Annotated in this window: 51 protein-coding genes and 1 pseudogene (2 of these 52 running past the window's edge); 32 read left to right on the top strand and 20 right to left on the bottom strand. The window is 53.9% G+C overall.

What is annotated here, in order from left to right; translation table 11 throughout:
* The 3 genes from ctaD to FEM03_RS07490 all read left to right on the top strand — a co-directional run.
* On the top strand, window positions 1-2 hold a 2-nt sliver of the coding sequence (gene ctaD / locus FEM03_RS07500) for a cytochrome c oxidase subunit I (RefSeq protein WP_138085582.1). The gene continues 2,485 nt to the left of window position 1, outside the view; only 2 of the gene's 2,487 nt are visible here; its start codon lies beyond the left edge, outside the window; its stop codon straddles the left edge of the window (only 2 of its three bases are visible, at window positions 1-2).
* A 95-nt stretch (window positions 3-97) separates the two neighbouring features.
* Window positions 98-403, top strand: coding sequence for a hypothetical protein (locus tag FEM03_RS07495; protein WP_138085581.1), 306 nt, complete (start codon window positions 98-100; stop codon window positions 401-403).
* Window positions 400-1,362, top strand: coding sequence for a cytochrome c oxidase assembly protein (locus tag FEM03_RS07490; RefSeq protein WP_138085580.1), 963 nt, complete (start codon window positions 400-402; stop codon window positions 1,360-1,362). Before FEM03_RS07495 ends, FEM03_RS07490 begins: the two co-directional genes overlap by 4 nt.
* On the opposite strand, the gene FEM03_RS07485 is transcribed toward FEM03_RS07490, so the two are convergent.
* Window positions 1,314-3,713 carry an FdhF/YdeP family oxidoreductase gene (locus FEM03_RS07485; RefSeq protein ID WP_138085579.1) on the bottom strand — a complete coding sequence of 800 codons (2,400 nt, stop codon included), beginning with the start codon at window positions 3,711-3,713 and terminating at the stop codon, window positions 1,314-1,316. The genes FEM03_RS07490 and FEM03_RS07485 overlap by 49 nt on opposite strands.
* 186 nt (window positions 3,714-3,899) lie before the next feature.
* On the opposite strand from FEM03_RS07485, the gene FEM03_RS07480 reads away from it, so the two are divergent.
* Entirely contained in the window at window positions 3,900-4,091 is a 192-nt protein-coding gene (locus tag FEM03_RS07480) for a hypothetical protein (protein WP_138085578.1), read from the top strand.
* Window positions 4,092-4,570: 479 nt separating this feature from the next.
* Here FEM03_RS07480 and FEM03_RS07475 read toward each other — a convergent pair whose 3' ends face one another.
* From FEM03_RS07475 to FEM03_RS07465, 3 genes are read right to left on the bottom strand one after another with little or no spacing between them, the layout of a single operon-like run.
* Window positions 4,571-5,344, bottom strand: coding sequence for an ImmA/IrrE family metallo-endopeptidase (locus tag FEM03_RS07475; protein ID WP_138085577.1), 774 nt, complete (start codon window positions 5,342-5,344; stop codon window positions 4,571-4,573).
* Window positions 5,337-5,774, bottom strand: a complete 438-nt coding sequence (locus FEM03_RS07470) for a hypothetical protein (protein WP_138085576.1) — start codon at window positions 5,772-5,774, stop codon at window positions 5,337-5,339. Before FEM03_RS07470 ends, FEM03_RS07475 begins: the two co-directional genes overlap by 8 nt.
* Window positions 5,767-6,402 (bottom strand): hypothetical protein, encoded by a 636-nt coding sequence (locus FEM03_RS07465; protein ID WP_138085575.1) that lies wholly within the window; start codon window positions 6,400-6,402, stop codon window positions 5,767-5,769. Before FEM03_RS07465 ends, FEM03_RS07470 begins: the two co-directional genes overlap by 8 nt.
* A 157-nt stretch (window positions 6,403-6,559) precedes the next feature.
* Here FEM03_RS07465 and FEM03_RS07460 point away from each other — a divergent pair, with 157 nt between their 5' ends.
* The 3 genes from FEM03_RS07460 (at window position 6,560) to FEM03_RS07450 (ending at window position 9,480) form a co-directional block, all read left to right on the top strand.
* Window positions 6,560-7,723 (top strand): multiubiquitin domain-containing protein, encoded by a 1,164-nt coding sequence (locus FEM03_RS07460; RefSeq protein ID WP_138085574.1) that lies wholly within the window; start codon window positions 6,560-6,562, stop codon window positions 7,721-7,723.
* Window positions 7,724-7,859: 136 nt separating this feature from the next.
* Window positions 7,860-9,107 (top strand): HesA/MoeB/ThiF family protein, encoded by a 1,248-nt coding sequence (locus tag FEM03_RS07455; protein ID WP_206170915.1) that lies wholly within the window; start codon window positions 7,860-7,862, stop codon window positions 9,105-9,107.
* Window positions 9,100-9,480 (top strand): ubiquitination-like system serine protease family protein, encoded by a 381-nt coding sequence (locus tag FEM03_RS07450; RefSeq protein ID WP_138085572.1) that lies wholly within the window; start codon window positions 9,100-9,102, stop codon window positions 9,478-9,480. Before FEM03_RS07455 ends, FEM03_RS07450 begins: the two co-directional genes overlap by 8 nt.
* 345 nt (window positions 9,481-9,825) lie before the next feature.
* On the opposite strand, the gene FEM03_RS07445 is transcribed toward FEM03_RS07450, so the two are convergent.
* Both FEM03_RS07445 and FEM03_RS07440 read right to left on the bottom strand, forming a co-directional pair.
* On the bottom strand, window positions 9,826-10,686 hold the full coding sequence (locus FEM03_RS07445; RefSeq protein ID WP_138085571.1) for a DDE-type integrase/transposase/recombinase: 861 nt from the start codon (window positions 10,684-10,686) through the stop codon (window positions 9,826-9,828).
* Entirely contained in the window at window positions 10,683-11,021 is a 339-nt protein-coding gene (locus FEM03_RS07440; RefSeq protein WP_138085570.1) for a transposase, read from the bottom strand. The genes FEM03_RS07445 and FEM03_RS07440 overlap by 4 nt, the downstream gene beginning before the upstream one ends.
* A gap of 315 nt (window positions 11,022-11,336) precedes the next feature.
* Here FEM03_RS07440 and FEM03_RS07435 point away from each other — a divergent pair, with 315 nt between their 5' ends.
* Window positions 11,337-12,155, top strand: a complete 819-nt coding sequence (locus FEM03_RS07435; protein WP_138085569.1) for an O-fucosyltransferase family protein — start codon at window positions 11,337-11,339, stop codon at window positions 12,153-12,155.
* Between the two features lie 295 nt (window positions 12,156-12,450).
* Here the strand turns inward: FEM03_RS07435 and FEM03_RS07430 are convergent, their stop codons facing one another.
* The 3 genes from FEM03_RS07430 to FEM03_RS07420 all read right to left on the bottom strand — a co-directional run bounded on the left by FEM03_RS07430 (window position 12,451) and on the right by FEM03_RS07420 (window position 19,727).
* On the bottom strand, window positions 12,451-12,723 hold the full coding sequence (locus FEM03_RS07430) for a transposase (RefSeq protein WP_276609650.1): 273 nt from the start codon (window positions 12,721-12,723) through the stop codon (window positions 12,451-12,453).
* Window positions 12,724-13,337: 614 nt separating this feature from the next.
* Window positions 13,338-13,592, bottom strand: a complete 255-nt coding sequence (locus FEM03_RS07425) for a hypothetical protein (protein WP_138085567.1) — start codon at window positions 13,590-13,592, stop codon at window positions 13,338-13,340.
* Between the two features lie 3 nt (window positions 13,593-13,595).
* Entirely contained in the window at window positions 13,596-19,727 is a 6,132-nt protein-coding gene (locus FEM03_RS07420) for an RHS repeat domain-containing protein (protein WP_166442703.1), read from the bottom strand.
* Between the two features lie 1,571 nt (window positions 19,728-21,298).
* On the opposite strand from FEM03_RS07420, the gene FEM03_RS25915 reads away from it, so the two are divergent.
* The 4 genes and pseudogenes from FEM03_RS25915 to FEM03_RS07405 all read left to right on the top strand — a co-directional run bounded on the left by FEM03_RS25915 (window position 21,299) and on the right by FEM03_RS07405 (window position 26,558).
* A complete protein-coding gene (locus FEM03_RS25915) occupies window positions 21,299-21,433 on the top strand; it encodes a hypothetical protein (protein WP_276609649.1) in 135 nt (44 codons plus the stop codon).
* A gap of 359 nt (window positions 21,434-21,792) precedes the next feature.
* Window positions 21,793-21,930 (top strand): annotated as a pseudogene (locus FEM03_RS25910) (IS5/IS1182 family transposase); the annotation flags it as partial.
* A gap of 107 nt (window positions 21,931-22,037) precedes the next feature.
* Window positions 22,038-23,075 (top strand): glycosyltransferase, encoded by a 1,038-nt coding sequence (locus FEM03_RS07410; RefSeq protein WP_138085565.1) that lies wholly within the window; start codon window positions 22,038-22,040, stop codon window positions 23,073-23,075.
* Window positions 23,076-23,081: 6 nt separating this feature from the next.
* The gene (locus FEM03_RS07405) at window positions 23,082-26,558 is read left to right on the top strand and encodes a polysaccharide pyruvyl transferase family protein (RefSeq protein WP_138085564.1); all 3,477 of its coding nucleotides are present in this window, start codon (window positions 23,082-23,084) and stop codon (window positions 26,556-26,558) included.
* Between the two features lie 294 nt (window positions 26,559-26,852).
* On the opposite strand, the gene FEM03_RS07400 is transcribed toward FEM03_RS07405, so the two are convergent.
* Together FEM03_RS07400 and mobF are read right to left on the bottom strand one after the other, a co-directional pair.
* Window positions 26,853-27,224: a hypothetical protein gene (locus tag FEM03_RS07400; RefSeq protein ID WP_138085563.1), complete on the bottom strand. Its 372-nt coding sequence runs from the start codon at window positions 27,222-27,224 to the stop codon at window positions 26,853-26,855.
* Window positions 27,217-30,030, bottom strand: a complete 2,814-nt coding sequence (mobF, locus tag FEM03_RS07395) for a MobF family relaxase (protein WP_138085562.1) — start codon at window positions 30,028-30,030, stop codon at window positions 27,217-27,219. Before mobF ends, FEM03_RS07400 begins: the two co-directional genes overlap by 8 nt.
* Window positions 30,031-30,287: 257 nt before the next feature.
* Here mobF and FEM03_RS07390 point away from each other — a divergent pair, with 257 nt between their 5' ends.
* The 5 genes from FEM03_RS07390 (at window position 30,288) to FEM03_RS07370 (ending at window position 34,439) form a co-directional block, all read left to right on the top strand.
* Window positions 30,288-31,190, top strand: coding sequence for a CHAD domain-containing protein (locus FEM03_RS07390; protein WP_138085561.1), 903 nt, complete (start codon window positions 30,288-30,290; stop codon window positions 31,188-31,190).
* Window positions 31,191-31,424: 234 nt separating this feature from the next.
* Complete coding sequence (locus FEM03_RS07385) at window positions 31,425-31,853, top strand: hypothetical protein (protein ID WP_138085560.1); 429 nt, start codon at window positions 31,425-31,427, stop codon at window positions 31,851-31,853.
* A 30-nt stretch (window positions 31,854-31,883) separates the two neighbouring features.
* Window positions 31,884-32,600, top strand: coding sequence for a nucleotide-binding protein (locus FEM03_RS07380; protein ID WP_138085559.1), 717 nt, complete (start codon window positions 31,884-31,886; stop codon window positions 32,598-32,600).
* Window positions 32,593-32,955, top strand: a complete 363-nt coding sequence (locus tag FEM03_RS07375) for a hypothetical protein (RefSeq protein WP_138085558.1) — start codon at window positions 32,593-32,595, stop codon at window positions 32,953-32,955. Before FEM03_RS07380 ends, FEM03_RS07375 begins: the two co-directional genes overlap by 8 nt.
* Before the next feature lie 23 nt (window positions 32,956-32,978).
* Window positions 32,979-34,439 carry a type IV secretory system conjugative DNA transfer family protein gene (locus FEM03_RS07370; protein ID WP_166442702.1) on the top strand — a complete coding sequence of 487 codons (1,461 nt, stop codon included), beginning with the start codon at window positions 32,979-32,981 and terminating at the stop codon, window positions 34,437-34,439.
* A gap of 14 nt (window positions 34,440-34,453) precedes the next feature.
* Here FEM03_RS07370 and FEM03_RS07365 read toward each other — a convergent pair whose 3' ends face one another.
* The 5 genes from FEM03_RS07365 to FEM03_RS07345 form a co-directional block, all read right to left on the bottom strand.
* On the bottom strand, window positions 34,454-35,281 hold the full coding sequence (locus FEM03_RS07365) for an SRPBCC family protein (RefSeq protein WP_138085556.1): 828 nt from the start codon (window positions 35,279-35,281) through the stop codon (window positions 34,454-34,456).
* Between the two features lie 171 nt (window positions 35,282-35,452).
* Window positions 35,453-35,809: an iron chaperone gene (locus tag FEM03_RS07360; protein WP_138085555.1), complete on the bottom strand. Its 357-nt coding sequence runs from the start codon at window positions 35,807-35,809 to the stop codon at window positions 35,453-35,455.
* 136 nt (window positions 35,810-35,945) lie between these two features.
* Window positions 35,946-36,491 (bottom strand): SRPBCC family protein, encoded by a 546-nt coding sequence (locus FEM03_RS07355; RefSeq protein ID WP_138085554.1) that lies wholly within the window; start codon window positions 36,489-36,491, stop codon window positions 35,946-35,948.
* Between the two features lie 32 nt (window positions 36,492-36,523).
* On the bottom strand, window positions 36,524-37,519 hold the full coding sequence (locus FEM03_RS24715) for an SRPBCC domain-containing protein (protein WP_206170913.1): 996 nt from the start codon (window positions 37,517-37,519) through the stop codon (window positions 36,524-36,526).
* 16 nt (window positions 37,520-37,535) lie between these two features.
* Entirely contained in the window at window positions 37,536-37,871 is a 336-nt protein-coding gene (locus FEM03_RS07345; RefSeq protein ID WP_138085553.1) for an ArsR/SmtB family transcription factor, read from the bottom strand.
* Between the two features lie 80 nt (window positions 37,872-37,951).
* Here FEM03_RS07345 and FEM03_RS07340 point away from each other — a divergent pair, with 80 nt between their 5' ends.
* The 3 genes from FEM03_RS07340 (at window position 37,952) to FEM03_RS07330 (ending at window position 40,825) form a co-directional block, all read left to right on the top strand.
* Window positions 37,952-38,194 (top strand): hypothetical protein, encoded by a 243-nt coding sequence (locus tag FEM03_RS07340; protein WP_138085552.1) that lies wholly within the window; start codon window positions 37,952-37,954, stop codon window positions 38,192-38,194.
* 381 nt (window positions 38,195-38,575) lie between these two features.
* A complete protein-coding gene (locus tag FEM03_RS07335; protein WP_138085551.1) occupies window positions 38,576-39,922 on the top strand; it encodes an AAA family ATPase in 1,347 nt (448 codons plus the stop codon).
* 24 nt (window positions 39,923-39,946) lie between these two features.
* Window positions 39,947-40,825: an HNH endonuclease family protein gene (locus FEM03_RS07330; RefSeq protein WP_138085550.1), complete on the top strand. Its 879-nt coding sequence runs from the start codon at window positions 39,947-39,949 to the stop codon at window positions 40,823-40,825.
* Window positions 40,826-40,882: 57 nt separating this feature from the next.
* On the opposite strand, the gene FEM03_RS07325 is transcribed toward FEM03_RS07330, so the two are convergent.
* The 4 genes from FEM03_RS07325 to FEM03_RS07310 all read right to left on the bottom strand — a co-directional run bounded on the left by FEM03_RS07325 (window position 40,883) and on the right by FEM03_RS07310 (window position 48,465).
* A complete protein-coding gene (locus tag FEM03_RS07325; protein ID WP_138085549.1) occupies window positions 40,883-44,986 on the bottom strand; it encodes a HEAT repeat domain-containing protein in 4,104 nt (1,367 codons plus the stop codon).
* 187 nt (window positions 44,987-45,173) lie between these two features.
* Entirely contained in the window at window positions 45,174-46,115 is a 942-nt protein-coding gene (tcmP, locus tag FEM03_RS07320; RefSeq protein WP_138085548.1) for a three-Cys-motif partner protein TcmP, read from the bottom strand.
* A gap of 3 nt (window positions 46,116-46,118) precedes the next feature.
* Complete coding sequence (locus FEM03_RS07315) at window positions 46,119-46,958, bottom strand: DUF5131 family protein (RefSeq protein WP_138085547.1); 840 nt, start codon at window positions 46,956-46,958, stop codon at window positions 46,119-46,121.
* Window positions 46,959-47,547: 589 nt separating this feature from the next.
* Window positions 47,548-48,465 (bottom strand): AAA family ATPase, encoded by a 918-nt coding sequence (locus FEM03_RS07310; RefSeq protein WP_138085546.1) that lies wholly within the window; start codon window positions 48,463-48,465, stop codon window positions 47,548-47,550.
* A gap of 198 nt (window positions 48,466-48,663) precedes the next feature.
* Here FEM03_RS07310 and FEM03_RS07305 point away from each other — a divergent pair, with 198 nt between their 5' ends.
* The 12 genes from FEM03_RS07305 to FEM03_RS07255 form a co-directional block, all read left to right on the top strand.
* Window positions 48,664-48,951: a hypothetical protein gene (locus tag FEM03_RS07305; RefSeq protein WP_138085545.1), complete on the top strand. Its 288-nt coding sequence runs from the start codon at window positions 48,664-48,666 to the stop codon at window positions 48,949-48,951.
* Between the two features lie 122 nt (window positions 48,952-49,073).
* On the top strand, window positions 49,074-49,367 hold the full coding sequence (locus tag FEM03_RS07300) for a hypothetical protein (RefSeq protein WP_138085544.1): 294 nt from the start codon (window positions 49,074-49,076) through the stop codon (window positions 49,365-49,367).
* Window positions 49,364-49,726 (top strand): hypothetical protein, encoded by a 363-nt coding sequence (locus tag FEM03_RS07295; protein WP_138085543.1) that lies wholly within the window; start codon window positions 49,364-49,366, stop codon window positions 49,724-49,726. Before FEM03_RS07300 ends, FEM03_RS07295 begins: the two co-directional genes overlap by 4 nt.
* On the top strand, window positions 49,710-52,457 hold the full coding sequence (locus FEM03_RS07290; RefSeq protein ID WP_138085542.1) for a TraC family protein: 2,748 nt from the start codon (window positions 49,710-49,712) through the stop codon (window positions 52,455-52,457). The genes FEM03_RS07295 and FEM03_RS07290 overlap by 17 nt, the downstream gene beginning before the upstream one ends.
* On the top strand, window positions 52,454-52,870 hold the full coding sequence (locus FEM03_RS07285; RefSeq protein WP_138085541.1) for a hypothetical protein: 417 nt from the start codon (window positions 52,454-52,456) through the stop codon (window positions 52,868-52,870). Before FEM03_RS07290 ends, FEM03_RS07285 begins: the two co-directional genes overlap by 4 nt.
* Window positions 52,871-52,876: 6 nt before the next feature.
* Window positions 52,877-53,053 carry a hypothetical protein gene (locus tag FEM03_RS24345; RefSeq protein WP_166442701.1) on the top strand — a complete coding sequence of 59 codons (177 nt, stop codon included), beginning with the start codon at window positions 52,877-52,879 and terminating at the stop codon, window positions 53,051-53,053.
* A gap of 12 nt (window positions 53,054-53,065) precedes the next feature.
* Window positions 53,066-53,857 carry a type IV secretion system protein gene (locus FEM03_RS07280; protein WP_138085540.1) on the top strand — a complete coding sequence of 264 codons (792 nt, stop codon included), beginning with the start codon at window positions 53,066-53,068 and terminating at the stop codon, window positions 53,855-53,857.
* Between the two features lie 30 nt (window positions 53,858-53,887).
* Window positions 53,888-54,106 carry a hypothetical protein gene (locus FEM03_RS07275; RefSeq protein WP_138085539.1) on the top strand — a complete coding sequence of 73 codons (219 nt, stop codon included), beginning with the start codon at window positions 53,888-53,890 and terminating at the stop codon, window positions 54,104-54,106.
* Window positions 54,103-55,206, top strand: a complete 1,104-nt coding sequence (locus tag FEM03_RS07270) for a hypothetical protein (RefSeq protein ID WP_138085538.1) — start codon at window positions 54,103-54,105, stop codon at window positions 55,204-55,206. The genes FEM03_RS07275 and FEM03_RS07270 overlap by 4 nt, the downstream gene beginning before the upstream one ends.
* Before the next feature lie 14 nt (window positions 55,207-55,220).
* Window positions 55,221-55,883: a hypothetical protein gene (locus FEM03_RS07265; RefSeq protein ID WP_138085537.1), complete on the top strand. Its 663-nt coding sequence runs from the start codon at window positions 55,221-55,223 to the stop codon at window positions 55,881-55,883.
* Window positions 55,867-56,778, top strand: coding sequence for a hypothetical protein (locus FEM03_RS07260; protein WP_138085536.1), 912 nt, complete (start codon window positions 55,867-55,869; stop codon window positions 56,776-56,778). Before FEM03_RS07265 ends, FEM03_RS07260 begins: the two co-directional genes overlap by 17 nt.
* A protein-coding gene (locus FEM03_RS07255) for a TrbI/VirB10 family protein (protein WP_138085535.1) crosses the window boundary here: on the top strand, window positions 56,775-57,671 show its 5' portion. The gene runs 90 nt beyond the window's last position; only the first 897 of its 987 coding nucleotides appear in the window; it begins with the start codon at window positions 56,775-56,777; its stop codon lies off the right edge, out of view. The genes FEM03_RS07260 and FEM03_RS07255 overlap by 4 nt, the downstream gene beginning before the upstream one ends.

The raw sequence follows: 57,671 nt of genomic DNA, 5'->3' as shown, positions 1-57,671 counted from the left end.
GAAATCGGGATTTGAAGAGTTCGGAAAAAATGCGGTCCCATCGATTCCGAGATGGAAGGTATGGATCTGTTTATGGGGAGGAGGGATTTTGTGGGTGGTGCAACTGTTGCTGTTGTGGGTGGCTGCGGAGTTTGGTTGCGAGGGAAGTTGGGCGAAGCAGGGGCTTGGGGGAGTGACGGGAGTGGCATGGTTGGTGGTGGTGGCGAGTGTGATATTGATGGCAAAGGTGGTGTGGATCATCCGCCTGAGTGAGCAGATTGAGCGTGGGGGTGGTGATCGGGAAACGATGACTTTTGTGGCGCGCGTTGGGAAGACCGGCAATGGGTTGTTTTTGTTGGTGATGATGGCGCAGATGGTGCCGGTGTGGTTTTTTCTGCGTGATTGTGGAGGGAACGCGGGATGAGAAGAGGTGCGGGCTGGATGATCATCGTGGTCCTCTGGTTTGCAGGGGTGGATGTCGCCTGGGCTCATGGGGCACCGCGGGCACCGTATGAGGGGCCGTGGTGGCTGGCGTGGAATTGGTCGCAGCCGGTGGTGGTGGTGAATTTGAGTGTGCTTTGTATGCTCTACGCGGCGGGGTTGTGTAGGTTATGGCAAAGGTCGGGTGTTGGGCGTTCGGTATCGAAGAAACAGGCAGGGTCGTTTGCGATGGGGATGCTGGTTTTGTGGATGGCGCTGATTTCGCCGATTGATGTGTATAGTGATGAGCTGGCGTGGATGCACATGATCCAGCATATGTTGCTGCTGGGGGTGGTGGCTCCGTTGTTGGTGATGGGGTCGCCGTTTTTTGTAGCGATGTGGGCATTGCCACTGGCGTGGCGGCGCAGGTATGGTGACTGGCAACGGTGGGTGCAGTTGTGGAAGCCGGCGCGTTATCTGTTGTGGCAGCCGTTGATGTTATGGTGCCTGTTTGGGTTGACGATGTGGGTGTGGCACCTGCCGCCCTTGTATGAGGCGACCTTGTATGATGATCTGTTTCACGACTTCCAGCATTTTACGTTTGTGCTGGTGGGATGTTTGTTTTGGCGGGTGCTGCTGGATCCGGTAAGTCGTCTGAGGTTGGGACGGGGGATGGCGGTGTTGTATTTGTTTCTAACTTCCCTGCACGCGACGTTGCTGGGGGTGTTTATGACCTTGGCTCCGAAGGTGTGGTATCCGTTTTATGAGAGTCGTGCGCCGCGTTGGAAGTTATCGGCGTTGGAGGACCAGCAGATTGCGGGCCTGATCATGTGGATGCCGGCCTGCATGGTGTATGCGGGGGTGGCGGCGGTGTTGTTGTGGATGGGATTGCGTGAGGACGAGGACAAAAAGGGTCAGCGAGGGACTGCGCCGTTGGACAGGAACTGTTCGGCGGGTGAGTGAACGGTGATGATGATCGACTTCGAGGTGGGGGTGTTGCTCTCGTCGGCGGTGCTGTCGAGGGGGACGAGCACATTGGTTTCGGGATAGTAGGCGGCGGCGCAGCCTTTGGGGATGGGATAGGGGGCGACCATGAATTTTTCGGCGTGACGTTGCTCGCCTTTGAAATGGCTGGTGATGTCGACCATCTGGCCTTGCACAAGGTTGAGGTCGTGCAAGTCATCCTCGTTCATGAAAATCACACGACGTCCGTTGAAGATGCCGCGGTAACGGTCGTCGTTTCGGTAGATGGTGGTATTAAACTGGTCGTGGCTGCGAATGGTGGTGAGCAGCAGGTGGCCGGGAGGAACATCGCAACGGGTCAGCGGATGGGCTTTGAAGACCGCCTTGCCCGAGGGGGTTTCGAAACGTCGTTCATCGCGCGGGGGATTGGGAAGGTAGAACGTTCCTTCACGAATGCGGGCATTGAAGGAGGGGAAGCCGGGGATGGTGGCTTCGATCTTGTCGCGAATGAGGTCGTAATCGGCGACGTAGGCATCCCAGTCGATGGGAGTGCTGACACCCAGGGTGGCCTTGGCAAGACCGGCGACGATGGCGGATTCGCTCAGCAGATGGGGGGAGGCGGGTTCGATGACGCCGCGGGTGGGATTGACGACGCCCATGGTGTCTTCATTGGTTTGGAACTGTTCGCCGCCGGCCTGGCGGTCGATTTCGGTGCGACCAAGACAGGGAAGGATAAGTGCGGTTTGGCCGGTGATAAGGTGGGAGCGGTTGAGCTTGATGGAAACGTGGGCGGTGAGGCGGCAGTTTTGCAGCGCGGCGGCGGTGTATTCGGTATCTGAAGGCGAGGAGAGGAAGTTGCCTCCCATGGCAAAGAAGAACTTGGCGCTGCCGTCGTGCATCGCTTTGACGGCGGCAACGGTATCGTAACCGTCCTCGCGTGGGGGATCGATGTTGAACTCGGTGGCGAGTTTGTCGAGGAAGTCGCCGTCGGCCTTGTCCCAGATGCCCATGGTGCGGTCGCCCTGGACGTTGGAGTGGCCGCGCACCGGGCAGGGGCCGGCACCGGGGCGGCCGATGTTGCCGCGCAGGAAGAGAAAGTTGATGATGTCTTGAATGGTGGCAACGGCGTTTTTATGCTGGGTAAGTCCCATGCACCAGCACACCACGGTGCTGCGGGCCTGCATGGCAATGGCGGAGGCTTCCCGGATCTGCTGACGGCTGAGGCCGGAGCTGTGCAGGATGTCGTCCCATGAGGTCGCACGCAGGACTTCGATGAGTTCCTCATAACCCTCAGTGTGCAGGCGGATGAAATCGTGATCGAACACGGAGCCGGGGTGGGCATCCTCGTGTTCGAGCATGTCCTTCATCAATCCCTTGAGGAAGGCCATGTCGCCATTGATGCGGACAGGCAGCCACATGTCGGAGAGTTCCGTGCCGCGGCCAAAGAGGAAACGCGGGATGCGGGTGGGGTGCAGGAGATCCTGCGGGTTTTTGAAGCGGAAGGCACCGGTTTCTGGCAGCGGATTGACGAACACCAGCTTGCCGCCGGCTTCCTTCATTTTTTGCAACGCGGTCATCATGCGCGGATGGTTGGTGCCGGGATTCTGGCCGAGGATGAAGATGGCGTCGGCGGTTTCTACATCCTGAAGTTTGACACACGCCTTGCCGATCCCAAGCATTGGTGGCATGGCAACACTTGTCGATTCATGACACATGTTGGAGCAGTCGGGCAGGTTGTTGGTGCCAAAGGCGCGGGCAAAGAGCTGGTAGAGAAAGGCGGTCTCATTGCTGGTGCGACCGGAGGTGTAGAAGATGGCCTGGTGGGGGGAGTCGAGGGCCTTGAGTTCAGTTGCCATCAGCTGAAACACTTCATTCCATGTGACGGGTTCGTAATGGGTGGAGCCCGGGCGGCGAACGAGAGGTTCGGTCAATCGACCTTGTTCGCCCAGCCAGTGATCGGATCGAGCGGCCAGGTCGGCAATGGAGTGTTCGCGGAAAAATTTGGGGGTGAGGCGTCGGGTATCGGCTTCATAGCTGACGGCTTTGAAGCCGTTCTCGCAGAACTCGGCGATGCTGCGATCATCGTCGGGATTGGGCCACGCGCAGCTTTGACAATTAAAGCCTTTCACCTGATTGAGGTTGGGAAAGGTCATCAGGGTGTTTTTTGTGCCTGCCATGCCGACTCCGAAGCGGATGGAGTCTTCGATGGCTTTGTAACCGGCAGCGGTTTTTTTGCGTCGCGTCTGTCGCACACCGGGCTCTTCCACGGGTGGCTGGGCTCCGGGAACGCGCGTAAAAGTGACGGGATGTCCGGTGGAGCTGGAACTTGGACTCGGCGGGTGGGCGCTCATGATGCTGGGTGGGCAAGGGGTTCAAAATTTCTCGCGGTGGCCCTGCGAGAGTATGAAGTGGGCCTAATAGGTTCGAGGTGAGCAGACTCACTGCGCGTATGAATGAATGGGCCGGTGGACCGGACGCATCCATTGTGGGCACCCCATATGAATTGCCTGCTTGCAACGTTAAGTTCGATACCTTGAATGGGACACGTTCGTTTAGACGCCAAGCCGCCTAATTTGAAGGCTCGCTCCTCCAGCACCAAGAACGGAAAAACGGTGACCCTGCCGTCATTTCGCTGCACCCCTGATCTGATGGCTGCACTTCAGCAATTACCTGAAGACTATGGCATGCCCACTACCGGCACAGTGTTCAAAAAACTTCCCCAAAAATAACCGTCTCTCCAGAATGGTGCGCGATGCAGGGTTCGAACCTGAACAAATTTGTTGAATCCCAACGATTTACATCAGCATCCTCACCAGCATCCTCACGGAATCCGTCTGATGCTGAATTGGCCGAAATTAATGCTGCCTGGGAATGGCTCAACCCCCATTGGAAAACCGCAATTTTAATGCTGGTTCGCAGCGTTCACAAATATGGATTTCAAATCTTCGTTTGAAGCCGCGCTGACAGGGATTCAAATGGGGGCATAGCCATCATGCACTCGTAATCAACGATATACATTCTTGTGATGCCCTCGTTTCAACCCGCGTGCATACGGTTGAAATGAGGGCATCGCCATAATGCACCCATTGTCAGCATGTTTGCGATGCGGCGCGCAAAGCAACCATTGAATCATCTAGCTTAAATTCTAGGAGCATTGACCAGCAGAGGCTTTGCAGGAGGTAAAAAAAGTCCCAAGTGTTCTAAAATGCTAGACCATCCAAAGAAGACAAAAGATCCGGCCATAGCGTGGCATATGAATGCATTGCTCTTGTAGTTCGCCGCTATACCTGAATGGCAGATGGGAAAACCACGCTTGGGGATCTACAACTTCCATTGTGTCGCCTACAACACGTCCATTCGCAATCTCCCATGCCAGGGAGCCTGGCTCGATACGCTGTCCGTTGTTGAGCCATACCCGCCTGCCACTCTCTTTCCGCCATGACCATTCCACCCGTCCATTGCGCACACTCGCTGCAATGCAATCGAACTTCGTATCGCGCAAAAATCGAAGGCAAGCAGCCGTCAAGGACGTCCGGAACACCTCCGACCATTCACTGATACGCTTTAGATCAGGTTCAGCTTTTTCCGTCAATAATCGAAAGAATACCGATGGCATTAGAAGTTCCGATGCGAAGTAATTCGCTTCGCGTTCAAGCGGACTTCCGTAGTAGTCCCTGAAGTTTTCATTCGTGCAGAGAAACATTTGCGACTCCGTGCGGTGCATCTGCCAATGGCCTAGTTCGTGTGCAATCGCAAACCGTCTCGCACCCTCAGTGGACAAGTTCGCGTTCAGCCTCAATAGACCGTCATCACCATCACGAACCAGCCTCGCTGCTGCACCCTTGATTCCGTAAGGAACTACCAGCACATTCAGCGCCATGGCCAGATCTTCCATTTCAAGTGCGCCCGGCATCTTGCCGCCATAGCGCTTGTTCAACTTGAATGCATGGCCTTGCGCCGATATGAGATTTGGTTCACGCATTACCGCTCTGGTCCCTTTCTTCGGTCCGCTTCTTTAAAAGCACGATGTCTTCGTATAGTGACTCTAGATCAGCATCAGGTAGCGATTCGAATTTACTCCAGTAAGCCGTTTGCACAGAGGGGTTTAGCGTTGCAAGCAAACTGCCAATGCTTTGCCTAATCCCTTCCCGTGCCGGTGTAACCGCCTCCACTTCTCGCAGTCGCGCTTTTCTCTCCTCTTTTGCAACTCTCAATTCAGCGGAAGCAATTTCTTCGTCTATTAAGTCTTGAACTGCTAGGAAAGATTTTTTTGAATCAATTGAGCGCTTCCTTAAAAACGCATCGATCTCAGCTGCGGACAGCTTCTCAACATCGGGTAATGGCCCGGTGAAGAACTCGCTTAAATCGCGCAATACATCTGACGCTGTTCTCTTTGAGTTGTTGTCAACCATGGGACACCTCCTTGTTATTTTTGGTGCGAATTTCTGCAAACTTCTTCACACGGGTGTGTAGACGCTTCTTGATCGCATCTATCTGATTCTCAAGCAGCCCCATGTTGGCTGCTTGATGGGCACGCTTTGTGATTCCGTCGTAGACTAATTCAAACATTTTCTGAACTGGTGGGTCATCGGATAAACTGTCGCAAAATTCGAAAATTACTTCTTCTCTCTCCTGCTCTATCTGAATCGTATCGGGTGCCAAAGCTGCCGCTGGAAATTTTTCCAGTGGCGATCGGCTTCCAGACTCATCGTCAGCTCCACCAAGGCTTCTTTCTCGAACAAGGATGCGATTCTCACTCTTCAGGGAGGCATGACCTATATCGCTTTCCACAACTCCCATTAGGAACTTCTCAAGCCGGACCTCATCAGGATTCCACTTCCGAACCCCATGGAGGGTTTTGCGGACAGCATCTTGGAGGAAATCTTCCGCCTCGAAACCTCGGAGCGGAGGCCCGCCCAAGATTCCATGCCAGCTGTGGCGGGCGACAAGGGCATCCGCGTAGACCAGCAGCCTGTCCCACAGAAACTGGGTCAGTTCGTCCTTCAATTTTTGGGCTATGTCCGGGTGGGGTATGTTCATGGCTGCTGCAACGACGTCTCTCCCTCTTATCATTATTATGCCGCATAATTCAGGTCTTTTGCCGTCCTGACCAAAAGAATTTCAGATTGTTTGGCAAATTGTTCGCCGGATTCGGCAAGGGAGGGAAAGGCAAACACCCCTCAAACCCGAAAAAACAATGAATACACTAAACGACAATACCCCTTCCCAATCTGGTACTGACAATCCCTCTGCAAAATGGGCGTCTGTTGTGAGCGACCGCCTCATCCTGATGCCTCGTCGTCGCGTTTCCGCTCTCCTCGTAAGCGAACAGGCTGGCCTCAAGCTTGGCTCTGTTCTCATCCGTGACCGGGTTTCCGGTGATGATGAAGTTCTCGAACATGACGTTGAGGTGGATTTGGCTGACGGCAACGTCTTCCGCGTCGCCTCCAGCTGCGACTGTGCCTCCAAGCCGAATCCGAAGCTCGGAGAGCCCAAACTAGCCTTCGTTGTTGACGACCGCTTCAAGGAAGTAACCAATCCGTCCCAGACTGAGAACGGTCTTCGCCGTCTGTTTGGCCTCGATCCCCGTGTGGAGTTGCTGCGTGACATGGAATCTCCCAACGATACGCCCATTGATGAGAATGAAACCGTGCGCTTCAAGGAAGGCCCCGTTTTCGTCTCCTGCGTCGAAATCGAGAAGCACTGCAAGGGTACCGAAGGACCGCCGGATGCCCGGCGCTATATCATCCGTGTTCGCGACAAGCGCGTGGTGGTTCCTAAACCCAATCCAACAGGCCGGGAAATCCTCAAGCTGGCTGGATTCGATCCCGCCAAAATCTTACTCAATCAGCGCATTGGCAAGCGGACTGTTCCCGTGGCTCTGGACGCTACTGTTGATCTCACTGCCTGCGGCATCGAGCGCTTCACCACGCTTCCCAACGAGCAAGGTGAAGGCCGCCCTACCCAAGATTTCTCTCTTCCAGAAGATGATGTCGAGCAGCTGAACGCACAGAACCTCTCCTGGCAGGCAATCACCGACAAGGGCACCAACTGGCTCATTATCAACAACGTGCCCTTGCCTGATGTTTTCCACGGTGAGCCTACCGACGTGGCCATTCGAATTCTTCCAGGCTATCCTGCTACCGCGCTGGATATGGCCTACTTCCATCCTCCTGTCCGCCGGAAGGACGGGCGCCCCATTAACTGCACGGAGGGCACCGCTGGCATCAGGGCTAAATCCTGGCAGCAATGGTCCCGTCACTACAGCAGCGCTAACCCCTGGAAGCCCGGCGAGTTCAACGTGCTGACCCACTATCTCCTCAGCCTCGCATGGCTTGAACGTGAAGCCGCCAAGGCCTAATCCCATGAAGAGACTTCTTAGACTTACGGCTAACCAGCATGAAACGCTACGCCGACATCTCTTTCCGGGTGACGGAAAGGAAGCGGTTGCTCTCGCCAGGTGCGGAAGGCGGAGCGGCGAGTCAGAGCACGTCCTGATGGCACATGAAGTTTTTCTCGTGCCGCACTCCGATTGCCGTGTCCGCGAACCGGACTGCGTTTACTGGCCGCCCGCTGTAGGCCATGAACTCTATGATAGAGCTGCCGCCAAATCGATGGGAATCTTGAAGATCCACAGCCACCCTGCAGGCTTCGACCGCTTCTCCCATCTCGACGACCAATCAGACAAGGAGTTGTTTCAGTCGCTCCACAGCTGGACCGACGACGGGCTTCCGCATGCCAGCGCTGTCATGCTCCCCGATGGCAAGATGTTTGGCCGCTTCGTGGGACCTTCTGGCGAGTTCCATCTAATAGACCGCATCTCAGTCATTGGCGATCACATCCGCCTTTTTGACCGCGAGCAAAATCGCGCCATCGATGATGCACAGCTTCGCACTGCCCAAGCTTTCGGTGATCAGACCACCCTTCTCCTGAAACGGCTTCGCGTGGCCGTCGTCGGTTGCTCGGGCACCGGAAGCTGGGTCATCGAGCAGTTAGTTCGGCTTGGCGTCGGCCAGCTCGTAATTGTGGATCCCGATGTGGTGGAGAGGAAAAACCTAAATAGAATAGTTAACTCCAACCTCAGCCAGGCTGAGCGTAAAGCATCGAAAGTCGCAGCACTCGCCGCCGCTCTCCGCGCCCACGGCACCGGCACTGAAATTACTCCCTTAGAAGGCCTGCTCTTCGATGAGGGAATTGCCAAGGCGGTTGCTGGCTGTGATGTCGTGTTTGGCTGCATGGACAAGTTCGAAGGCCGCGACCGTTTGAACCGCCTGGCCGTTTTCTATCTGCTCGCCTATATCGACCTTGGAGTCAGGCTAGATGCCGATGGCAAGGGTGGTATCGACAATGTCTGCGGGGCGGTTCACTACCTCCTGCCGGATGGCTCAAGCCTTCTCTCTCGCGGTTGTTATTCTTCGGAAACACTACGTGTCGAGGCACTCTTGCGGACCGACCCTGCGCAATACAAGGCTGAACTGGATGAAGGCTATATTAAGGGCGCGAAAGTTGACAGCCCAGCAGTAATCTCAGTGAATGGGTTTTGTGCCTCTATGGCTGTAAATGAATTGTTAGCGCGGCTCCATCCTTACCGCGAAAACCGGCTTGAAGACGAAAGGTTCCACTCCTTCGACCTCAGGAATTGCGACTGGACGCAACGCGAAGAAGGCGCTGCTTGTAAACTCCTGGCCAAGAAAGCTGGCCGGGGTGATATGACACCTTTCCTCGATTGTATTACCGATGTTTAAGAAAGTTTGGCAGTGGATTCTCTCCAAATGGTACCGGTTCTTTCCGAAGAAACCGGAAGGCTTTGTTATCGAACGATGCATTGACGAACCCCAATCATTGAAAACAGATATCCTCTACCTGATTGGTGAGGCTGCCGACGAATGGGCAGCAGCTTTCATTTGTCCCTGCGGCTGCGGGGAATTGATTATGCTGAACCTCCTCCGTCAATCTGGACGACCAATTTGGACCGTAAGTGCCGGTAAAGATGGAATTGCAACACTCCATCCCTCGGTATGGAGGAACGTCGGCTGCAAAAGTCATTTCATCATGCGTGACGGTGTAATCATCTGGTGCGGGACTGGCCATCCGCCGCTTCACGATGTAACATCCTGACATCAGGCCCTTTTTCATGCGCAAATCCGCTGGAGCGAGATTGGAAGTCAGGTAGCTACTCGTCGGCTGGTAAATTTGCTATTCCGCACCGCTGCCACGATCATTCGGAACCGGGGGGCGGAAGCTTCAAGGCATTAGGTCTCAAAGCTCCACGGTGTTTATGCAGCGAAGGCCCTGAGATCAGGCAGGGTTTGCCCATTTGCTTAGCAACCTCCACCGTTCGCCTCAACCCGCTGGTGTGCGGCATCAATCGAGGGAGTTCCAGCACATACGGAATGATTGCGTCGCCCGAATCTCAACTTGTATGGATATTTTTTCATTCGAGGCAAGTGCTAGCATTTCAGACTACCCTGAGTATACATGCTCGATGGCGGAGTGCAGGCGCTGGGTGTTGTAGTATTCGATGAAGTCGCCCGTGATGCGCTTGGCATCCTGTAAGTCCAGAGGCGTCTTCGGATGGATGGCTTGGGTTTTGAGCGTCTTATGAAAGCGTTCGAGTTTGCCATTAGATTGGGGGTAGTAGGGGCTGGTCATCACATGGCTGGCCTGCCATTGGTTGATGAAGGTTTTGAACTCTCGGCTTTTGAACTGGGAGCCTTGATCGCTGATGACGCGGGGCCGGGCTTGAGGGTGGGCTTCGCGGGCTTTTTGCAGGACGATCTCTCCATCGATCTCGCGCATGGTAGGGCGGATGTCCCAGGCCACGATATGGCGTGAGCAGCCATCGAGTACGGCGCACAGGAAGTAGAAGGCGCCGCCGATGTTGAGGTAACTGAAGTCCACATGCCAGTGCTCATGGGGGGCTAGAGGCTGGACAAAGCCGGTGCCTTTCTTGGATGGACGGCCACCGGTGGGACCGATGAGACCTGCGCTCTTGAGCACGCGGTAGGTGGTGGCGGGCGCTACGGCAGCCACGTTGGCGTCGAGCATCATGAAGGTGAGGGCGCGGTAGCCTTCCAAAGGGTGGGCTTGGGCGTAGCTGATGATGGCCTGCTTCTCAGAGGCTTCCAGCCAATGATCTCGCGGCACCAGGGCGTTGTGTTCATTGGCCTTGCCGTAGCGCTCGCGCCAGCGGGCGAACTTGCGCGGGCAGAGTTCGCACCAGCGCAGCAGGTTGCCCATGGGAAGGAGGGTGAGGGCGTTCATGCGTTTGAGGAAGTTGACGACGGCATCGCGCTGATCTGGGGGAGTCCAGGAGTCTTTCAACCCTCCCCAAGCTCTTTTTTTGTGCGCACCAGCTCTTCAGTCACCAACGCAATGACTTCGTCCTTCCTTTTGAGGCGTGCCTCGAGCCGCTCAATCTTTTGGGCTTCTGCATCCACCGGTCGACGTTTGGAAGATTGCTCGAAAGCCGCCGCTCCATTCTCAAAGAAAGTCTTCTGCCACTGGTAGAAGAGGGTGGGGTGAAGTTGGTGTTGCTCGCAGATCGACGAGATGGACTGGTCTTCAACAAGGTGAAGGCGCAGCAGTCGGACCTTTTCCTGGGGAGAAAAGTGGCGGCGGTTGCGGAGACTGTCGGTATTTTGGTCGTTGGATTTCATGGCAGGTCAGGTAGCCCCGCCATAGTTTAGCTCATCCTGTCAATTGGGACATTCCGACTGAGGCGGAATAGAAGGCCGCGATCATCCTCGGCACCAAACCCCAGCCCAACTCCGAACCATAATCCCAAGAACTTTAGTGCTCCCTTGCTCTTCTTGGGGAATTTGAACTGCCTTGCACTCAATCCCGTATTCACGGCGGGCAGATTCATCGTTATGCCATTTGATCACTGTCGTGACCGTTGTAGTAATGAAGGTGCAGCCCGACCGTCTTGGCCTGGCGGGCACTGCCACTTCCACAAGTCATTCAACTTCATCATGCGCGCTAATCCTGTGCACTATCTCTCCTACGTCAATCTCCAAGTCAGTGCGGGGATTTCTCACCAGAGAAGCAATCTTATCGCCATGATCAAGGAGGCGGCCGTCAACCAGCGGACCTTGATCGCCCCTGAATTTTGTCTAGCAGGGAAGCATAACCTGGGGCGGACCATTGGCACCCAACTGGACGAGTATTTCGATTTTGAACGCGTGAACGTGGACGGACAGCCACTCACGGTGCTGACCCAATGCCCAGAGAAAATCGGTCATAGCTTGGCGACCGTGAATCCAGACGAATCCCTCATGGGTCGATCCGAGCGTTGGTTGATCAAAGACTTAGGCGGTATTTCCTTGCTAAGGCACACGTTGCAAAACCTCTACCCGGGCTTTGCAGACCTTGCCGTGCGTCTTCCCACTCGCAATTCTCTGCTCGCTATAGCCAATCAACTGTCTTCCCAGATTCCGCCAGGCGCTGCATGGGTTCATGCACGGCGAAGTGATCGACTTCAGGAAACCCAACATGCCACTCACCCAGAGCACATACATCGAATCCTCCAAAAAATTTGTCCGAAGATCAAGACCGTGTATATAGCAACGGACGAGCGCGACGCCGATTTTTTTTCCCCATTGCGGAGGCACTATCACCTGCTCACCAAAGCTAATTTTCCATCTTTCGAGGCTTTGGGTTCCACAGACAACTACAAACTTTTTCTTGTTGAGCGTGAATTTGCCAAATTCTTTACTTGGCGTATTTCTACTTTCAGAACATGTAATATAAATTACCATGGATTTCTATGCGGTAGGGCAGGAGCACAATGATGGTCCGCTCAGACTCTTGAAATTACTTCTACATGAGGCTACTACGTCACCAAAATCCACGTTCCTGGGCCGTCTAAATAGAAGAAATTGGGATCAGACTTAAATGGCACTAACGTAACGTCTTGCGTTTGGCCCTGGGGCGATATTTTGGTGGAGTGGGAACCTTGCGCATTTCCGCTCTTGGACTGGTGAGAAGTGAGTAGTAAAACCGTCGACGTTTGACCAGCCTGGGTTCGTAGCGTCCAGATCCTGGTAGGACCACATAGTGGGCGATGTCTTCGAGCATATGGGCGTGTCACTTGGTAACGACCTTGCTACTTGGATTGCCCCACAATGGACTGTGCCAGTGATGCAGCCGATCAAGCGTGCCTATGAAGGAGAGGCGACCTTCCTGCCCGACGGGACGCCGCTTTTCCGCCTGCACCAATAGCTCTCGAATAAGATTGTAGGCGATCATGTGCATGAGCAACTCGCGCGTGACCATCGCGGGGCTTTTGCAGCGCAGCATGTCCATGCGTTGCGAGGTCTTGATGTCGTCCAAAAACAGCTCGACATCCCAACGGCGCAGATAAAAAAGAATCGGCGCAGCGGCTTCCTTGGCGGCTCTGCAGCTTCACCTTCAAAGACAAGCAACGCTTGTTTTCGCGAAGCAAAACCAACACCAAACGACACGCGGCGGGCGAGCAGCAGTCAAGGAGGGCACCCGTCAAAAGTTTGGGAGGGGTTGGTGTTGATGGCTCGCAGGACTCCGTCGCCCAAACTTTTTACGGGGATGATGCCTTGACGGCAGCGCAGCAGCCGCAGGACGGCAGCGCAGCAGCCGCAGGACGGCGGGGCCTGCGGCCGGGGCGCGGAGCTTTTCAAACAATGGTTGGCTGCGCCCGGTGGCGGAGGGCGAGCGGAGCGAGGGCCGGGGAGGCGGTCTGCGACGAAGGAGCACCCGCAGCCACGGGGCGCAGGGGGTGCGGAGCGCGACGAGAAGGAGCCTGACTTGCGAGGCGAGTCATGGACTCCTGACGGCAGAGAAGACGCCACCGAGCCGAGGCGGGGGGCGTTGGCTGCAGCGCCTGGGTATGGTAGCGGACCACAGGACTCCGGGAAGCACGCAAGACGCCCCCCCGATACCATACCAACAAGCTCAGCCACGCGGGGTTGAACGCGCCGAATCCGGAGGCAGCGGCGTTACGACTCGGGATCAAGCTCGCCGAGCAAATACGGGTCGCTAATCTGCCACCAGTATTCGGAGTCAGATTCCGGCTTCCGATCTTCGTAAATCGTGGCGAGACCCAATAGTTCAATTGGATTGTCAGCCTTGAACTTGAACCCGTTGATCTCGGCGAGCCAAGTATCGGTCTCCTTCTCGTAGCTCAAGGCGAAGCCTTTGCGTTGAAGGATGACGAGGCAACTATTGTAAACGTTTGGATAACTGCTGAGCATGGCTTATTCGATGAGTCGGACTGCACTGGCAGGAATCGGTCCCTGAAAAAGAGCTTCTTGGGCTTCCCTCACGTTCCGTATTTGATTGGCTCGTGCGCCAACCCCTTGCAGGACTTCGGAATGAGGAATGAAGCGGGCACCTCCAGCAGTAGCAGCGTTTACATTGATTTCCACGAGTCCATTGCCGCCGTTGAAACGGGCAGTTGCTGCGGCGGTTTCAGATACTGAGATATGGCCGGTGGGTTGGCTTCGAATATGGTCGAGTATGGTTCCTCCCGTGCCCTTCGGCATCAAGGGCTGTCCGGCATCCAATGCGATACGATCAGCCGCGCTGAGTTGTCGATACACTACTGGTCCACTCTTTGCGGCAAACGCCCTGCTAAGACCACCGCCCATAACTGCGGCGGATAAAATGTTCAAAGACTCCGCCGTCAGGTAAGCTCCCCAGCTAGTTGCGTTCGCCAATGCCGCTTGCTCTCTATTGAACTGGGCGGTCGACGTAGTCCCATGGCATGACATGCAGAAACTTTCATGCCAACTACCAAAGGCATCCACATAACCTCTTCCTGTCGCAGATGGATAACCAGCGCCGGCAACCGGACGTTCGACGCCTCGCGCATCGGTCTGAGTTCCTCCAACCTGCATCCATTCCGAGATTGCGTCCCACACCTCCGAACCACCGTTTTGTTCGTCACATAATCCCAATACGTCGATCGAGCGCATCGGACTGGATCCTGCAAAAGAATAGCTGTTGAGCCCTCCAAGAAGCCCTATCGGATCCTCGTTCAACCACCTGCCTAAATCCGTGGAATAATACCTAAACCCGTAATTCATCCAGCTGGTTTCGGCATCTGCAAATTCTCCGTGAAAAAGGAAATTCCACCCATAGGAAGAACTTGTGCGGCTTGTGTAAGTGGCATCAAAGAATGACGCCTTCCCAAATGCGCTAAAAGCACAACGTTCCACGACACTGCCGTTCGTGTCGATCAATGCCACGGGATCAAGTTCGTCTTTCAGGCTGTAGAGCCGTTCATCAAACGTGCCGTCGTTCGCTGTGGAACGATCACGCAGAATCAATTCCCAACGATTGCCGGGCTGCCACACATGGTTTGTCACAGCGTCGGAGATGCTGTCCAGCCGCTCCTCGACGCTACGCCATTGGTCATCGTAGTAAAAATGGCGTACTGTGCTGTCCGCGGCGCTGGTCACCCGGCGCATCTGGCCGTCGTACTGGTATTCGGCAATGAGATTGTCCTCGTCGTCATAAACCTTCCTTAAGCGATTCCACGCATCCCACACCAGCTTGCGTGGCGGACCGTCCAACGCCTGACCCCCCGTGGGCACTTCAAGCATGTTGCCGTTGTCGTCATAAGAGACGTCGGAACTGACGCTGTTGATGGAGGTGATCTGGTTGCTGGCATTGTGGGCGCGGCTCTGGTTGATGTCCAAAGTGCCAGCGTTGGTTTGCTGGTAGCCGGTCCAGTTGCCGGCGGGATCGTATCCGAAGTTTTCCTGCTGAGCAGGGGTGCCGCTGATGCCGGTGTGCCCAGTGTCAAGTATACCGCGTTGCCGTTGGGTGACTTGGTAGCGGTTGTCGTAGGAAAAATACTGGTCCTGTTCGCTGCCGCTGGGTGCAAGTGCGTCTTTCCGCCAGGTCTTCAGGCTAGCGCGGTCATAGCCCCATTGCGCGTCCACCAAGGATACTGGCGTCGTTGCAGGTTTGAGCCAGTGGGAGCGGATCACGCGGGTGAACCGGTCGTAGCCGGTGTAGGGGTCGCCTCCGTCACCGTTGGGATCACCGGCCAATTTCTTCCAACGCTGTTCGATGCCAGGTTGTGGCAGCGTGGTGATAGACGGCAGGCCCAAGCCAACGTGTTGATACTCCGCAAGGACGGTGAGGTCATCGTCGTGCACGGACTGCACGCGGTTAAGCACATCGTCAATGCCGCCGCTGGAACCGTATTCATAGTCCAATTGCCTTCCGTTGGGATAGGTGATGCTGGTCCGGCGTTGGATGTTGTCGGTGGCACTGGTGCATTGGTATTGTACCCGTGGCGTGGATACTGTCACCGCACCGCCGTGGCTCTGGTATTCCGTGGTGAGACAACCGATGCCGTTGAAGCCGCGGACCACCTGATTGACAATTGCAGACGTCGCACTGTAGCTGGTGAGACGGAAGGCTCTGCCATGTGTATCGTATTCGGTGCCGAGTAGTCGGACACTGCCATCAACGCCACTCCCAATCACAGGTGTGTGGTTTTGGATCAGCCGTCCCATCAAATCGTAGATATAGAGATGAAAGGTGCCGTTGGGGTCTGTGGTCGACTCCACAACTCCTTGGCGGTTGTAGGTCTGGGAATACACCTTGCCTGTTGGGGAGGTCTTGCTGACTGGCAGATCCGTCCTTGCCACTTTGCTGGTGGCTGGGTTGGTTCCATAGGTCCAGGTGGTGACCTGATTGCCGGTGGTGGCGTTGAGTACGCGCAGAATGCTCAAGCCACCGTCGGGAGCATATTCGTACTGCGAGGTTTGCTGCCCAGTAGTGCTGCCTGCGGCGTTGTCGGTTTGCTGGATGCGCCGTCCTGCGGCATCGCGTAGTACGGTGGTGTCAACCCCTTTAGGATCAATGATTTTGGCCACCGCGCTGTCGGCGGCGTACTGCCACTCGGTGACCAGCGTGGTATCCGAAGATGGGGGGTGCACACCGGGACGTGTTGGGACGGTTCCGCCATGGGTGCCCAGTTGCGCCTGCCAGCAGAGGCGACCGCTGGGGTCGGGATAGAGGAATGTGTAATTATCGCGCGACTTTGGTTCGCTGCCAGATGGTCCTTGCAGGTGTCCCGTGCCGGTGGCATCATCGAAGCGGGAGCGATTCACTGCGGCGAGGGTGTCTCCGCAGTCGTTGTAGACGAATTCATCCTGTTGGATCACCACGTCCAAACTGACGTTGTTGGTGTTGTCCGGTGCACTCGAAGCGTCTTCCGCCACCAGATAGCTCACGACTGTTCTGTCAAGTGAGTCGAACACATTCTTGACGACCGCTTTCGAGCCCTTCGCAATCTGTTTTATGACGTTCCCACTGGGGTCATACCAGACGCCACTGACTAGCGGGCTGCCGAGGGTTCCGTTGGGATTGACCACAAATACTTTACCTTCGTAAGCCCGGCCCAGCGAGTCATAAGCCACCGTCTCCTCGTGGGTTCGGTTGGCGATGGTGACACTGGTATGATAACGGCTTGAGGTTAGGGGTCGGCCCAGATTGTCATACAACGTGGTTTGGAAGAAGACACGAAATCCGTCGCTGGTGTTCTGCTGCACAGTCCGGTTCCGATAGTCGTAGCTGAACTGGGTCACGCCCCCGGCGGGAGTGTCGTTCAGCACCTGCATCGACTCTGTCAGGTTGCCATTCCCGCCATCATTCCCGTTGTCAAAGATGCCTCGCCATACCATCTTCATGTTGTTTCCACTGGCCTCTCCTCCTGAGGGGTCGTTGTCCGTGGCACCCGCGTCGTTTGTACCTACCCAAGTCGCGGTGGGCAGACCACGCGTGTCCACAACGGTGCGAGTGATGGTCCCGCCCGGTGAGACTTGTTTACGCAAACGGCCCTGAAGGTCATAGTAGAATCGGACGGCATCGTAGTGTTGTCCTTCGACACCGCTTCCTGAAAGGGGGATATCGTGGAACACCCGGGCCTGGACCACTCGACCCCAGGCATCGCGTTCGTAATCGGTCCAACTCACCCACAATTCTTGGGACGGAAGCGCACCATTACTCTGAAAGGTGTCAGGGCTGAGAGGCTGGTCAACGACCAGCGGTGTTGCCCTAATTTCGTCTAGGACGCGGTCATTTTGATCGGTCAGTCGCAGCAGCACCGGGCCGAACAGGTGCCAGGAGGGGGCTTCCAACGTGCCCGTGAGCCAACCGACAGCGCTCCATACTTGTGCAGTGCTATCGCGGTAATCGTAGTAATAAACGGGGCGGACTGCGATGGCTGAGACGCCAGTTTCGCCAACGCTGCCAGGGTCAACGTCAACGGACGGTCGCACCACACGCAGGGTGCGTCCAATATTGTCATTGATGAAGTCGGTGACGAGGTGTTTGCCGAAACCGGAGAGTGTGGACCATCCGGCTGGCACTCCGCTCATCTGAGAAGTGTCCACGTCCTGAATCCATTGCGTCACGGCACTGTTGGCAGGGTCGTAGGCCCGGTAAAAAATGACGCCGCGAGCGTTCATTGCCCACGTGGCCAGGCCGGATTCACTGTATTGCTGACGCAACACGTCCGCCACTCCGGTGCCGCGCTGAGTAGGAGACACCACTGGCATCGTGGAGATCTTTTCTCGAACCTGGAAAGTGGCATTCGCGTTGCCGTCGGTATACCAACTGTAGGCAAAGGACGTGCGGTATCCAATTGTGGAGTTGTGCGCTTCAGGATAATGAGTGACCGCACGGATCGGATAGATTTCGTCCCCAAAGGCCTGATGTACGTCATATTCCCAGGAGCGCAAACTGCTAGCAAGGCCGCTAGAGCCCTCTTTGACGGAGAACTTCTCAAGCTGGTCCGCTACGGCACCGGTGGTTGGATTGGTGCTGGTGTAGTAACTGTATTCGTGGATGAGCCCAGCGTCAGCTTTGAGAGTGACAGTGAGGGTGGAGGGGGAACCGGGAGTGGGTTCTGTGACCGACGCAATAGCAGCCGGGGACGCCTGGAGTATCGCTTGAAACTGAGAGTTGTACTGGGTGTACTGATACCATTTTCGTGACGTCACAAGGTCTTCATGCACGTGCAGGATTACCTTGCCTGCCTTGTTGGTGTAAACACGATTTTGGCTGCCATCGGGCAGATTTTCAACCGTGCGTGTGTTCCAGATGTTGACGTCATCCAAACTCGGCTGCACAGGATTGCTCCCGTATTGAAAAGTAAACTCCTGGGTGCCGCCGCGCAGTCTTTCCAAGCTGACCCGCTGCAAGCTGTCGTATTCAAAATAGAAGTCCGCGAACTCAGCAAGAACTTCTTCTGGAGCGGTTTCAGGCTGATGGCCTGCATTGACCATTCGCTGATAGGCCGTGTCGCGAATCACGTACTTTAACCCATGAGTGAAGCCGGTGCCGCCGTTTGATGTGTAATAGCGGTAATGTTTGTGATTGATGGCCTTCCATGAATTGGTGGCAACGTCAAAATTTTCCGTCACTACGGTGCGGAGATCACCGTAAGAACCTCCGGTACTACCACTGTGATAGCCATAGCTAGCCCTCTGCACGGGGACCTGGTCTATTTCGAAATTGACACCCGAAAGGTAGCCTTGAAAGTCTGCATTCGGGGCGAAATATTGATATCCGAAACGGCTGTTTTGTGAGCCGTGGGTTCGATCCACATGTGAAGGCCGGTGCGCGCTGTCGTAGCTAATGGCGACGTGGGCGCCGCTTTTCATTACTACCGCTTTTAGTTTACCCTGTAGCGCGGATGGATGGGAAGAAGACTGGTCGTAAAAAGAGAGCCGAGTTCCTTTAGTGCTCTTCCAAACATACTCGCCTTGCTGAGTATCATGGTTGATATTCTGATTTACCACGAAGGTGGATTTATAGGAGCCGTTTGGTTGGCGGGTAGTCCACAGGTTGTTGTTTCCACTGCTGACCATGCAGATCTTTGCCGGACCACCGCCACTTTGGGTGCTATCAAAAAACAACGAGGTGGACTGGCCGACAAGCCACGAGCTTCCATTGAGCCCGACGGCATTCGTATTGAGTCGATTGGCGTAGGACCGGGAATGCCCCCAATTGAGTCCGAACGTTTTTAGAGAGAGATCGGTTTCTTCAAACTGCAGCTGCCCGGAGGAATAGCGTACTGGGCAACCGCTTGTGCCGGGAGGTGAGCCTGCGTTACCGGGTTGCGTCGGCTCAGATGCCTCGGGTGAGGGATTGGTGGGATCTGATTTGTTTGGGTCGAGATCAGGTTGATTGGGATCCTTTGGCTGCTTTGGTGCCTTCGGACGTTCCGCCTGAGGGGCTTCCCAAGGTGGCGTCTGTGGTTCTTCCCTTCCCCGAGGCCGTGGTTGAAAGGGCAGCGGGGGCAGATCTTCGGGTTCATTCGGCTTCTCAGGAGGGAGTGGCGGAACAACTGGGTCTTCGGGCATTTCGTCAAGCGGAGCCTCTTCCGGAGGGTCTGGTGTCTCATCAGAGGGGGGAGGCTCCGGCGGATTAGCTGAACTAGAAGAGGAGCTTGATGGTGGCGGAGCCCAAGAACTTGATGACGTTGGAGCCGAGGAGCTTGATGACGTTGGAGCCGAGGAGCTTGATGACGTTGGAGCCGAGGAGCTTGATGACGTTGGAGCCGAGGAGCTTGATGATGTTGGAGCCGAAGAGCTGGGTGGGGGCGTAGTCGAAGAGCTGGGCGGTGGCGTAGCCGAAGAGCTGGGCGGTGGCGTAGCCGAAGAGCTGGGCGGTGGCGTAGCCGAAGAGCTGGGCGGTGGCGTAGCCGAAGAGCTGGGTGGGGGCGTAGCCGAAGAGCTGGGTGGGGGCGTAGCCGAAGAGCTGGGTGGGGGCGTAGCCGAAGAGCTGGGTGGGGGCGTAGCCGAAGAGCTGGGTGGGGGCGTAGCCGAAGAGCTGGGTGGGGGCGTAGCCGAAGAGCTGGGTGGGGGCGTAGCCGAAGAGCTGGGTGGGGGCGTAGCCGAAGAGCTGGGTGGGGGCGTTGCCGAAGAGCTGGGTGGAGGCGTTGCCGAGGAACTAGGCGGGGGTGTCGAGGAACTTGATGCCGGTGGCGGAGCCGAAGAACTGGATGAGGGAGGAGTTGCGGAACTCGAAGAGTGGGGAGCCGAAGAGCTAGGTAAGCTGGACGAAGAGCTTGACTGACTGGACGAAGAGCTTGACTGACTGGATGAAGAGCTTGGAGGCGGAGGCTCTGTTTTATAGAGCGTGATGACTCCATCGTCGGAAGTTGTCGTATAGTTGATCGAATTGGCCCCGGGATCCAATTGGGGCACGTCATCGTCGACAGAAACCAGTGTTCCGGGAGTTGGGCTGATGCCAACGTAAATTCCTTGTTCGGAAAGCAGGTCCATTGAACTACTATTGGACTCCAAAGCTTGCAACCATTGGCCAGGCGTCACCTCCAGGTCCTCATCAGGAAAATCGAACTGGAGGACGGTTGCATCTGAAGGCAGGTCATATGCTTCAGGATCACCAAAAACAACTGAACCAGAGTTGGTGTTAGCGGTTGTGAACGCCACGTAGACAGATTCCTCGCTCATGACAAATAGATCAGATGTTTATGTTTGTGCGCAGCATAAACATAAAAGAGAAATGAGGTGGAAGAAAAGACTAAAATCATAAAAGTTCAAGGAGGGGGTCATCGAATTTGGTTGGATTCCCACACCGCACCCGAGTCGTAAGTGAAAACACATGGGGGTGCAAAGTAGGAATATTTTGCAGTGAGACTTCAACGTTGAGTTTTTAATATCTGTTGATTGATGCGAGAGCCAGGCCAACCACCAATTAGATTCATTCCGTAGGTTTGAAGCCTGGTCTTAGTGAGCCTGACCGATCCACTCAGGACCAAGCGAGGTCAGCGGCTGACAAAATTCTCTCTCCCCTAGCTTGGCGCAATGAGTATCAAGACGTTACGAAAGAAGCACGAGTCAGGGAGCTCTCTAGACAGTTGTCACGAGATTAACCTGATTTGAAGATCAACCGGATTGAGGAGCGTTTTATGTCTGAAGATTATCACCGGCATGACGTCTCGGATCGGGTGTGGGCAGATCTGGAGCCCCGCTTCCACGAAGAGCGGGGAAGTGGGGGCGGCGATGCTCATAACAACCGCCAGTTCATCAACGCCATGGCTTAGGTTTTGCGCACCATCACGCCTTGAAGGGACCTGCCGCCAGATTGCGGAGGTTGGAAAAACACCCGTCGGCGCTTCTGCCGCTGGCGCGACAAGGGGCACTGGGAAAAACTGCTGGAGCAGTTGATGAATGAGCCTGGTTTTGAGTGACTCATGATCGATGCCAGCCATGAGAAGGTTCACTGACATGCGTCGGGAGCTGTAGGCGGCAACGAGGCCATCGGCCTCACAAAAGGGGCGGATAACCAAGATATATCTGGACTGGGATGCGCATGGCATGCCGGTGCGAGTCGTTATTACAGCGGGTCCTGTGGCGGATTGCACTCAAGCTGGCGAATTGAAAAAGACATTGCGGCGAATCGCTCATTGCCGACAAAGGGCATGATTCCAACGCCATTGTGACGAGTATCCAAGATGCCGGGATGGAAGTGGTCATCCCTCCGAAATCAAATCGCAAGAATCTGCGTTCATACGACCAATACCTCAGGGCTAACGCATGAACAGAATGAGAAAACCCAACAGCGACACCCACTTCACTCCCGCACGAGCCAAGCTATTGTGAACAAAAAGATTGTGCGACAGCCCGACATTTTGCATCATCATCCGAATGGTCGTGCCATCCAAACTTTTTGTTCACGGGTTTCCAGGAAATTACGGCGGGGCTGGCACCGAGCTGCATCACCAAATTATTCTCTGGCGAACCATGGGAATTGAGGTGCATCTGATACCCAGCTACACGGGATATGAGAATGAACCCCTTTTTGAGCCTATGCGGCAGCTGGGAGTGGTCATTCATAGCTGCAACGAATGGGAGGCAATCAGCGCCGACGATGTCATCATGGGCTTCTGCAATTCTGAATTTCTCAATCACTTGCCTGTAATTTTTCAGCACACGCGACGCACAGTGTTCATCAACTGCATGACATGGTTGTTCGCCCTGGAAAAGCAACGCATGAGTGAAGGATTGATTCGTCTATTTCTCTATCAGAACGAGGATGTTATGCAGACGAATATGCCCCTTCTGAAGAATTTGAACAGCGATCCTGGCATACGGTTTCAAGTTTTTTCTCCCTATTTCGACGACACCCTTTTCCCTTTCGTTAAAGAGCGAAGCGAAGAGTTTTTTGGTTGTGGTCGGATTTCCCGGCAAGATTCAGATAAGTACTCTGCTAACACACTACAAATTTACGAATATTTTGTCGCGCCTGTAATCAAGCGAGGAATGTTCTTAGGATTTGATACGAAAAGTGAAGCCAAAATAGGTCGACCATTTTCGTGGATCACCACGGCCTGTGACAGCAGGCTGATCAGCCAGCAGGACTTCTACCGAAACTGCAAGATCGTCCTTCAACCGATGGATACAACGGAGAATTGGCCAAGGGTTGGCTTTGAAGCCATGGCAAGTGGCAGCATATTAGTTGTTGATGATCGAGGTGGGTGGAAAAAGATGATCGAGCACGGAAAGACCGGATGGTTGTGCCGTCACGAGCGCGATTTCATTTATTATGCGAGCAAGATGGCTTACGAACCCGAATTACGTCATGAAATGGCGCTCGCGGCAAGACAACGCGGTCTGGAACTGGGCGGGAAGACGAGGGCCGAAGAAAGCTGGACAAAAATTTTTGAAACGCTGGTTGAAATATAAATCGTCATGAGTCGCCTGCCCTCCTCCTCGCCACGAATTCTCATAGGGATTTGCAGCTGTGCCGCATACAAGGAAAGGAGGGACGCTGTTCGCGAGACATGGATGACTCCTGAGGTGCCCGGCATCAGGCCGTTGTTTTTTATAGGAGGAAATGCCAATTTGATTGATGAACCAGATGTAGTGGTGGTGAACGCGTCTGATGAATACGCGTTCCTGCCAAGCAAAGTGCTGGCTTTTTTCCGACACGCTTTGCTTCATGAGAAATTTGATTGGTTGTTCAAATGCGACGATGACACTTATGTGGCTATGCACCGTCTAGCTGAACTTGCCGAATGTGATCACGATTTGGTTGGAAATCATCACTTTCTGACCACAAAACATTATGCCAGTGGTGGCGCTGGCTACATGCTATCGCGTCGTTATGTAGAAATCCTTGTCAATGAATCCCAGATTCCAGCCAAGGGAAGTGAAGATCTTCTTCTGACAAAGGCTGCCCTTGCCAAGGGAGCGCGAGCTCATCCCTCGAAACGTTTATTGTGGGATGGTTCAAATTTCCCCCGACCAGGTAACAGCGTTGTTACTGCTCATTGGCTTTCTCCAGAAAAATTGCGCGCCATTCACACCGTAATGCATTCTGAACCGGAACGCTGTTACACGGTAAGGCACTGTCACTGGCGTGATCAATTGAGCCTATTCGGCAACGGATACTATGCTAGGAATGCCACGGGTTGCCTCGGTCGTTGGGAAGAAACAGAATCAAAGTTTCTCCAACTACGATGGTTTGATTGGGGAACCGAGACAGTCGAGGTGGAGGGCAGGTGCTGGCAGAATAACAAAATGCGATTGACTCCGGCAGAGACACCCCGGCCACTTCCTGCGCATGTCCCATCAGTGATTCATGCCCTATGGTTTGGAACGGAACTACCGTCCTGGGTGCGCAGCAATGTCGATAGCTGGAAAGTGTTTCACCCCAGCGTCCAATTGCAGCTATGGGATGATTCTCGTTTGGAGGAAGCCCTAAGCAGTCTAACGAAGGAGGAAAGGGAAAAGTTTCGAGAGCTTCCACAGGGTGTATTACAAACGACGATTTTACGCTTCAGTCTCCTTCGTCAACATGGGGGAATATATGCGGATGCCGATATGCCGTGTCTAGCATCATTCCTCCACTTAATCCCGGAAAAAGCTCAGTTCGGCTGTGGACAGAAACCTTCGGGTGGCGATGAGTGTGCGTTTCTATTCTCAGTTCCAGGCCATCCATTTCTTGACTGGCAGATCCAAAAATCGTTTTCATTTTGGGAGAGTATCCCAACAAGTGATCGGCTTTCTTCATCGAAAGAGAAAGTTGTTTGGCCGTTTAATGCATTTGATCGGAGAGTGCCTGAATTCTTTGGCCAAGCATCTGAAATGGAAATTCTAGTAGATGGAGAAGGGCAACCTTGGGGTCAAGTCAGCTCTAATGGCTTACTCAGGTTACATGCCAGCCGTCTGCACGGGGAGAGAAGTGCTTTCGCCCATCATCAATATAAGGGGACTTGGTGGCCGGAGAGGGCAGCCAGAAATACTCGAAAATCTCAGGACTCGAAAGGGAATGTAGCGATTCCGGTTATTGGAATACGTGGTGCCGGTTTTGTCAACAAGGGCGCAGAATCCATGTTGAAGTCTGTCATCACGGAGCTGGAGCAGCGCCTTCCATGCGAGTTTCTGGTCAATGAGTCGTCCCCAGACTTCGGCGGGAAAGTAGATTTAATCTTGGATTTAAGCGGCTTCGCATACTCCAGTCGCGTCTCTTGGCAGCATTCCGCCATTGCCTCTGCCCGTGAGGTGCAACAAAGACATCAGGGAGTCCCATGGATATTTCTGTCTCAAACGTTAGGGCCTTTTCAAGGCATCGAACAGAAATGCCGTGAGTTGTTTAACGGTCACTTGGTTTGCGCTAGAGATGACGTGTCATATCAGCATCTGCAAAATCTGGGCGGTGATTTTGAACATGTCACCAGCCCTGATGTCACTTGGAATTTCAAGGGAAATCACGAAAGAGGACGACAAATCCTTGTCGAGCTGCAGTTGAACCCTGATCAACCATTGATCGGCATAGGCCCCAATATGAGGGCTTACGAGCGGTCATCCGATTACCTGCCTATGTTGATAAGGTTGGTCGAAAGACTCAGGCCTGAAGCACAATTGATTGCGCTGCCACACGAGTTCCGAAACGGTGGTGGCAAGGATGACCGATACCTATGCAGACAGTTGGGAATACCGACTATCGAGGATACTCATAGTGCTGAGGAATTGAAAGGTGTGATCTCGCATTTCGATCTACTGGTCGGATCTCGATTCCACGCCCTCCTCGCGGGGCTCTCAATGGGGATACCGGTTGTGGCGCTTGGCTGGGCGCACAAATACGAGGCCCTGCTAGGTGATATTGGACTTTCTGAATTTAGTTTATCACCTCAAGACTCATGGGAGGAGTGCGTATTGCGAGCCTGGAGTCAAAGGGAGCTTCTGTCTGGAGTGATAGAAAGAGAGGCTGATAAAAAAAGGAATGAGACAACAAGCTTTTTTGATTTTCTCGCAGGCTCTATCCGCAGCATGAGCGAACCCCGATGGCAATCCTTGGGACAGCCGCTCAAACAAGGGTTGAAGAAAAATGCCGTCTTGCCCTATTTCAACTTTAGACGTGATGTTCATCGGCTGGAAAAAGGACTAGCTTTAAGTGCAAGCAGCGATACGCCACGAATATTTGGACAAGACTATCTTAACAACCTACTTGATTTCCTGGGCGGTCATTCGCCATGTGATCAAGTAACGCTGACTTGGGCAGTCACCGTGCTCGACGAGTATTTTGCACACTTCCCAGAATCAGAGTCGCTGAGTGACTATCGAAATGTTCGCCCGGATATCCCATCAAACAAGACTTCTTCCTTATTTGCAAACCGCGAAAGGGAGCAATCCCGAATACCGCTCTCGGTATTTTGTCAATTAACACGCCAGCGCAAAAGCGTGAGGCACTTTTTGCCCGAAAAACCTGACCCGGAGATTATTAAGCAATGTTTCGCTGCTGCGATGCAGGCTCCTACTGCGTGTAATAGACAAAGTTTCAGGTTTCTTTACTACACTGGAAAATCGGCTCTCAGCATCGCAAACATTCCTTTCGGCGCCAAAGGCATCCATTTCCCCGCACTAATGGTGCTCGTTGCCCGATATGATGGGTATTTTGATTCTCGCGACATAAAGTGCCCTATTATCGACGCCTCCCTAGCGTGCATGAATTTTATGCTCGCGCTGGAGTGCGTAGAGTTGTCTTCACTACCTATAAACTTTCCAGAGTTGCCCTCATTCAACAAAGAGATCCGCAGTCTTTGCGCGCTGGATGATTCTGAGGTTGTGGTGATGCTGCTCGGAATTGGTCGGCCGGATCCCGACGGCTTTTCACCCTCCTCCACCAGGAGACCAGTTGAAGACATCCTTGTCTTTGTGGAGTAGGGCATTCGACTACTTTATTGCTTTGTATGGGGTCCTTGGGACGTCGCAAACAAGTTGTGCGTCGGAATGCTCGACAGACCACGCGTCTTCGCCTCTGGAAATCCGATATAGAGCTTTTGAAAAATTGGTCCGAAGCGGTGCATGCAGCCCCCTTCGAAAGAAGTTTACATGGCTCACGGAATTTCAGGTAATAGTGGGCGGACTAATCCTGCTGATCACCAACGTGCATTCCATGATCCCACTGGGCTTCTCCTACAATAAATCCCGATTTCATGGGCGGCGATCAAAAGCAGACTACTTCGTGTTCACTTCAACCGCCAAGGTGGTCAGCCAAACCGCGTCTTCCTCTGCAAGCGGTTGCTGCCTTGACGGAAGGAAGCGCACGGATTCCAAGGCATTCTTTTGCAGCGCCAGCAGCAGCTTTTGCAACTGCTGTCCCTCCATGCGCACTTCATGGGTTGCGAAAACCACAGTCATCTCATGCGGCTCGGTTTTGGATTTCAGGACAGCATAGGCTAAGTGAATGTAGGGAAACACAAACATGCTTCCGTCCTCAAGCTCCACGCGCAAGGTCGGGCTGTTCGGTTCACGCTGCCAGCACAGTGGGACGTTCCGGGAGCTAGAACGCTCCGGTGTTCGGGAAGTGACATCATCGGATTTAATCATGGAGGCTGGTTTGGAGTTTAACTTGTGGGGTTTGACGCTGAGAGGCTAGGAGTGACGTCAGAAGGCGAACCCGTTTTCCAAGGTTGATGCACCAGGAAAGAAAATCACGCTTCCGAGGGAGCGGGTGAATGGCATCGGGCAACGCGGCGAGCGTTAGATAGGGCGCGATGTCCAACGCCAGTTCACGGCGTCCGCATCGAACGACGTTCTGGTGGAGCGCTTTTTTATCCGTCGTGAAGATGCGCACGCCTTTGCGCCCGCGTGAAATAGTCACATACCATTGCTGGTCGTTGATGGCCGCTTTCACGGAAGAGTCAGAGAACAACACATGATCCACCGTCTTCCCTTGGGAAGCATAGGACGTGACGGCGTAACCGCGCCCCAACTGGCGGTATGCAGCTGGCAGGACGCGCCCGTCCTCAAGATGAATGCTCCCGTTGTTTTCCACGCTTTTGACACCGACAAGCTCGCCATTGGAAACACGCTCTCCCGCGACCGCCATCGCGTTTGCTTTGAGTTGAATCTTGTCCCCCTTGCACAAGGCCAGTTCCCGCCCCTTGCATACGGTGAGATGGCCCACCTTGCCGTGGGGAATGGTGCGGATGCGGCCCGCCGCCTCAATGACCACGCCCGTGCGCGTCATGGCAACCAGCTTGCCGGCAGTTCCCTTGCTCAGCCCGGCCACGGTCTGGTTGACGACTACCACTGAATCTTCTGTGTAATAACGGGCATCCCGCTTTTGAGAGTCCGTCAGGTCATCCGCCGTCAATGCGGTGATGTTCCATTCATCCCGGCCAATTCGTCCTTCAGCTTGGAGCGTGCAGCGCACTTGGTCGTTGACCCGGTGAATCTCGCCCCAAGTGGGCGACACGATCAAGGCTGACTGCCCTGCCCGTGTGAGTTCCAGATAGTCCTGTGCAAGCCTTTCTTGCTGATTGGCCAGTGTGCATTCCACAATCATCCCGGCGTCCTCAAGCCTCTCAAAAGAACGGGAAATTTTGCCCTCAGCCGCTTCCTTCACGGCCTGCTTGTATTCGGTGATCCACTTGCGCTCAGCTTCATCATGGGCAAGCGCGGGATCTTGTCGCCTGATTTCGTTGAGTTCGGCCACACGCAGTCGTCCGAATTTCTCAATCGCCCAAAGCGCATCCGACGCCTGCACCGCGCCATGCTGTCGCGTATCACCTGAGAGAATCAACCGCCCACGGTGGCGTTGCACCAGCGTCATCAAGTCGAGCATCTGCTTTGCGCCAATTTGCCCGGCTTCATCAATGACTACGACCGTTCCCTTGGCCATATCCTGCCGTGTCAGGAATTCGCTGACAGTCTGGCTGCCAATCATGCCATCCTGCGCCAAGTCTTGCACCTGCTGGCGCTGTGGGGCAAGCACCTGAACCACGCGACCGTGCTCCCGCAAGGCGTCAAACACGGTCCTCAGAGTGAAACTCTTGCCGGTGCCTGCGCCACCGCGAAACAAGGTCACCAAGTCACGCGACCCCAAAATTCGTCGGGCAGCACGTTGTTGCGCAGCATCAAGGGCGGCATGACCATTCCATGACGAGACGAAAGGCGCATGGGAATTTACTTCTTCCCTGGAAATGCAAACGATGTCCCATTCACGTTGCAAGACAGGACGTGTTGTCAGCCGTTTGGGGTTCTTTTTGTCACGAAGATAGTCAGCCTTGCGCGTCGCGTCCTGGAGTTGCTCAAGTGTAAATGATTCGCCTCGGCCTCGCTCCAGCGCGTAACTCCACAATTCATGTTCGCGCACCAGAGACTTTCGATCAAAAAGATGGTCCTCCGCCCAACGAAGTGCGGCAGTCTCATCCATCGCAACATCGTCGGATGCACTCTTAGTCAATCTGGACAGCGCATCGCGTTCCTGATTTCCCACCTGATTCGCCCACCATTCTCGCAACATATTGGAACTCACGTCATGCGTTTTCCATGCACGCTTGTTGTGGGCGATGTGTTCACGCACTTCCCCCAGATTACGAGTCGTCAATTCCGGTAATTTGGAGAGAAGTTCGCGTGTTTGATCATCGATCTCGCGACGACGTTTGCCAAATGTCTGCAACAACGACTCCGGCACGCCTTCAATCTCGAAATCACCACGAGCCTTGTTCTTGATAGCGTATCCGAATCGCCTCAGATCGCGACCCAATTCGTGATAATAGACGTTTTCGACATACTTTCGGGCCAGAAGCATCTCGTAATTCTGCAACGCCTTCCATCGCTCCTCCACGGCATCGAAGGTGGCGTTGAATACGACACAATGGCTGTGCAAATGTGGGTCGAGCGCACGTGACGTCTCATGCCGAAACACAGCCGCTACAATATTCCCCGTGGTTCGGTCAGAAGACTCTTCATTGAGGCGCACACGAGTGGAGGCAAAATGTTCCAGTTCCTGCATGGCGAGCCGCACTGCCCGGTCATGAGACTCCAGCACACGCTCATCGCCAGATATCAGCGCCACAATGGAAACGGACTTGGGGGGTGAAATGGTAAAATCAAAGAACACCCGGCGGTTGGCAACGTTGCTCTTTGATCCGTCGGAATGAATCACTCTGCGCATGTTCTTGCGTCGAGCCGTTAATTTCTCTCCCGTGCGCGGATCAAGGTTTTCACAAAGCGCCAGAAATGCTTGGGCATGAACCACACCAGACAAGCCAAGTGAACGCGCTCCCTCACCAACCCACTCGCCCGCGACCGCTTGATTTTCGCTGTAATAGTCACCCACACACAAGTGTTCCTCAAAATACGCTTTGGCATTCTTGAGGTTGTATTGAGTCTTGGGGGACAACATATGCCAATCTTCCCACCAATTCGGGCGAACTCTGTTCCTGAACCGGCGCAAGTTTCAGAGAATGCACGGCCACAATCGGTAGTAGAACTGCGCCTCATCAGTGGGAAACGCGAGTGTGTGAATGACAATCAGGCTGCTGTTATGTTGGGACGAACGTCAGGGCTTCGATGGCGTCAGCCGTTTTTGCAGGCCGCAGCGGGAAGACTAGGCGGCACCCTTGACTTCCATGAAAAAAAGCCAGTCAATTGCTCGCTTCCATGCGAATTATTAAAGTGGGATTTCGACTCGAACAGCATGAACAAACAGGCTCTGGACTTCGTCGAGTGCTGATCGAACAGACAATCAAACTATGCGATGATCTGAATTTAGAAGATCAGGAAACAGCTATTCATGAAGCCCGGAAGAGATGCAAACGTGTCCGCGCCGTTGTTCGTCTACTGCGCCCCACCTGCCCGGAAGTGTTCAAACGGGAGAATGCAGCATTTCGCAATATGGCAGCTTCGCTGTCCGATCTCCGAGACGTGACAGCACGCGCCGACGCCTTCCGCGTGGTGGTCGAAGGAGACACGAAAGGAGCACGCCCCTTTGAGCCGTTACGTTCTATTTTGCAGGCACACCATCAAGTCACCTCAAAGCCGGAGATCAAACGAAAGCTGTCAGCGGTGCTAAAGGAAGCACAAGAGGGGCGTGTCCGGCTGGAGAAATTAAAATTTCCTGGCTACCCAGAGTTCGAACTGATCGAAAAAGGACTTCGCCGATCCTACCGATGTGGTCGGAAAGCCATGAAGGAAGCCCATCAGGAAAAGCTGACACCCAGCTTTCATGATTGGCGCAAACGCGTCAAAGATTTCGGATATCAAATGCAACTGTTGCGAGACCTGTGGCCTCCTTTGCTCAAGCCGTTTCGCGATCAGGTTCATGCACTAGGCGAAATCCTCGGTCAGGAGCACGATCTCATAGTGCTCCGGGAAAAACTGAAAGAAAACGCAGGGCAGATCTCTTCACAGGAAGTCTATGATGCCTTTGACAACCTTCTCATGAATCGTGTCCAGGATCTTCAAATTCAGGCACGTCGGCTTGGAGCCCGCATCTATGCTGAAGAAGTCGGCTGCTTTGCCCGGAGAATAAAAACCTACTGGAGCATTTGGCGAGAAGGCTAATCCCCGCCCGACCACAATCAACGTTGTAACAAATCTCCGCAAAAGCTGAACACGTGCCGGTAGCGCACCGCAGCACAGCGCGGAGGAATTTCCCACATTTGTGGAAGCTGCTCCCAAACGGGAACAAACTTTTTCGGACGCGATGTCATCATGGACATCGCGAATAAACAAGAGACGCCTAACCCCTATCTTCCGGTAGGAATTCGACGCACAAAATCATCCATCAGACACGCCATGAACACTGAACCTTCAACCGTCGAACATCAGCGCGTTGTTGCGGAAGCCGCCGCCAGCTACACGCCACCGGAACCGCAAAGCTACACGCTCCTGATGCCCCACCGCGAAAGCATCGCCACGCTGCGCCGCAAGGGCGCTTCCTACCGAACAATCGCGAATATTCTGCACACCGTGCAGGCCAAGGTCTCCCTCGACACGCTCTCGCGTTTCTATCGTGAGGTGATCGAACAAAGGCCCGCTCGCAAGAGCCGACGCCGCTCGTTCATTCGCAATCTGTCCGAACAGATTGAGGCAGCTCCACCGCCGCCAGATCGCACAGGCGTCCGCCCGAGCACGCCTCCTGCGAAAAAGGATTTGAAGGCCTCCGACACGACCATGCCAGCTCGCAGCAAAGGCCCAAGAATCGCCGATCCTTCAAGCATCTGAACTCCCTTAACCACCTCATCCGCCAATATCATGTCCAAACGGCTTGTCATCATCCTCAACGGCAAAGGTGGCGTTGGAAAAAGCTTCTTCGCCACGAACCTTGTCCAATACTTCAAGGACAAGAAAGTGCCTCACCAAGCGATTGACACCGACAACGAAAATTCCACGCTCAAGCGTTACCATTTCGAAGCGGATTTCGTTGATCTGAACGATCCTCGTGGATTGGATTCACTGTTCGCTGCTGTAGAAGCATCTAGTTTGGTGGTGATGGATGGCAGAGCCGCATCCACCGATCTGATCCTCGACTACTTCGCCGAAGTTTCCGCCTTCGATCTTTTGGACGGCATGGATGCCCGCTTGACGCTGGTCATCCCGGTCAATCACGAGGCCGACAGCGTGACCCAGGCCAAGCTCATTGCCGAAACCTTGGGCAACCGATGCCAGTATGTCATCGTCAAGAACCAGGCGCATAGCGAACATTTCGTCCTTTATGAGAAAAGCCGGACACGCAGTCACCTGATGGACGAGCTTCATGCCCGCGAAATCACCATGCCGAAGATGTATGATTGGCTGGTTGCAGCGCTAAACCAGCACAATCTCACCGCCACTGCCGCGTTCGGCCATCCGGCCTTCAACTTGGTGGACCGCCAACGCTTAAAGAACTGGCAGAAAAGCTTCAACACCGCTGTGGACGAGCATCGTGAAGTCTTGCTTCCTCAACCTCCGTCATCCAGCTCCCATGCATGAGGAGGGTCCACTTAACGAAGTGCGTGCTGGCGTCATTCGCTGGCAACAGAAATACGGTATTGCCGATGGCGATCCGGCATTGGCCTGCTTGGAACTATTCGACCTGTATGTCGCCTCCCTCCGCGAACGCAAAACAGACACTACACCATTACGCTTTGAGGAATTCCGCTCGACTATGGAGTTCCTTGACCAGCGTAGCAAAGGTTTCACTAAGCACGCCTCCGAACTGACACAGGAGCTTCGACTGGTTACCAGCACCCATCGACAATTGCGGGTGTTCAATATCACATCGCTCTCGATCACGGCTGCCGTCACTTTCACCGCCGGATTGATACTTGGCATTTATTTATGGTAGTCCTCCGCCCATCCATCGCGGCATTGGCCGTTGCCGCCGGTTGGTCTGGCTATGCCAATCTGTCAGAACCTTGGCACATTGCGGCATTGTCAGGCGGCGTGATCATCGCATTGTTCATACTATTCATCGTCACCAACAAAAGTTCGCCTCGCTCAACCATCGTTGTGAAACTTCGGGGCATCACCTGGACCACTGAAGATTTCTGCCGAGGGTGGTTGATCACCGGTGACACTGGCTCAGGCAAGACGCGCTCCGGTATCACGCCGTTGCTCTACCAAGTCTTCACGAACTCACCGGGCTGGGGCGGCATTTGCATTGATGACAAGGGACTGTATTGGGAAACGCTCAAGGAAATGACCCGCCACTTCCACAGGGAGAGCGACCTGATCCTGCTGCAAGTGCGCCCAGACTCACCAACCGCCGAATGGACGCCTTCGCACACGTTCAATCTCACCTCTGACCGAGGCATCCCTTTCGGCACGTATGCCAAGTTCGTCGTGGATACCGCCTCCAGCCTTGGCCAACAGGGTGACAAAGGTTTTTTCAGAAACCAGGCACACACCCACATCGCCGCCGCTCTGGAAGTCCTCTACGAAATCGGTGCCGATGTGACGTTGGAAAACGTCTATCATTTCCTGCTCAATCAATCCGATATGGAAGAGGCGTTAGACGATCTTTCCGATGCGGAACCGACTGAACGCCGCCGACTTCTTTCGGAGCATTTCCGTCACCGTTTCCTCAGCCAACCACCCGAACAAATCGGAGGCGTCAAAGAAACCATTGCCAACTATCTGCAATACTTCCTCACCCCTGAGATTGCTCAAGTGTTCTGCCCCACGGAAAACACGTTTGAGTTTTCGGACATCGACCGTGGAAAGATCATCTGCATTGCTATGCCACAGAAATTCCAGACCGAACGCCGCTACGTTAATACATTCCTCAAAATGCTCTTCTACACCCATGTTCTTCGAAGATTCGACAAACCAAAGGAAGAGCGCAAAGACGACAATCTGTTGATTCTATGGGCTGATGAGGCCCAACGGTTCATGACGGCGAGTGAAGACGGCATGAGCGACTACAACTGCGTAGACGTCATCCGCGAAGCCCGCGCAACCGTCGTCGCGGCAGCGCAATCCTCCAGTTCATTCATCCCTCCATTGGGTCGCGAGAAGGCCCGCGTCCTTACCCTCAACCTCCGCAATCGAATGATCTTCCGCGCCGCAGACGAGGAAGGGGCCAACGAAAGCGCCGATTTTCTCGGCAAGAAAAAGGTCATCAAGAAATCGTGGGGGTATTCGGGAGGGCGGCAAAACAGCAGTTTTTCAGAACTGGAAGAACACAAGATCAAACCGCACATCCTCCGTAGCCTACCCAAGCACACCGCCGTGCTCGTGCATTGCGAGCGAGGGTTCAAGAGAACCTTGCTGCCGCCGATTGAACCAGACGGAACCGTCTCCAGGTGGTTCTCGAGAGGCATCTTCTGAGACTTCATCGGCTCTCAGGGGGTGTATCGGCCATCTTGATCCGCAGGCTGCTTGAAGGTTTCACAGAGCCATTCCCCCCACTTGGACTCACTTGATCGAGACCGTTGCTCGACATCGTCGCCGTATAAATAGAGGGTCATGCTGGCGTTGGCCGCTTTGTCGTCGCCGAAGGTTCCAATCAGAGCAATACCTTGCACGGGCGCAGTCAAACGCAGCAGGATATAGCGCTCTTGAGCACTTTGCTCCACGCGCATGATTGTGCCGGTCAGTTTCTCTGGCGAATCAGTGGTCCGTTCATCGCCGAAATTCGCTGCGTCAAGGTTCAGCGCTTCGGTCAGTCGCTTCCAGACTACGGCCTGCGGGGAATTGGCACTCGCCACGACAAGGAAAGAAGCTGCCTTGCTGCCCGCAAAGTGCGCGAGATAGAGGCGCAACACTTCGAAAAAGCCGGGCCAGCCGCTTTCGAAGCTTTCCAACGACTCGTCCCACTCGTCGGTCGATGTGGCCAGTGAATGGACCATACAGAAAACGCTTTTGCCGTCTGGCCTCCGGGTCACCGTGATCTCGGTCACACAGGGTGGTGCGCCCTCGCTCCACTCGCGTTCGACATAACCGAAACGGAATGGTGGTTGCCATGCCGTCACCTCGCCGGTGGACGTTCCATTGGGGCCGAAGTCAAATTGGACGGTGCCGCCGACGCGCTCCTCGATATGGCATCGGGTGAACCAAGCGCTGACACCGGGGCCGGTGGCGACCGCCTGCCACACCTGATCGGGGGTGCCAGGCAAGATCAATTCCATCTCAACCCAACGTTTTCCGTTTTCGTCTTTCTTTACGGGCATGATATGATGTCGTTAAAGGATTGCTATTGAGTGTTGTTGTTTTAAATCGCAGCTTGAACCTTTGGTTTCAAAGGTTTCAATTTATGGGTTTTGGGAGTTTTCATCATTTCAGTTGGATCTTCGGATCCTCAAAGCTCATGCTCCGACGGGGAGGACGAGGCTTATGGACGCTCAGAGATTTTGATCCCTTCTGGAAGCCAGGGCGAGCTCCTTAACGAGGCCGTCAGGGATTGGATGACTCGGCGAGAACGTAACGCCAGTCTTGGTAGACTTGAGTCCAGCCGCAGCAATGTCGTTGGCATGCGACTTGATGGCCGAAGGAGACAGATAGAGACCGCATTGTTTGCTGAACGCAGCATAACCCGCGATGATGGTTTTCCCGATCCTAAACCCAGGCATTTTAAAGGCGATGACTTCTTCGGCGTCAGGCAGCGCTAGGGCAAGTTGGGCACGCACTTGAATCAGCAGTGGGCGGAGGTCTTCAGGAGCTTCAGCAATATATGCGCCGTGATCAGCAAACATGGTCAGAGTGTCTTCGTTCAGAGTGAATAGTATGGTCCGTTGTCGGACTGGTTCTCATTGCATGAACGCAAGATTGCCATCTCGAGGATGCAGGTGTTTGTCTTCATGGTAGCTTAGTGTAGGACCGTATCGAGTTATGTCTTCAGCCGATAAGACAGTCATATTCGTCCTCCAGTCGCGTGTGTGTTTCCCAGAACGGTGGAGGAACAAAATCTTCAAGCTTGGCGATGAGAATGGCCACATGGATGTGCCAGCCAGCGGAGACGCTGATCCGATTATCGCGATCTTCCGGCAGTTTGCGGTGCATGAGCACGAGGCGCACCTGATCTCCCAGCGGGGTGAGTTCGAAAGTGACTTCTGACTCGCTACCATCCGCCTCGCCCCAGGTATGGCTGAGCAGACGCGGCGGCTCGCAGCGTATGATGACCGCTGTGAAGCCGCAACCTTCCCTTACAAGCTCCCGGTATTTTTCTGGCACACTTTCTTCATGTGGGGTGAGGCTGTCGTGGTGAAATTCGAGATGAACCTGACCACCAACGCGCAGGTCGATGGAACCGCCCGCGAGCCAGAGAGCGCGCTTGGCAGGATCGGTGAGGTATTCCCACACCCGCTCAATGGGACCGGGCAGGGTGCGGACGAAGACGACTTCACCTGTGTCTCCGAAGCTTCCGTGGTCGTTGTTGGTCATGGTTGAGTCAATAGGGTTGAGGAGGGAGCGGCTCAGCTGACACCCAGGCGCTTTTGATATTTGGCTGCTAGCAGGTCTCGGGCGCTCCACAGCGGCAGCGGGGTATTGTGGGCGAGGCGCGCGTGAAGGAGGGCCGTATGGATGTGCCAGCCTGAACTGACGTTGGCGCGCTCAACGTCGTTGGGCAGGCCGCGATGAGTGAGCACGAGACGCACATCCTCGTCCTGCGGAAAAAGCTCGAAGACGACTTCGGATTCCTGCTCCGGGCTCTCGCCCGGCCAGGTGATACCGAGCAGATGCGGGGCTTCGCAACGAGTGACGCGCACCGTCATAGGCACGCCCGGGTCGTGGACTTCGCGGCATTCTTCCGGCGGCTCCTCATCCGGTGAAAGCAAGCTGTGGCGGAAGAGCAGATCGGCACGCCCGCCGACACGCAATTCCATCGGGCCGCCGACGAACCATTGACGCCGCTTCTCGGTCTCGGTGAGGTATGCCCACACGCGCTCGATGGGGCCGGGAAGACGCCGGACGAAGCGCACCTCGCCTGGGGTGGCGGAGTCGCCAAACTGGCGGTTGGTCTCTGCCTGTGGGTCGCCCAAGTTGGCGGCGAGACCTTCGAGGATGTTGATCCAGCCAAACTGAGAACGATGTTTGTAGGCAGCCCACTGCGGGTCCACGAACTGTGTTAGGGTGAGCAGACAGCCGTTCCCTCGCGCTTCGATCTCCACCGTCACGCGGCTCACGTCAGAAGAATCTTTCGGCAGGCCAAAGGTGAAGACGAGTCGGCTCGGACGGGTGATTTCGAGATATTCGCCTGCATGTTCCACGTCCTCCCCGCCACGGCGCTCGGTAAAGGTGAAGCGTCCGCCGACACGTGGGTCGACCTCTGCGCGGATCGTCTCGCCGTCCGGGGTGGCAAAGAGCCATTTCGCAGCGAAAGCCGGATCGAGCCAGGCTTCAAAAACGCGCTCGGCGGAAAATGGAAGATGCCGGATGATACGGACGGTGGGATGGGATGAAGAGCTCATGAAGCAAAAATCAGGATCAGACAGCCGGTTTCTTTTGCTTGGGTTTGCGCCCGTCCTCGGCACGCAGCGCCTGCTCCAGAGCATCAAGCCGATGGCTCCAGAAACTGCGAGTGCGCTCGAGCCAGACAGAGATCTCATCCAGCCCGGCAGGGTTGAGCGTCTGAATTCGGGATTGGCCCTCAACGCGCGAATTCACCAGCCCGGCTTCGCGCAGCACTTTCAAATGCTGCGAGATCGCCGGTGAGCTCACCTCGAACTCCGTGACGATTTCACCGACGGTGCGGTCACGCTGCGCTAGCAGCTCCACGATGCGGCGGCGAGTGGGATCGGCGATGGCTTCCAGACTGAGCACAAATTATTATTTAAGCACAATCTTAATTAAGCAAGAGCTAAAATGCAGTCGGACATCTTTCTGAGGCAAGCGATGAAGATTTGGCGAGGAAAGCGCACTACCTCAACGATCTCGACGTCACCGACGCCCAACTAGACGAGCTCACCAAATCTGCGCCGCCTCGCCCAAAGCCGCAGCAGACCCTCGCCGCAGTGCAACTGGCCAAAGCCTTGAGCGGGGGTGGGAAGCGTGCGATGATCGCGGAGTTCCTTGGCAAGACTGTCATAAAAAAATCCTGGGGATACCCCGCTGACGGCCAATCCAGCAATTTTTTCAAAGCTTGAGGAGCACAAGATCAAGCCGCACGTTCTGCGCAGCCTCCCCAAGCATACTGCAGTTCTAGTTCACTGGCAGCGCGGATTCAAGCGCACCGTGCGGCCACCGATTGAACCGGATGGGAGCCATTCGCCATGGTATAGAGGTCGAAAGCTTTTCTGAGTCCGGTTCGGAAAGGACTGCCGACTCAACGCCCACACGGATTTTTCATGGCTCGAAGTGGACATACTCCAATGCAATGGCATCAGCAAGCGCACGACAACGTTGACGCCCGTAACACAGGTCGCATGGAGCAAAGCCTTTCGGTCCCGCCCCAAAATGGGTGTCGCTACCGTGTTGACGTTTTGCTTGATACCTGATAATTTTACGAATCTATTTTTGCAGCTGCCATGTATGTCCAAAAAGTTGAAATCATCAGTCTGCGGACGATCACCACTGCTGGCTTCGAGTTGAATCATCCTGACCTGCCCGTCAACGAAGCAGGCCAGCCCTTGGCGCTGCCAAATGTGAATCTGGTGCTGGGCAACAACGGCGGCGGCAAGTCCACTATTCTGCGCGCCATCGCTCTTGGCCTTCTCACGCCAGTCATTGAAAGCGCGGGATATGTGCCTTATTCCCTTGTCCGGCGCACTGGAAAGACATTTGCCAAGGATGCCTCGGTCACACTGAAGGTAGTTTTTCATGAGCAAGACTTCGCCCATGTCGAACAGATGCCGGAGCAGGTCACATTGACGAGCCGGGTGATCCGCAGGGGTTCGACAGAATTTGTCCAACCCGATACGAAGACTGACAAAAACTTGTGGGATGGCATGTATCATGACGACACGCTCGCATTTTTCTTCGTTGGCTACGGCGCAACACGTCGGGTAGAGAGTTCCGACAATTTCGATTCTGCGACCCGCAAACGCAGTCGCCACTTGCGCTATCAACGGGTGGCCAGTCTGTTTGAGGACCACGTCTCGCTCATCCCACTTACTGCTTGGCTCCCCTCACTTAAGACAGAGAACAAGGGCCGTTACACCCAAGTAGTGAATCTCATCAACAAGCTACTGCCCACGCCTTTCTCTTTCAAGGGAGATATCGCTAATGGTGAATTCATGTTCCGGCATGGCGAACAAGATGTGCCATTCCCCGCGCTTTCTGATGGTTACAAGGCTTACGTAGGCTGGGTCACCGACATGCTTTATCATGTCTGTATGGGCTGCCCTTCAGGAAAAAAATTAGTGGCTAACCGCGGCATCGTCATGGTCGATGAGATTGATCTGCACCTGCATCCGGCCTGGCAGCGCACTGTGGTGCCTATGATGGCTACTGCCTTGCCGAACATTCAGTTCATCTTCACGACGCACAGTCCCATAGTCACCGGCACACTTGAGCCGAAGAATATTTTCATCGTAGAGGAACAGTCCCCAGGAGCATGCACTATCAAGCAGTATGAGGAAAGTGTGCATGGCCACACGGCCGAGCAGGTGTTACTGAGTTCCTATTTTGATTTGCCAAGCACGCGCGCTCCTGCCATTACTGAACAAATTACTTCCATCATCACTGATACCGGAGCACCGAGAGCGGAGCGAGTGGTCCAGGCTCTTAAATTACTCACAAATCCGGCCCGATCCCTAGCGGCGGACAAATCTTCGCCCGCCGTAAAGCGCAGGAAACGTCCAGTTATCCCCGGTTCGTCCAAGACGTTGGCCGCTGCGAAAAAAAAGCCGCAATCCACCCGCAAAGGTCGCTAGAATCTGTCCTCAATACATTCCACTATGGTTCGCTACTCGGTCACAGCCAATGCATTGGAACAGGCCATCAACGACTTGGAGCCAACTTGGCTTACTAGGGCGGCGCAGCGAACAGCGACATTTAAGAATCTAGGTCGTTACGAAGAAGCTTCTGGCATCTGGTCGGAAATCAAAGCGGTCTATATGAAGTTGCAAGGCAACAAGTGCGCCTTCTGCGAACGTGAACTGGAGAACAGCAAGATCGAGCATGACGTGGAGCATTACCGGCCCAAGGGTAACGCCAAAGCTTGGCCGACTCCGAAGATTCTGGAGAAAAAACAGTTTCCCTTTTCCCTGCCATCAGGCCAAGAACGACCAGGCTACCATCTGTTGGCTTATCATACTTGGAACTACCTCACCTCGTGTAAGACCTGCAACAGCAATCTCAAGAGTGACTTTTTCCCAATAGCCGGTAGTAGCATCGCGGGAGAAGATCATCCAAAGAACTACCGCGATGAGGATGCCTATCTGCTGTATCCGCTCGGCACTCTTGACCAGAATCCTGAGAAAGTTTTCACCTTTGAAGGCATCTTTCCCATGCCCTGTCACAAGCAAGGAAAGACACGTCTGCGCGCATTGGTCACCATTGCCTTTTTTGAACTGGACATCCGGGAGCACCTACTCAAACAGCGGGCACGCATATTGATCGATTTCTCTCGTGCTTATGCCGACTGGAAAACGGCATCAACACAAAGGAAACGGGACCGGGGGCAGGCGGATATCGAACGTATGACTAAGATCACTGCTCCACATGCTAGCTGTGTCCGCTCCTTTCGTCGGCTCTGTGAATCCGATCCCGATGAGGCCGACCGCATCTTAGAGGCGGTTTGGGACTACCTTGAATCCCTCAATGTAGAATCCTAATCGTATCTGGGGAGAGAGTTGTTGCAGGGCATGAAAAATTATCCCTAGAGGCTTGACTTACAAAGATGATAAAACCTTACTCACGGGAGATTCGACCGACAAAATGAGATTTTTTGTCGCCGCACATAGAATTTTGTCTAAGTCATTGCCATTATCCAACGAGTCTAACCAAGGGCAGAAAGCTGGATGTGCAGCGGAGAAATCCGAAAACGCTTTGCCAGCGCTGTTGTCTACCCATTGAAGGAATGACAAAAAAGAATATTCGTCGGACAAGTATTTCTTCAAGTCGGACGGCCTCTCCGTTCGGAGCTTTTTGGAAAAACTGCACAGCAGTCGGCCTCTCTGCGCTGAGAAGGAGTCCATGGCCAGCACAGAAGAGAGATCGACAGAATCGTCTTCATACGCTAGAGCGAGTGCCGCCAACGAAAAGGCTACAATGCCAGATTCGTCGTTTTTCCAATGGGCAAACTGAATTAGCTTTGAGAAGTCAACACTCCTTGCCAGTCCGGGTTCCTGACTAAGGTGTGTGCAAACAGCACTGAGGCAGCTTTGGACGATGACGATTCCGCCAAGAGTATTCCACTTTGACCCCAGCCAAATTGAGTCAATGTAACGGGAACAAAACTCCGTATTGTCCGAGGATGGATGACGTTCCAAAATCTCAAAAATTTTTACATGAACGACCGGGTCCGTGCTACTTGATTCGCATCCCTCCAAAAAAGAACGAAGCAAGCCCAAAGTTTCCTTCTCAAGCGGAGAAAGCTTTTGGAGCGAGTCGCAGGCTTTTCTCGCCACGGAGAAGATTCGCTCCTCGCCGTTTTCTTGACGATCTGCATAGTCGCGTTTGTCCGACAGCAGCTTGACGAGGGCAGGAATTCCTTCTCGAAGTCCGTTTTCGCCGACTTGATTGGCGAGTCGCTCTCTAACATAGGCACTTGGGTCGTTAACCAGCTCCATAATCGCGTTCAATTCAACCGGACTCGGAGCGGTAGAAAGTCGATCGAGAGCGACCTTGCGACATCCGTAGTGCGTATCCTTGAGGGCCTCAAGGAGGTGACGTCTACGGGATTTACAAAGAACCCACGCCCGCACTCGAATCATACTGTCTTCAGAATGAAGAAATCGTTCAATGAGCGGGTATAGAATACCGCCATTTTCGGCGATTGCTTCCAAAGCATAGATGGCGGGAATCTCGGGCCATTCCTTCGCAAGAAGAGCCAAGAACTCCAAGTCGACTTCACTTTCGGCAATTGCGAATTCCAGACCTATTTGCTTGCTACACGCAATGAGCGACTTCTTCTGCGATTCAACAATGTGACTTGCCAAAGTCTCGAAACTAAAGAATGGATCGGCTTTTTCTGAGGTGGGCGCTTCTTCGTCGCCGTGCCTCTCATGTTTCTGCAGCGCGAGGAAACCGAGCAGCGCCACAGCGGACACAAATCGATGACCAGATTCCGACCGCAAAAATCCCAAAAAATCTCTGCATTTGACAATGGTTAGCAGCGCCCATTTCGCGGATCTATCAATTTTGAAATTTGGAGAAAGGAGCGTCCTCACCGCCCATCCAAAGAAAGATGAATCAGGTGTCTTGAGAACGACGCCGGCTGCGGCCTCTGTTTGACTATACTTTTCGCACAATTTCACAAAGGCTTGCCTCGCTGCCAAGTTAGTCTCGCGATCGATCAGACTAGACCAAGCATTGAAAAGCTCCGCCTCATAGGTGTGCCCAATAATCCAAGTGTGACCCTGCTCTTCACATTTTCGATCAACCCCTGCTGCCAATGACTTACAGACGTAATATGAAGTTTCGTCCTCCATGTCAGTGGGCTCCTGCCATGCGTCGGTCTCCCCTTCAAAATACCAACGCCAATATTCGTCAGGGGAATGATCCTGATCTGAGTCACATGCCCTCAACGCTATTGCCGCTTCGACGATCAGCCCGTCAATTTCAGCTGGGGCCAAGTCCAGCATGCACTTAAACAGATAAGATGTCGACTCTCGAGGATCTTCCAAGACGTCAGCCAAGGCAGCTTGAAACCATTCGATCAACGGCCAGTCAAATTGCTTTAAAAAGGCAAGCAGTTCTTCGCGCGGATATAAAAAACCATGAATGTTCCGAGCGATTCCATCGGTCAAATGAACTGTGACAAACTTTTTCGCGCAAATTATGCAGTCGGGGTTTACTCCGATTTGTTTGACCGACTCGGCAGATGGGCTAGGTCGCGTCCACATAGGCGGATTGAACCAATCTCCAGTTTTCCGGTGTTCGATTCGGAGAAACCGCGCAAGCTCGGCTGCGGGGTGGTTGGTGGTTGAATAATCAGCGAGTTCTCTAAACGCCCAAATGAAATTTCTAGGTTCGGCCTTGACTGCAAGAGAGACCAAGTATGAATCGAAGGGCTGAGCCGCGTCAGAGGCAATCAGTGGATCATCCCACTTGGCTTCGCGCAAGCAGAGAAGAATGGAGTAGAACTCTTGTTGAGCACTCCAACTACGTATAAGGGCGATCATGGTGTCCTCGAAGTCGGCCCGCCTCGTAGTAGATAGGGATTTAAGAGCTTCCATAACGGAGGGGGTGACAACGAATCCGCCTTCTCGTTCCTGCAACCAGCGAGAAGTCGTTAGATAATTAAAAAAGAGTTCCACGTCAGGGACGTCAGAAAGCTTCCCGTCCTTTAGACATCGTCGGAGCTGTTTCGCGTCTTGTGCGGATATGAAATCGCCATTAGCAGTTAGTTGAGCCCAAATTGCGATTGCCGAAACTATCTCAGAACGGCCAACATCAATAATCCGTTCTTTGAGTCGCTTGCCAAATACTTGGATATTGGACTTTCTAGCGAGTTCTATGGCTTGGTGTTCGTTGACCCAATTCTTATGAGCGTCCTTTTTTAATTCGCCACAGAAGAAGACCACCGAGTAAGGTGTCTCCAAATACTTGAGCGCCGCACCGATTACTCCCATAGCTCTCAACCGGGCACTTTTGCCCCAGTCTCCCAGCTGACGCTCGTAGAGCTCGCGATAAGCGGCGGACGAATAGGATTTCTCGTCGATTACTATTTCCCATTTAAGGTAATCGGTCCGGTCTTCGATCGCTTCGCGGTAGGGAGCTAAGCGTGAGGTCACGATAAACGTCTTTCCTCCTCTGGCTCTGTTCAGCAGCGGAGCGAGTTCCGTCGTGAAGAAGCGAGCCTTGTAGTCGAGTTTTCCTTGTCCCCAGGGATCTTCAACAAAGTATACATGGGAGTTAGGGGCATTGATGGTTTCGTGAACGATTTTTAGGTGTTCAGGCTCCCTGATCGTATGGAGTTTAGCAGGCGGATCCGCCAATCGAAACTCGTCGACCAGCATGCGAGCAATGGTTGTTTTTCCAGTTCCCGGGGGTCCAATGAGCACCACAACGTTGTCTATTGAAAGTCGTCTGCGGATGCTATCGAGATTTTCCGGGTAGGTAGGTTTTACCCCACAGAGTAGTTTGCCCCTTGAAACGGACAGCAAGCATTCGAGCTCATCTCGCGCAAAAATGGTCGACTTGCGGCCTGCCAACCTTTCCCGAACTGCAGTTTCCAGTGTCGAAATGCATCCTTCGATCTCTCCTCCCGGGACATGGCAGTGTTTTTGAAGAAATAGTTCTATTCGGTTACGAACGTTGGACGCCGTTTCACTGGCGAAAATGCCTACTCGTCTTGCAATGCTCGGATCGATCCCTAAAGGGTTCAAGTCACCGACGCGGGAGTTGTCGCCGATTTCTCTTACTAGGTGACAACGGAGTTCGGGTGCCACGTCTGCGGTGGTTATCAAAAGGTAGTGCTTTGTGGAATCAGCCTCCATATATTCCAAAGCACGGATTCTTGGTTCTGGACCAGATTTTCCCTTTTTAACCTTCTTCTCGATGAGCTTCATAAAAGCCGCCGAACTCCAAACGTCGTTACTGAGAAGTTTGATTTGAATCTGAAAATTTTTTACAGACACAGTTGTCGCCAGCTTTTTGTTATCCGACTCTGCTGCAACATCCTCATGGCTTGGTGGCTCCACCATAATCTTGGTAGCTCCACGGACAACGATAAATTCCAACGCGACCCAGACCGTTACTAAAATCTGATACTCGAATCCGATAAATGACGGTTGTCCGACGCAGTCTGGAGCTGTCTGATCAGTAGACATCGTGTTTGCGATTACAATAACACACTCAACGCGGAATGTGCTAGAAAAAGCTCATGGCTCCACACCCAATCCGCCTGCACTCGACCATATTGCACCGAAAAACGAACAACTGGGTATACTTTCGTGAGTGATTGAGATGTTGGCATATCTCGCAATCTGCAAGGCTCTAAACCGGGGCTAATGATGGCTACCGAACGGGGCTCTCGTTGCCAAATTGCGTTAGTAAATCTTCTAGTTTAGTTTGGTTCCATTGTTCGTCGGAGATTTTTAGACCAATACTGCGATAAGCAGTTGCCATCAGTGGAATTGCACGTGGATGATCGCTGGCATGGATGAGCCAGAACATGATATTCCCATCATTGCCATTACTTTTCATTGGAAATGCTTTAGTATATTTATAACCCAGTTCATTCTGAAACCGCTCCTGCATTTTCTCTGCCCGATCCCAACTGCTTAGCTCAATGAACTCCTTCCACCCTTTCCCTCCCCACCATGCTTCAATTTCTGCCAACTTAACTGCCGTCGTTGACGATTTGACAGATCGATTCATCCAATGTTGAGCGACAAAGTAGAAGATTTCGATCTTATGACCACCCTTTTTGTGCGTAGCCAAATTTTTCACGAGCGCCCATGTGCATTCGTGGGTTCGTTGATCAAGTAATGCGAAAGTAGCCTGCTTTGGTTTAATCCGGTGACCCTTCAAATAGGCAGGGATTGTAACATTGCAGTCACCCTTAACAACCATTACTTGACGTTTCCACAATCGAGTAAATCCTTGGCAGTATTTCTTTCGTAGTTGCTCCAAGATGGGGATTTTATCTTCATCTAGTTCGAAGAGGCAAGCCCGTCCTAAGAAATTCGACTTTTGTTCTAGCACTTGTCTGGCAGCCCAAGAGGTATCCTCAGTAACAATATCTTGAGGTCCTGAAAATGCGTCAATATAGATTCCATTCTTAGTGACCGAAAGGAAGGAATGAAGATATCTTGCAATTAGAAGAGCCTTTTGATGGGTCCACAGATTAGTTGTCAAACACGATTTGTCGCGCTCTGGCTTTGAACCTTCGAACGCTTGTAAGTCAAATAGCGAAGGTTCCTCCCAATCTCTGGGTTTCCTGTCGGTCAGGTCCATGATCTATGATGCTAAGGGAAATCCGTCCCAAGTATCACCATCCAGTTCTCGGCCAGCACCCTTCTTGCCAAGCCCGATCATTTGTTCGCCTTCAAGTTCCACAATCTGTTGCCGCTGCTCGTCAGTTACTATTTCTCTAGGCACCCAATGTCCCCATTGCTTAAAGTGAAAGGCCGTGTTCGTTTCCAAAGCCTGATCACGGAGATTCCTGGCCCAGAGGGGGTGCATAGGTCTAGCTCCTGGCCCGCTTTCTCCACCAGCAATAATCCAGTCTATTCCGTGAAGCCCCTGTCTTGGATTAGGGTTTATCCATTTCCGAAGATCGATGTCGCCCAAAAGTGGCTCGCAACTTAAGAAGCGGACTTTCGCAGGGTGAGAAAGAAGAAAAGGCAAGCGTAGCTCAGCGTATTTTTGACTCTCTACGGTCGTCCCCAACCAAACGTTATCTGGCCAACACTCACCCCAAGGGGTCATACGCGAGACGTTTTGAGGGCGCTTCGTTAGCAACAACCAGTCCAGCATGGGTGTCTCATCGACAAGACTCCAAAGTCTATCCCTCCACTCGTTTAGGGCGGACCTTCGTTCGAATACGTCTGCCATGGACGCACAAAACACTCTCCGTCTAACGCCCTCGCGTTTAGCTTCCGCGTTCCATTTAAGAGGCTCCTTCCAGTGATTGTCAGAGAAAAATCGACGTGGAGCTTTCGCTCCCCATACTGCCTTTCCAACCCTCTTCGCCCAAGTTTCCGCGTAGCAATGTTCGCATGCGGGAGAAACCTTCGAACAACCCCACCACGGATTAAAAGTGTGGTGTGTCCATTCGATTGAGGAGTTCTTCGCCATAATTCTTAAATTCTGTTAAGAGATTTATGGCATAATTTCCTGAACAGTTCACCCTAAAAAGCTGGGAGCTCAGGATTCTCGCTGGTTTTGAGGGTCACAATTCCAACATCCGCTAATTCGAAGGCCACCGGTCGAAGCCGGAAAAAAGAGTCGAAACGGGAATAAAACAACCGCACAGATGTGCGCTCCCACGTGTGGCACTATCTGAATGCCTTCAATATCGCCCGTGCAGCGGAGTTCAGAGGCGAAACGAAAACTGGTGTGCTTGCGTGATTCCGCCATTGGATTTGAATGGTTTCTTTGAATCGAGACCTGCATGGACGCTCAAATCCTGTTCGATAGAAGGCTTCGGCATACGAATTCAGACGCCAAAATTTGACTACTACTAGAGCTTCCCTCCATCGACTTGCAACGCGTTTGCGAGGCCTTCCTCCCTGTTCGAAATAATGTAGCCTCCACGCTCTTCTTGAAGGAATTAGCCGCATAGAGAAGATGATGAGGGATCGTTCGTGTAAGAATTGACGGTAAATATGCATTTTCTGCCTCAATCCCCAATTGTGCCTATTTATTCGCATTTTCTAGCCCCCCTTCACACGACCTCGAGCTTGCCCCCCACCACGCGTAGACTCCCATCATATCGCCCCGCTCCCAAGCGTCGGTTGACGACCGCATCACCTGTCAATTTCTCAATGGTGTCTCGCAATGGCCTGGCGCCGAGGCGAGGATGAAAACCTCTCCTCAAGACAAATGCCAAAACTTCAGGCGTCATGGTCAATTGATACCCTTTGCTCGCCAGAAACGAAAATTGCTGATCAAGCATCATGCTGGCGATCTCCACCTGCACATCGTAGCCAAGACGCTGGAACACCAATTTCTCGGTGATTCGTGCATACAATTCAGGTCGCAGCCACTGCTGGGCGCGGGCAAGCACATGACGCTCCATGGTGGCAAACGAGGAATGCTGCCAGTCGAGCAGTTCTCCGGAAGCAATGTTTGAAGTGAAAACCACATAGAATCCACTCAAATCCGGCGTCGTGCCATCCGCGAGGGTGATTCTTGCGGCATCAAGAATCTGTAAAAACACGTCCATGACGCGCGGATGGGCTTTTTCGATTTCATCAAATAACAGCGTGCCATGCGATGCCCTTGCCAACACCTGCCCCAAAATCCCCTTCTCAGTAGACTTGGCTCCCAGCAGCAAACCCAGGCTTTCTTGGGTCTGGTATTCAGACATGTCGAATCGGAACAAGAAGTCCTCTCCCATCAAATACCGCGTGAAAACCACGGTAGATTCGGTTTTGCCAACCCCCGTCGGACCCAGCAGTAAAAAACTGCCTTTCGGACGGCGCGGTGCGGTCAAGCCAAGCTCGCCTCGTCGCAACACCGAAGCCATTTTCGCGAGGGCAACTTCTTGTCCACGAATGGATTCCTTGAGATGGCTCTCCAAATTTCGCAGATGTGCTTGCTCGCTGGAAAGAATTTTTGCGATGGGACTCGGCGTATTCATGACATCGTCCAGCCATCTTCACACAAACGCCGCCAATGCTTGTTCCCGAGACGGAGCATCCTACACTGAAACAGGTCGCATCAAAAATTGTCACATTCAAACCATTGCCAACCGTCGGCGCATTGCGTTACATAATTGTCACACATTCTCGGATGACGAATCCAAAATCTACATTTTTCACTTCAACTCACGAAATCCATGCCTACCAGCTCCAAGGTAAAGAAATCCACTCAAGCCATCAGGAAAGCCAAGGCAGTGACACCTGAAATCGCTCAATCTCTTAAACAGGTGGAGGAATCAAAGCTCGCGGTTGACACTGCCAAGGAAGGATTCAAAGAGGCCCGCAAGAATTTGAAACAAGCCAAACTGGCGTCCAAGGAAGCGCAAAAAAATCTCAAGGTTTTGAAAAAAGCGGATAGCGGCAAGCCCAAGACTCCAAAGAAGGGGATTGGCAAAAAGAGCGCAAAGGTAAATCCGGTGGCTTGATCGAGTCCATGAAGGCTTGAGTATCACATCAAGAACACCCCATCCTGTAAAAGTGGTGGGGCAGATTCTTGCTCCTGAACGAGAACGGAGAAGTCGGCGCGCCATGTTAAAACAGGCGCGTTATGAATACAGCGCATCTTATTCTGTTTAAATTCACTCCCCTGCTGGCCCAGGCCGCAGGGGGACTCGCCGAAGGAGCCAGCAAAGCAATGGGCATCGTCATGCTCATTGGGTTCATCTTCGGCACCATCTGTGTTGTCGGAGGTGGCTTCGCCATCCGACGCGGTGACACGGACGCAGGCAAGCTCTCCATCATCGGCGGGCTGATTATCGCGGGAGCACCCGTCATTGTGAAGGCACTCTTTACCGCCTTCGGCCTTGATGGCTCAACCGTTGACGTGGGAGCCTTTGAATGAAAGACGCTTCCTCTGAACTTCGCCTGACGGAAACCAACAGCGCCGAGGATTCAGCCGGGCGCACTTGGGGGCTGGAAGGTAATCTGTTCTGGCATGTCGTCTTCGGCGTGTTCATCGCCGTGCTCACGCTGTTGCTCTGCTTCAGCGCAATGCGTTGGAGCTTCAAAGCGTCAGCGGTGCTGGCAGCAGTGCCGCTGACACTCTCCTTCATTTATGTGTTCGGTTTCCGCCAAGGAAAACCTCCCGGATATGACCGCGACCTGCTGGACGGCTGGCTGAACGGTGCCGGATTCAGCCCCGACCCGCAACATCAACCGGAGCATCCGCTCCACTCTGACTCACATGGGACTTTTCAATAATATCTCCGAAGCCCCGCCCAACGGTTATTTCGTCCGTGACCTAATCGTTTTCGGCGGTCTGCGTGCCGGTTGCTCGGTGGCAAAAGGTTTCATCTTTGAACCTCCCGATCTTGCAAATGCTTCGATCACGGAACTGAACGCCTTCCAAAGCCAACTTACGCTTCTGTTGGCATCGCTTGGCGAAAACCAAAGATTGCAGGTGCAATGGTTCTGCGACTCCGACTATCAACAGGAGTTGCTCCACTACCACGAGGAAACCCAGCGTGCCTCCAATGTCTGGACACGCCGCGTCCGCAATGAAAGGTTCACCCGCTACTGGAATGCGATGATGAATCGGCATCTACGGCGGCAGCGGCTCGTTCTATGGGTATCCAGGCAGATTGATACATCACCAGGCTTTGCACTCACCCGTGGCAGCCTCACCCAACACTACGAACATCTGCTCGACCAACTCCAGCAAGAATTCGCTCACGTTCACGACATGCTCAACAGTGTGTTCACCGGACAGGGAGCACGCCTCATCGCCATGACGAATGCAGACCACTATCGGCATTATGCTCGATTTCTGAACCCTTCGCTGGCAGACCGATTCGACTATGATCCCTTGAGCACGTTCGATCCTCAACGTTCCATCCAGGAAAACTGCTGGCACAGTGAAGGCAACGGACAGGCAGATTTTGGATTTTGGATGGATGGACACTACCACTCCATTCTGGTGATCAACCGCTGGCCACGTGTCACCTTCCCAGGCATCATTCATCGCCTCACTCATCTGCGGCTGCTGGACTATTCCATCACGGTCAATGTCGAGCCCCTGTCCGTCCGTGCTGAGATCTTTCGTGAAGAAAAAGCCCATGATCGTATCGCCGGAGACTATGCCAGCGAGAAAAAGGTTTCATTGCTGACGGCGTTGCAGAAAAAGGAACGCAAGATCGCGGCACTGATGCAGGGGCACACGCTGCCGTTTCATGCACTGTTTGTCATCCGCGTGTGGGACAAAAGCAAGGCTGGTCTTTCGGCCAAAACCACCGCCATCAAGAACGCAGTCAATTCCATGAACGGTGCCCAATACGTGGAAAGCTGCCTGCCTGCCACCACGCGTAAGTTGTTCTTTCAGACATGGCCGGGATGGCTGTGGGGCCGATATGAATGCCGCAAGCTGTATGCCGAGCACGCCTATCTGGCGGACATGCTACCTTTCAGTGCTACATTCACCGGCCACCTCAATCAGGCCGAAGCCCTCTACGACGGCAACGCCGACAACCTCGTGGGTATCCGCACTTTCCTTGGCACGGGGGGATCTAAAACGCCGCAGCATGCGGTGCTGCTGGGCATGAGCGGCGCTGGCAAATCGGTCACCATGTGTGACTTACTCTCGCAGACGGAGCTTTATTTCGATTACACCGTCCTCATTGAGGAAGGGCTATCCTACGGCATCTACACCAAAACAGTAGAACCGGGCGCTGATCCAATCATCCTGCAACCTGATGGCACCCACACCTTGAACTACCTCGATACGGGCAGTCTACCGCTGACACCTTTGCATCTATCTACCGCAACTGCCCTTGTCTCCCGCATGGCCGGTGTTCCGGTCGATGAAGACAAACAACGACTGCAACAGGCACAGATCGCCCACTTCATCAATCAACTCTACGAGGACGCTTACAACGAGTGGAGCCAGAACCATGGCGACCAGAACTCTGACATCGCGCGTCATGCATTCGCACTGCAAAACTATCGTCGTGACCGACTTCCCACCGGCGCTAACACACTCGACGCCTTTGCCGATTTCCGAGACTGGTCGCATGCCCATGCAGACGAAGCCCAAGCATACCTAACCTCATTCGATGAAAGCGACATCTCACGATTTCTCAAAGATCCGAAGACCAGTCGTGAGGTTCGCAATCTTGCCTTTGCCTACTTCACACCATCCGATCATCCCACCCACCGGATGCTGCAAGAGCTGATGCACCTTGAAGCCTATGGGCCGCAGAAGGAATCGATTCATCAAATCTCGACCCTGCTGCAACCGTGGTGCAGGGATGGCTTGTATGGCCCGCTCTTTGACGGTGAAACCAATGTGTCACTCACCGGACGCATTGTGCATTTCGAATTGGGCTGCATTCCTGAGTCCGCGCCTGAATTAAAGGCGGCAGCAGGGTTTCTTATCACGCACCACACCCGCCAACATTTGGTAACACTTCCGCGTTCACAGCGCAAACGCATCATCTATGAGGAAGTCGCCCGATTCCTCGACATCCCCGAAGGCGAGAAGATTGTCCGAGAAAGCTACGCACAGATGCGCAAGTTCAACTGCTGGACAGTAGCCATCGTGCAACAATACGCCCGCTTCAAAGAGAGCCGCATTCGTTCCACAGTGTTTGGCAACAGCCGCCAGTTCATCCTCATGCGGCAGAACGACCGCGCCGACCTTGAAGACATCGCTCAGGACATTGAACTGCCGGACATCACTCGTCAACGCATCATGAGTTATCCCCTTCCCGACCAGCAGCCTGGTCAAAAATTCGCAGCCTTCACCTACTTCCATCTCGACACCCCAAGACCGCTGTGCGGCACGGTGCATAACATCGCTTCCCCTGAGATGCTGTATTGCAGCAGCACCAGCGGAGAACTCTTCGAACGCCGGGCACAGGAGCTCAAACGCCACGGCAACCTCATCGAAGGCATCGCCCTTCACGCCAATTCCAACCCACCAACCGATCAGCCATGAAACTCATCCTTCTTTCCATCGGCATCGCCCTTTTTTCCACGAGTTGCTCAAGCACCTCCCGTCTTGTCACCAGCACCCTTGCAGCCGCCGGAGGCGCGGCACTTGGTCACAGTCTCAGCGACGGCAATCCACTGGTCACCGCCGCCAGTGCAGGCGGCGGATTTTTGTTGGGCGAAGCCATCAACCATGCCCAAGACGGAAAGGCAAAGAAATCCTATACCGAAGGTTATGACAAAGGCCGCAGCGATGCGGTGAAGCAGCAATACTGGCTGCTCGTGGACCAGCAAAAGAAGGCCGCTGGCCACGGATTCGAAGAAGAGGTCAGCCTCTATCAGTTTCCACTGCCGGCACAGACGCCCGATGGCGCCCTGTTTCCTCCCGGCTCCACCAGAACCCTACGCATAGAAAAATAACACACCATGATCGAACCCTACCAGCCCTACGAACCAAACCTCGACCGAATCAACGACGCCGAACAAATGCGTCGCGAACGCGAGGAGCAACTGCGACTTGAGCAGGAGCGCATCCGTCAACAGGAAGCTGAACGCCTCCGCCAACTGCAGGAACAAGCACGCCAGTCATCCAACCGTCCTTAACTCATCAAAGCCATGAAAAGAACCATCCTCTATTTGTCTTTCCCCATCGCAGCCATGCTGCCGAAAAGCGCCCAATCACAGGTCATTGTCGAAGACCCTATTGCCATCGCCCAGAACGCCATTCAACACACCATCGACCTCGCCAAGTATGTCGAAATGATCAGCAATCAAATTGAACAAATCAACCTGCTGACCTCCCAACTTGAGCAAATCACCGCTTATGTAACCGCCTTTGGCGACCCCGCTACCTTGCTGCAAATCACCGGAGCCGACCAGATCATTGGCCAGCTTCAACAATCCCAGGTCGGGCAATTGCTTGGTGAACTACAACAGACTGCTTCCGGCATTGAATCGCTGCACAACAATGCTGACGGCCTCTATCAAACCATTGAAAACATTTCCATTTCGGGAGTGGAGATTCCGCGTGCCGAAGATCTTTACAGGAAATTCGGGGCATTGGAAAACACCACGGCCAACTACCAGATGGTGCATGAAGAAGCTGTCGCCAGGATCCAGTCGCTCAAACAGGAAATCAGTTCCACCACCACTGCCCTTCAATCAGCCACCACTGATGCTCAGGTGCAAAAACTGCACGGCGTCCTTGCCAGCCAAAATGCCCAGCTTGCCGCTCTGCAAGGAGAAGTGCAAAACGCGACTTCCCAAGTGCTGGTTCAGGACACTTTGAACCGGAACGACGACGAGAAGCAATCGCAGGCTCAGCGTGAAAAAGACGCCGCCGAATGGGGCATTACGACCAAACAATTTGATGCGTTGCTCACGCTTCCTGATTCCATGCGACGCTGACAAACTGGCCAGACACAACTCTGAAACAATATGAAGAAAACATACATCTATCTGCTCATTGTCACCCTGCTAATCACTGGAACTACCGGAGTCATCCTTTACTTCCGCTGGCAACAGCAACATCAAGTCAAAGACGAATCAAGGGAGGACGCCAGGAACTTTCGCAAAGCGGAAAAGGCACTGGACGATGTGTTTCAACTCCCAACCGACATGCAGCGGAAACCGCCTCCTCAACCGAAAGAACCATGAACGAGTTCTATACCCGCCTCTATGAAAAGGCCGAATTGATGTTCGCCACACTGGCCCCCATTGCCTTTGTGCTGATCGTGTTGTCGTTGTGGAGCAACGTCAGCAATGGAAACCGTTCCGCTACCATGTATCTGCGGGCATTCGTTCATGCGGCCATCATCGTTCTGGTGCTTTCGCAGTTCACCATCTGGCTCACCTACGGCGAGACGATCGTGCATACACTTGTTCATGACACGCTCCAGGCCAATCCCGCAGAGGTCTACGAACGATACAAAGCCATGACAGCGTCCTCATCGGACGAGGCCGAAGGCGGTTTCTGGCACACGATTTTCAATCTATCTGAGAAGCAGTTATTTAAGGCACTGATCACCGCAGTGCTTTGGACTGTGCAGTGGATCGCCAAGTTCACCGTCTTCATCGCCTATGTTATCTACAAAGTGGTGTTGGCCTTCGCCATAGCGGCCAGTCCTATTTTCATTGGCTTCCTTAGCGTGCGCACGCTGTCGTCAGTCGGTGTTCGGTTCATCCTCAGCACGGTGGGTATCCTTATCTGGCCTTTGGGTTGGGGGTTTGCATCGTTGGTCACAGACACGCTCATAGAAATTTTGTCTCAGGAGAGCTTCGTAGAAGCCACTGGCATGGAGGAACTAAAAAACCTCATCGCTGTGGCAGCAGCTGGTTTGTGGATCATCTTCAGCACCATCTCGGCCCCGATGGTCATTCAGCGGATGATTTCGGAAGGAACCAATGCAGGAGCTGCCTTCCTCAGTGGCGGATGGCGTGCCGCAAGGTCGGGTGTCAGCGGTGGCGCTTCCACCGGTGCAGCGCTCGCCGGTAGCGGTGTGGGAGCACCGGTCGCAGCTCTTGGCGCTGCCGGAGCTGGGGCATTGGCCTTTGGTTCCTCGTCACTCTCGGGATACGGATCTTCCAGCATCCCCGGAGTGGTAGGCAGCGCTGTGGACTGGAGTGCAAAATCGAAATCCTCCCAATCCAGTAAGGCCAAACCCAATTCGGCCTACACCTCATCGGACCCCGCCAACGACAGGCAGGCAGCCAGTATCATCGGTAGAGCCCGCAAATCCAACCGCCGCTCATCATGACTCCTATGACCACCATGACCTCCTCGGAAACCCTTCGCGAAACCACCGTCCCAGGCGAACGAACCCGCCTTCCCAAACGACCCTTCCAGCCCACGCGCATCTTCGTGGACAAAGATCGAACCGCGTTCTTGTGGTTCTGCCTCGCCGCCATCGCCGTCACGGTTGCCTTGGTTCAACCGCATTTTCTCATCCGAAAACTCACGGAACGCGAGCGTGTCGTCATCCTCGATCCGGCGGGCACTTACCATGTTTCGCCTTTACTGAGATTCCAGGAGGCCAGGGATTTCCATGCGCAGCAAAGCACGCTGGTGGTCATGGCCTTTCTTGAACGCAATCCCAAGGGACTTGATCATCCTGAATTGCTGAAGCAACTCTTGCTCAAGGCTGCCCATGAAAAGGCTCAGCGCCAAATCTCCGCCGAAGCGCCGGAGTTCAAAGCCAAACAGCAACATCAAAAACCCGAAGTCGCCCGCATCGACATTCTGGAAACCCGTCAGGATTTCGTCATGACCCAGGTGACGGGCCAGTTGATTCGCACCGGCGTCTTTGACGGCAAGGTCTTCAACGAAGTGATCCCTTTCAAGCTGGCGCTCAAGATGCGCCGCAACCCCGACATGGTTCAAAACGGGCGGTTCCCAACCGCCGTAACCGACTTCAAATATGAACCCGCTCTCTAACATCCTCCTCAATCACGGTGTTGCTCTCGCCCTGTCACTATCCTCCAGCGCCAGCGCGAACAACGCCGAAGCACCAAAGGCTATCCACGAGATGCCGCTTGATGAACATCGTGTTTACACGGTGCCCGTCTCTGTAGCGCGAGTCACCACGGTTTCGTTTCCCACTCCCATCGCCGCCATTGACGCCGCGCTGGTGACGACCGACGGCAAGACCGCCGGACTTTTCCAACTCGCCCACCAGCCGGGCACGGCATTTTTCTCGGTGCGTAGCCTTATTAAGGACGCCACTACCAACGTCAACGTCCGCTGGAACAACAAGACCTATGTGCTGGAACTCAAGGACAGCGCAGCACCGGTGTTGTCTCTTATTTTCCAGCCTCCCCCCGATCCCCGGCTCGCCGCCAGCAATCAGCAGACTCCCGTCACTCCGGTTACGTTGCTCAGCACGCTGGACATGGCAAAAGCCTACCCTGTTCTCAAGGAGAGCCAACCGCAAGCCGTCATCGAAATCGCTTATGTGGATCACCGGGCCAAGCCACCCGTCATGGATCACGGCCATTTCCACATCTTGCTGGAGGAAGCGTTTCGATTCGATGCCCAAGACACGCTGGTGTTTCGCGTCTTGCTGCGCAACACCACCGACAGTGAACTGCGTTATGATCCCGGCAGCTTTATGCTGCGTGTCGGTGAACAGCGCTTCAATGCCTCCATCAGTGACGCCAGCGGCGTGATTCCTCCCAACAAGGACGCCGTCGCCTATTTCGCCGTCACTGGAACATCCTCGGGAGGCCGCAATGACCTCTCTCTCCAGAATGATTTTATGATTGTGCTGGACGCAATGGCCACCCCCAACCCGGACAAATCCCAACCTTCATCAAAGAAAGGGAACAAATGATGAACCCACGAGATGCCATCCAATTCCTGAAAACACGCACTGGCGCGTTGCTCTTGTTTCTCGTCATCTGCATTGTCGGATATGTGTTGGTTCGAGGTTTTCAGCCGCCGGGGTTTGGAAAGGAAGAACCGGCCAAAGCTGGTGGCACTGCCGCCAGGCCGCAAGTGGTGCAATCGGTGACCAAGGACATGACGCCCTTCCGGCCTCCCCAGGAGCAGGTTTCAAAACCTTCGCTCCCACCCCAGGAACAACCACCCGCACCCAAACCCATGCCTCCACTAAGTCTGTTCGCACAAACGCCAGAACAAAAGCCAGCCGAAAACGCCTTGAGCTCCGACTTCGCGCCTTACGGCAGATTGATTTCCTGTGAACTGGTAATCACCGTGGACTCCTCGGGGATCGACACTCCCATTGTCGGATTGGTGACAGAGGAAATTTGGCACAATGAGCGGTTGATTGTGCCCGTCGGAACCGAAGTCCACGGCACAGCAAGGGTCGACCGGATGCGTGAACGCATCGCCAGTCAGGGTTCATGGAAGTTGGTCTGGCAGGACGGCAGGGAACTCCAAGTCTCAGGAATCGCCCTCGACCGTGAGAAACAAGCGCATGGCGAGGGCTGGGCCATCACCGATGGCAGCGCTGGCTTGCGCGGCCGGCTTCTCAAGAGCGACGATTACGCCGAGGTAAAGATGTTCGCAGCATCGTTCCTCAGCGGGGCAGCAGGAGCCTTTACCCAGCGCGAACACACCATCATCGGATCTCAGCCAGTCGCCTCCGTGCAGAACGCCTCCTTAACCGGAGTGCAGCAGGTGTTGAACACCTACGCTAGGCAGATTCTGGACACCATCGAACGTGAAGGATTCTACGTTCGCGTCCCCGCAGGCAAGCAATTT

The sequence above is a fragment of the Phragmitibacter flavus genome (assembly GCF_005780165.1).
Classification (GTDB): domain Bacteria; phylum Verrucomicrobiota; class Verrucomicrobiia; order Verrucomicrobiales; family Verrucomicrobiaceae; genus Phragmitibacter; species Phragmitibacter flavus.
The sequence above is the reverse complement of the archived record's forward strand: the minus strand, read 5'-3'. Positions and strand labels throughout refer to the sequence as shown.

Bases quoted from the DNA above. Each gene is read 5' to 3' on its own strand.
- tcmP (WP_138085548.1), bottom strand. From the start codon at position 46,115: ATGGACCTGACCGACAGGAAACCCAGAGATTGGGAGGAACCTTCGCTA.
- FEM03_RS07450 (WP_138085572.1), top strand. From the start codon at position 9,100: ATGTTTAAGAAAGTTTGGCAGTGGATTCTCTCCAAATGGTACCGGTTC.
- FEM03_RS07310 (WP_138085546.1), bottom strand. From the start codon at position 48,465: ATGAATACGCCGAGTCCCATCGCAAAAATTCTTTCCAGCGAGCAAGCA.
- FEM03_RS07290 (WP_138085542.1), top strand. From the start codon at position 49,710: ATGGGACTTTTCAATAATATCTCCGAAGCCCCGCCCAACGGTTATTTC.
- FEM03_RS07295 (WP_138085543.1), top strand. From the start codon at position 49,364: ATGAAAGACGCTTCCTCTGAACTTCGCCTGACGGAAACCAACAGCGCC.
- FEM03_RS07300 (WP_138085544.1), top strand. From the start codon at position 49,074: ATGAATACAGCGCATCTTATTCTGTTTAAATTCACTCCCCTGCTGGCC.
- FEM03_RS07335 (WP_138085551.1), top strand. From the start codon at position 38,576: ATGTATGTCCAAAAAGTTGAAATCATCAGTCTGCGGACGATCACCACT.
- FEM03_RS07385 (WP_138085560.1), top strand. From the start codon at position 31,425: ATGAACACTGAACCTTCAACCGTCGAACATCAGCGCGTTGTTGCGGAA.
- FEM03_RS24345 (WP_166442701.1), top strand. From the start codon at position 52,877: ATGATCGAACCCTACCAGCCCTACGAACCAAACCTCGACCGAATCAAC.
- FEM03_RS07375 (WP_138085558.1), top strand. From the start codon at position 32,593: ATGCATGAGGAGGGTCCACTTAACGAAGTGCGTGCTGGCGTCATTCGC.
- mobF (WP_138085562.1), bottom strand. From the start codon at position 30,030: ATGTTGTCCCCCAAGACTCAATACAACCTCAAGAATGCCAAAGCGTAT.
- FEM03_RS07460 (WP_138085574.1), top strand. From the start codon at position 6,560: ATGAATACACTAAACGACAATACCCCTTCCCAATCTGGTACTGACAAT.
- FEM03_RS25915 (WP_276609649.1), top strand. From the start codon at position 21,299: ATGTCTGAAGATTATCACCGGCATGACGTCTCGGATCGGGTGTGGGCA.
- FEM03_RS07480 (WP_138085578.1), top strand. From the start codon at position 3,900: ATGGGACACGTTCGTTTAGACGCCAAGCCGCCTAATTTGAAGGCTCGC.
- FEM03_RS07260 (WP_138085536.1), top strand. From the start codon at position 55,867: ATGAACCCGCTCTCTAACATCCTCCTCAATCACGGTGTTGCTCTCGCC.
- FEM03_RS07265 (WP_138085537.1), top strand. From the start codon at position 55,221: ATGACCTCCTCGGAAACCCTTCGCGAAACCACCGTCCCAGGCGAACGA.
- FEM03_RS07400 (WP_138085563.1), bottom strand. From the start codon at position 27,224: ATGATTAAATCCGATGATGTCACTTCCCGAACACCGGAGCGTTCTAGC.
- FEM03_RS07475 (WP_138085577.1), bottom strand. From the start codon at position 5,344: ATGCGTGAACCAAATCTCATATCGGCGCAAGGCCATGCATTCAAGTTG.
- FEM03_RS07490 (WP_138085580.1), top strand. From the start codon at position 400: ATGAGAAGAGGTGCGGGCTGGATGATCATCGTGGTCCTCTGGTTTGCA.
- FEM03_RS07315 (WP_138085547.1), bottom strand. From the start codon at position 46,958: ATGGCGAAGAACTCCTCAATCGAATGGACACACCACACTTTTAATCCG.
- FEM03_RS07330 (WP_138085550.1), top strand. From the start codon at position 39,947: ATGGTTCGCTACTCGGTCACAGCCAATGCATTGGAACAGGCCATCAAC.
- FEM03_RS07275 (WP_138085539.1), top strand. From the start codon at position 53,888: ATGAAGAAAACATACATCTATCTGCTCATTGTCACCCTGCTAATCACT.
- FEM03_RS07390 (WP_138085561.1), top strand. From the start codon at position 30,288: ATGCGAATTATTAAAGTGGGATTTCGACTCGAACAGCATGAACAAACA.
- FEM03_RS07465 (WP_138085575.1), bottom strand. From the start codon at position 6,402: ATGAACATACCCCACCCGGACATAGCCCAAAAATTGAAGGACGAACTG.
- FEM03_RS07440 (WP_138085570.1), bottom strand. From the start codon at position 11,021: ATGAAATCCAACGACCAAAATACCGACAGTCTCCGCAACCGCCGCCAC.
- FEM03_RS07410 (WP_138085565.1), top strand. From the start codon at position 22,038: ATGGTCGTGCCATCCAAACTTTTTGTTCACGGGTTTCCAGGAAATTAC.
- FEM03_RS07365 (WP_138085556.1), bottom strand. From the start codon at position 35,281: ATGCCCGTAAAGAAAGACGAAAACGGAAAACGTTGGGTTGAGATGGAA.
- FEM03_RS07270 (WP_138085538.1), top strand. From the start codon at position 54,103: ATGAACGAGTTCTATACCCGCCTCTATGAAAAGGCCGAATTGATGTTC.
- FEM03_RS24715 (WP_206170913.1), bottom strand. From the start codon at position 37,519: ATGAGCTCTTCATCCCATCCCACCGTCCGTATCATCCGGCATCTTCCA.
- FEM03_RS07455 (WP_206170915.1), top strand. From the start codon at position 7,860: ATGGCACATGAAGTTTTTCTCGTGCCGCACTCCGATTGCCGTGTCCGC.
- FEM03_RS07435 (WP_138085569.1), top strand. From the start codon at position 11,337: ATGCGCGCTAATCCTGTGCACTATCTCTCCTACGTCAATCTCCAAGTC.
- FEM03_RS07485 (WP_138085579.1), bottom strand. From the start codon at position 3,713: ATGAGCGCCCACCCGCCGAGTCCAAGTTCCAGCTCCACCGGACATCCC.
- FEM03_RS07285 (WP_138085541.1), top strand. From the start codon at position 52,454: ATGAAACTCATCCTTCTTTCCATCGGCATCGCCCTTTTTTCCACGAGT.
- FEM03_RS07280 (WP_138085540.1), top strand. From the start codon at position 53,066: ATGAAAAGAACCATCCTCTATTTGTCTTTCCCCATCGCAGCCATGCTG.
- FEM03_RS07405 (WP_138085564.1), top strand. From the start codon at position 23,082: ATGAGTCGCCTGCCCTCCTCCTCGCCACGAATTCTCATAGGGATTTGC.
- FEM03_RS07470 (WP_138085576.1), bottom strand. From the start codon at position 5,774: ATGGTTGACAACAACTCAAAGAGAACAGCGTCAGATGTATTGCGCGAT.
- FEM03_RS07305 (WP_138085545.1), top strand. From the start codon at position 48,664: ATGCCTACCAGCTCCAAGGTAAAGAAATCCACTCAAGCCATCAGGAAA.
- FEM03_RS07380 (WP_138085559.1), top strand. From the start codon at position 31,884: ATGTCCAAACGGCTTGTCATCATCCTCAACGGCAAAGGTGGCGTTGGA.
- FEM03_RS07325 (WP_138085549.1), bottom strand. From the start codon at position 44,986: ATGTCTACTGATCAGACAGCTCCAGACTGCGTCGGACAACCGTCATTT.
- FEM03_RS07420 (WP_166442703.1), bottom strand. From the start codon at position 19,727: ATGCCCGAAGACCCAGTTGTTCCGCCACTCCCTCCTGAGAAGCCGAAT.
- FEM03_RS07425 (WP_138085567.1), bottom strand. From the start codon at position 13,592: ATGCTCAGCAGTTATCCAAACGTTTACAATAGTTGCCTCGTCATCCTT.
- FEM03_RS07355 (WP_138085554.1), bottom strand. From the start codon at position 36,491: ATGACCAACAACGACCACGGAAGCTTCGGAGACACAGGTGAAGTCGTC.